This window comes from Shewanella sp. GutDb-MelDb, assembly GCF_002836075.1.
GTDB lineage: Bacteria > Pseudomonadota > Gammaproteobacteria > Enterobacterales > Shewanellaceae > Shewanella.
The window spans coordinates 1-41,168 of record NZ_PJBM01000250.1 but is presented as its reverse complement, the minus strand read 5'-3'; the positions used below and the strand labels follow the sequence as shown (position 1 = coordinate 41,168).

The 41,168-nt window shown below is 43.0% G+C and carries 28 protein-coding genes; 20 read left to right on the top strand and 8 right to left on the bottom strand.

The window, feature by feature from the left end:
- Positions 1-626: 626 nt before the first annotated feature.
- Positions 627-833 carry a cold-shock protein gene (locus CXF82_RS16950; RefSeq protein WP_101092803.1) on the bottom strand — a complete coding sequence of 69 codons (207 nt, stop codon included), beginning with the start codon at positions 831-833 and terminating at the stop codon, positions 627-629.
- Positions 834-1,776: 943 nt separating this feature from the next.
- Between CXF82_RS16950 and CXF82_RS16945 the strand changes: the two genes are divergently transcribed.
- From CXF82_RS16945 to CXF82_RS16925, 5 genes are all read left to right on the top strand, one after another.
- Positions 1,777-2,715: a DmsE family decaheme c-type cytochrome gene (locus tag CXF82_RS16945; protein WP_101092805.1), complete on the top strand. Its 939-nt coding sequence runs from the start codon at positions 1,777-1,779 to the stop codon at positions 2,713-2,715.
- A 17-nt stretch (positions 2,716-2,732) separates the two neighbouring features.
- Positions 2,733-4,742 (top strand): MtrB/PioB family decaheme-associated outer membrane protein, encoded by a 2,010-nt coding sequence (locus tag CXF82_RS16940; protein ID WP_102044622.1) that lies wholly within the window; start codon positions 2,733-2,735, stop codon positions 4,740-4,742.
- 40 nt (positions 4,743-4,782) lie between these two features.
- Entirely contained in the window at positions 4,783-7,311 is a 2,529-nt protein-coding gene (locus tag CXF82_RS16935) for a DMSO/selenate family reductase complex A subunit (protein ID WP_102044621.1), read from the top strand.
- 14 nt (positions 7,312-7,325) lie between these two features.
- A complete protein-coding gene (locus tag CXF82_RS16930) occupies positions 7,326-8,003 on the top strand; it encodes a DMSO/selenate family reductase complex B subunit (protein WP_101092811.1) in 678 nt (225 codons plus the stop codon).
- 104 nt (positions 8,004-8,107) lie between these two features.
- Entirely contained in the window at positions 8,108-8,791 is a 684-nt protein-coding gene (locus CXF82_RS16925; protein ID WP_102039370.1) for a TorD/DmsD family molecular chaperone, read from the top strand.
- 84 nt (positions 8,792-8,875) lie between these two features.
- Here the strand turns inward: CXF82_RS16925 and CXF82_RS16920 are convergent, their stop codons facing one another.
- Positions 8,876-9,352, bottom strand: coding sequence for a hypothetical protein (locus CXF82_RS16920; RefSeq protein WP_101092815.1), 477 nt, complete (start codon positions 9,350-9,352; stop codon positions 8,876-8,878).
- Between the two features lie 407 nt (positions 9,353-9,759).
- Here CXF82_RS16920 and CXF82_RS16915 point away from each other — a divergent pair, with 407 nt between their 5' ends.
- The 5 genes from CXF82_RS16915 to CXF82_RS16895 are packed head-to-tail and all read left to right on the top strand — an operon-like array spanning position 9,760 to position 17,256.
- Positions 9,760-11,121 carry a TolC family protein gene (locus CXF82_RS16915; protein ID WP_101092817.1) on the top strand — a complete coding sequence of 454 codons (1,362 nt, stop codon included), beginning with the start codon at positions 9,760-9,762 and terminating at the stop codon, positions 11,119-11,121.
- Positions 11,121-12,167: an efflux RND transporter periplasmic adaptor subunit gene (locus CXF82_RS16910; protein WP_102044620.1), complete on the top strand. Its 1,047-nt coding sequence runs from the start codon at positions 11,121-11,123 to the stop codon at positions 12,165-12,167. The genes CXF82_RS16915 and CXF82_RS16910 overlap by 1 nt, the downstream gene beginning before the upstream one ends.
- Positions 12,167-15,241, top strand: coding sequence for an efflux RND transporter permease subunit (locus CXF82_RS16905; protein WP_101092821.1), 3,075 nt, complete (start codon positions 12,167-12,169; stop codon positions 15,239-15,241). Before CXF82_RS16910 ends, CXF82_RS16905 begins: the two co-directional genes overlap by 1 nt.
- A gap of 12 nt (positions 15,242-15,253) precedes the next feature.
- The gene (locus CXF82_RS16900) at positions 15,254-15,937 is read left to right on the top strand and encodes a response regulator (protein WP_101092823.1); all 684 of its coding nucleotides are present in this window, start codon (positions 15,254-15,256) and stop codon (positions 15,935-15,937) included.
- Positions 15,937-17,256, top strand: a complete 1,320-nt coding sequence (locus CXF82_RS16895) for a sensor histidine kinase (protein ID WP_180961224.1) — start codon at positions 15,937-15,939, stop codon at positions 17,254-17,256. Before CXF82_RS16900 ends, CXF82_RS16895 begins: the two co-directional genes overlap by 1 nt.
- A 238-nt stretch (positions 17,257-17,494) precedes the next feature.
- On the opposite strand, the gene xapA is transcribed toward CXF82_RS16895, so the two are convergent.
- Positions 17,495-18,319, bottom strand: coding sequence for a xanthosine phosphorylase (gene xapA / locus CXF82_RS16890; protein WP_102044618.1), 825 nt, complete (start codon positions 18,317-18,319; stop codon positions 17,495-17,497).
- A gap of 132 nt (positions 18,320-18,451) precedes the next feature.
- Here xapA and CXF82_RS16885 point away from each other — a divergent pair, with 132 nt between their 5' ends.
- A complete protein-coding gene (locus CXF82_RS16885) occupies positions 18,452-19,381 on the top strand; it encodes a LysR family transcriptional regulator (RefSeq protein ID WP_102044617.1) in 930 nt (309 codons plus the stop codon).
- A 217-nt stretch (positions 19,382-19,598) separates the two neighbouring features.
- Here CXF82_RS16885 and CXF82_RS16880 read toward each other — a convergent pair whose 3' ends face one another.
- Positions 19,599-20,036, bottom strand: a complete 438-nt coding sequence (locus tag CXF82_RS16880; protein WP_101092831.1) for a hypothetical protein — start codon at positions 20,034-20,036, stop codon at positions 19,599-19,601.
- A 260-nt stretch (positions 20,037-20,296) separates the two neighbouring features.
- Between CXF82_RS16880 and CXF82_RS16875 the strand changes: the two genes are divergently transcribed.
- Positions 20,297-20,836 carry a TlpA disulfide reductase family protein gene (locus CXF82_RS16875; RefSeq protein WP_232775075.1) on the top strand — a complete coding sequence of 180 codons (540 nt, stop codon included), beginning with the start codon at positions 20,297-20,299 and terminating at the stop codon, positions 20,834-20,836.
- Between the two features lie 213 nt (positions 20,837-21,049).
- Here the strand turns inward: CXF82_RS16875 and CXF82_RS16870 are convergent, their stop codons facing one another.
- On the bottom strand, positions 21,050-23,494 hold the full coding sequence (locus CXF82_RS16870; protein ID WP_102044616.1) for an OmcA/MtrC family decaheme c-type cytochrome: 2,445 nt from the start codon (positions 23,492-23,494) through the stop codon (positions 21,050-21,052).
- A 660-nt stretch (positions 23,495-24,154) separates the two neighbouring features.
- Here CXF82_RS16870 and CXF82_RS16865 point away from each other — a divergent pair.
- The 3 genes from CXF82_RS16865 (at position 24,155) to CXF82_RS16855 (ending at position 30,983) form a co-directional block, all read left to right on the top strand.
- Positions 24,155-25,198, top strand: a complete 1,044-nt coding sequence (locus tag CXF82_RS16865; RefSeq protein WP_180961223.1) for an efflux RND transporter periplasmic adaptor subunit — start codon at positions 24,155-24,157, stop codon at positions 25,196-25,198.
- The gene (locus CXF82_RS16860) at positions 25,198-28,290 is read left to right on the top strand and encodes an efflux RND transporter permease subunit (RefSeq protein WP_102044614.1); all 3,093 of its coding nucleotides are present in this window, start codon (positions 25,198-25,200) and stop codon (positions 28,288-28,290) included. The genes CXF82_RS16865 and CXF82_RS16860 overlap by 1 nt, the downstream gene beginning before the upstream one ends.
- A 785-nt stretch (positions 28,291-29,075) precedes the next feature.
- On the top strand, positions 29,076-30,983 hold the full coding sequence (locus CXF82_RS16855) for a sulfatase-like hydrolase/transferase (protein WP_232775076.1): 1,908 nt from the start codon (positions 29,076-29,078) through the stop codon (positions 30,981-30,983).
- Here CXF82_RS16855 and CXF82_RS16850 read toward each other — a convergent pair.
- Positions 30,980-32,380, bottom strand: coding sequence for a class I SAM-dependent methyltransferase (locus CXF82_RS16850; protein ID WP_102044625.1), 1,401 nt, complete (start codon positions 32,378-32,380; stop codon positions 30,980-30,982). The genes CXF82_RS16855 and CXF82_RS16850 overlap by 4 nt on opposite strands.
- A gap of 140 nt (positions 32,381-32,520) precedes the next feature.
- Between CXF82_RS16850 and CXF82_RS16845 the strand changes: the two genes are divergently transcribed.
- On the top strand, positions 32,521-32,790 hold the full coding sequence (locus CXF82_RS16845) for a hypothetical protein (RefSeq protein WP_102044613.1): 270 nt from the start codon (positions 32,521-32,523) through the stop codon (positions 32,788-32,790).
- 489 nt (positions 32,791-33,279) lie between these two features.
- Here CXF82_RS16845 and CXF82_RS16840 read toward each other — a convergent pair whose 3' ends face one another.
- Complete coding sequence (locus CXF82_RS16840) at positions 33,280-34,899, bottom strand: NAD(P)/FAD-dependent oxidoreductase (protein ID WP_101092841.1); 1,620 nt, start codon at positions 34,897-34,899, stop codon at positions 33,280-33,282.
- A gap of 697 nt (positions 34,900-35,596) precedes the next feature.
- On the opposite strand from CXF82_RS16840, the gene CXF82_RS16835 reads away from it, so the two are divergent.
- The 4 genes from CXF82_RS16835 to CXF82_RS16820 all read left to right on the top strand — a co-directional run bounded on the left by CXF82_RS16835 (position 35,597) and on the right by CXF82_RS16820 (position 39,755).
- Positions 35,597-36,292, top strand: a complete 696-nt coding sequence (locus tag CXF82_RS16835; RefSeq protein ID WP_102044612.1) for a hypothetical protein — start codon at positions 35,597-35,599, stop codon at positions 36,290-36,292.
- Between the two features lie 269 nt (positions 36,293-36,561).
- Complete coding sequence (locus tag CXF82_RS16830; protein WP_232775077.1) at positions 36,562-37,371, top strand: ABC transporter ATP-binding protein; 810 nt, start codon at positions 36,562-36,564, stop codon at positions 37,369-37,371.
- Positions 37,371-38,081 carry an ABC transporter permease gene (locus CXF82_RS16825; protein WP_102044611.1) on the top strand — a complete coding sequence of 237 codons (711 nt, stop codon included), beginning with the start codon at positions 37,371-37,373 and terminating at the stop codon, positions 38,079-38,081. Before CXF82_RS16830 ends, CXF82_RS16825 begins: the two co-directional genes overlap by 1 nt.
- Positions 38,082-39,755 (top strand): GldG family protein, encoded by a 1,674-nt coding sequence (locus CXF82_RS16820; RefSeq protein WP_257982805.1) that lies wholly within the window; start codon positions 38,082-38,084, stop codon positions 39,753-39,755.
- Between the two features lie 146 nt (positions 39,756-39,901).
- Here CXF82_RS16820 and CXF82_RS16815 read toward each other — a convergent pair whose 3' ends face one another.
- On the bottom strand, positions 39,902-40,666 hold the full coding sequence (locus CXF82_RS16815) for a spermidine synthase (RefSeq protein ID WP_102044623.1): 765 nt from the start codon (positions 40,664-40,666) through the stop codon (positions 39,902-39,904).
- Positions 40,667-41,168: the final 502 nt, after the last annotated feature.

Genomic DNA, 41,168 nt, shown 5'->3' with positions numbered 1-41,168 from the left:
GAAGCGCGGCCCTTAGGGTTCGTTTCAATACTTTTAGTCTTTTATGACTAGAATGCGTTACGAGCTTTTCACTTCGGTTGCTAAATCATCGCTCAAGCCTTGACCTAAAATCATTATTCTTTACGGGAAAGAGTCGAACAAAAACTAAGCTCTAAAGATCGACTGCCGCTAGCTATTGATGTTGGTTGTTTAGATTTCTTATTCTCATCGTTAGTTTTAAACAGCCTCACGCTGGGTAAAAGTTGGGTCTGGAGGCGTCTTTGCTCGTCAGTTTTGGTGTTGTTATGCCCCAGATTGGCGCATTACTGACGACTAAATTTGGATTGACTAGGCTGCTGGGCTTAAATTAGGGAAGGGTCATTGTGCTTGTGACTTTGGGAGCCGGAGATACAACAAGTGCCAAGTAATACCAAGCAGGTTGAAACAGTTAAATCAGTGGGATTGTATTTACTGAGGATGATCAGTTTGCAGTTGGCTGTAGACTTAAAGAAGGAAGGTAAAGTTAGGGCAATTCATTACTAAGAGTAAATGAACTGCCCTCTACAACATACTCCAGCAGCTGGGCTGCAGGGTGTTGTGGCGGCTGGAGGTTAGATACTCCCAGCTACCCGATCAAGTGTCATCGATTAAACGGCAACAACTTTATTAGCACATGGACCTTTCTGTCCTTCGCCAACTTCGAACTCAACCGCTTGGCCATCATTCAATGTAGCGTATTGACCGCCAGCTTGAATTTCTGAATGATGAACAAACAAATCTTTGCTTCCGTCTTCTGGAGTAATAAAACCGAAACCTTTATCGGCGTTAAACCACTTGACTATACCTTTACTCATAATATTCTCTTTATCTTCGGTGAAAAATATAATTCTGATGTGCTATCACCATTACAAAATCAGAACGTTAAACTAGTTTAGCTTATAACACTTTTATACGCGCCTTGCGCGGCTATTAAGCTCGACCGCTCAAAGCGTGTACTAATAATCAATTAATTAAGGATTATCTCACACACCTTCTAGAAAGGCGAGTATACAGGCTTTGCTTGCCTCATATTAGCTGAAAATTGAGAATATATGCTTTTAGTCACCAGAATTTGTGTTTTTTTTATTGTTAACTCAATAACGAGTGGTGAACTTAGCCATGTTACTGAGAGGATATTGGCAAAATATAAGCATCCTGTATCAAAATATCACTAAGGGTTAACTAAACGTTATCGCACAATCGATATGGTTATCTTTCCATGGAGTGAGAAAAAGTATGGCAAACAGCTGGATGCTGTATTGAACGATGAAGTGGCTTCTATGGTTAACGCTGATCAATGTTGATGAGTCCCTGCTTATAGTCGGTGAGCATCTGTTGTGATCCGTTCAAATATTAGCACTTTAAGCTATAACTTAAGGGGTATTACTGTCTTTGCGCTGAATAGTTAGAAATATATTAGTGATCTAGCGCTAATAAATACGCCCCGCAAATTCAACTTATTTACATTCCATTGTTATATTAATAACTGCTAAAGATAACAACCATTCTCAGTTAAACCATATCATTTTGAAATTTATAACTATTTTGTTTTAACCGCTTTTGAACGAGTATTTCAACTGCATCTTTATATTGTGACCTTGCAAACAATTTACCCAAAAGTATGGCGTAAGCCTCAACTCGGATACCAGCTTGTATGCGGTTGAATCAACAGATGTTCAAGCTCTAGAATACCCCTATCGATATACAACAGGTCTGAAATTAATGTCCTTCATCAATACCATAAAGTCAGTGAATTTTATGGCCAAGTTAGTGGCTACGAGTTTACTCACATTAATCATTATTATTTTACCAGCTCAAGCAACTCCTTGGAGTTCTCTTGATTCCGACCAATTAGAACAAAAATTAACCGAAAAATTTGCTGAGGGTAAGTACTCTTCTAAAGGCGCAGATTCTTGCCTGATGTGCCATAAGAAGAACGCTAAGGTCATGGCGATTTTTGACGGCGTTCATGGCGACATGAATAGCAGTAAGTCTCCAATGGCTGGCATGCAATGCGAAGCTTGTCATGGTCCTTTAGGCAAACATAATCGTGGCGGTAAAGAGCCAATGATTGGTTTTGGTGCTGACAGCAAGTTATCAGCAGAAACGCAGAACAGTGTGTGTCAAGGATGTCATAACGATCCTAAGCAGATGGCGTGGCATAACAGTACTCACAACCTTGAAGAAGTCGCTTGTGCTGATTGCCATAGCGTTCACGCTGCTAAAGACCCAGCGCTTGACCGACTCATGGTTAACGATACGTGTACCTCATGTCATACCCGCGCTAAGGCAGATATGAACAAGCGCTCATCACACCCAATGAAATGGGACCAGATGACCTGTATTGATTGTCATAGCCCACATGGTTCTATGTCCGAAAGTGCGTTAAACAAGCCAAGCCTTAATGAAACCTGTGCTAGCTGTCACGCTGACAAACGTGGTCCATTCTTGTGGGAGCATGCGCCAGTAATGGAAGATTGCTCTAGCTGTCACACAGCGCACGGCAGTGTTAATGACGCCTTGCTCAAAGCGCGAGTTCCTCAGTTATGCCAGCAATGTCATGCCGATGACGGACATGCAAGTCGTATGACTTCACAAGCGGGTGTTGATGCCTTTAGCGCAGGTAAAAGCTGCCTTAACTGTCACAGCAAGATCCATGGTTCTAACCATCCTGCTGGCAGTAACTTTGCCCGTTAAGACTTGGAGTGAGTATTATGCGTTCAACTAAATTATTTTCTTTAAATTTGATTACTCTTGCCTTGTTGGGAACCGCGACAGGTGCGATGGCTGCAGATTTTGGTGTTCAGCAAGCCAATACTGAGCACTTAAAAACAGCAAACTACCAATGTAAACGTTGTGTTGCTAATGATGGCTATTCAGGCACCGTCGGTGCAAGTGTTGGCGTTATTGATGCTGATGATGAACATGCGATTAATCAGCTCGGTACTGGCTCTGATGGCGCAATAGCGGGCATTAATGCCGATATCGCATACCAGAAAAGTGGTTACCGCGCTAAGGTTCAGGCTCACCAGCTGGGTATGGATAATGGTTTTATCAACGTCGAAGCTGGTAAGAGCGAACAGTATAAGCTTGATGTCGATTTCCAAACGATTACCACTAATCAGTACAGCAATGCGCAAACCAACCTTTGGCAAAACAACGGTATGCTCACCCCGAGTGATCAAACTCGTGTGCTTGATCTTAATTTGCAACGCCAGCGAAGCGGCATTGGTTTTGAGTATGACTTTTCGAAACTAACCGATCTTGGCCTTAACAGTTATGCCCGTTATGACCGTGAAGATAAAACCGGTAACCGTTCTGCAAGTTTGATGGACCCAAGCCCAGTTAACTTTGCTGAACCCGTTGATGAAACGACCGATAATTTTAGTGCGGGTGTTGTGCTTGATGGCGAAAACTGGTTATCAGAACTGAGCTACTCCGGTTCTCGCTACGAAAACAATATTGACAACTTAAGTCTGCCAAATAACTACGACGTATACAGTGCAACGCCAGATAACCAAGCACATCAAGTGTCGTTATCGGGTCAGTACCGTCTTGCGTCAAGTGTCTTTAGTGGCCGCGTGGTGTCGGGTCGTATGATCCAAGATCAAGACCTGGTGCAGATAAGTGGTAATCCGGTTCAAAACTGGGATGGCCAAGTAGACACCTTTACCAGCAATCTGGCGGCGAGTACGCGAGTGAGTAATCGCTTACGTCTTGGGGCTAGTTATGACTATAGCAAGCGTGATAATCGCTCTTCGGTATTTGATTTTGCCCAGTATGAATATAACGCCATGTCAGGTGCATATAAGCAAAACACCCCAATGGACATTGAGCGCGAGACCTTTAAGGCCAACGCTAGTTACCGAATTGCCAGTGGTTACCGTCTGCAAGCTGGTTACAACTATAAGCAAGTCGATCGCAGTTATGGTGAGCGTGAAGAAACTCAAGACAATGAGCTTTGGAGCAAACTCAGCATTCGTGCTATCGACAAGTTAACCCTTAATTTTGGGTTGAGTTATGGCGAGCGTGGTGGCAGTGATTACCAAGCTGACGAACTCACATCAGAGGAAACCGAGTCGCTGATGCGTAAGTATCACTTAGCGGATCGTAATCGCACTGAGCTAAATGCTAGAGCAAGCTACACGCCGCTTGAGTGGTTAAGCTTTGATGTTAGCACTCACTATGCCAACGATGACTATGATGCAACAGAAATTGGCTTAACTCAGGCTAAAGACTATGGCTATGACGCCAACGTTCAAGTGCAGTTAACTGAGCCATTATCACTTTACGCTTTTGCAGGCCAGCAGTGGATTGATTCAGACCAAAGTGGCGATCAAACCGCTATTTGGCACTCTGAAATTCGCGACGAGTTTATTAACTTAGGTCTAGGCGGGACTTATTCAGGCCTTATGGAAGACAGACTGACGTTAGGCATGGATTACCTGTTTGCCAACTCAGAAAGCAACACCGGCGTGAACCCATCAAGTGACGGTGCTTACGGTGCTTACTATTCATATAACCACAGCGTGAACCTTTATGGGCAATATCTGATTTCACCTCAAATGGCACTAAAACTGGCTTATCAGTTTGAGCGCTATTTCGATACAGACAGTGCAATGGTCAGCGCTAATAGCAATTCAAGTTTAATCACCCTTGGTGAACTAAATCACAATTATAACGCCCATCAACTGATGTTGACCTTCAGCTACAAGCTGATTTAAGTCGAGTCAGTCACATTTTAAGTTTGAGGAAAACGAGATTATGGAACGTAGAAGTTTCTTAAAAATGAGTGCTGCGCTGGGCTGTGCAGCAACGGTTACAGGCTGTAATTCCAGCTCTGATGATGCCAATGTTATTCCGCCTAAACCCCCTGTTGGTGATGAGCAAATTACCTGGTCTGCGTGCCTGGTAAACTGTGGTTCAAACTGCCCCGTTAAAGTCTTCAGCCGTGACGGTGTTATTACCCGTGTTGAAACGGATCATGACATTGTCGATGGTGATGATATTTACCAAGTGCGTGCCTGTGCCCGTGGTCGTTCGTTACGCCAACGTACCTATGCCGTTGACCGTCTAAAGTCGCCAATGAAACGTGTTGGTAAGCGTGGCGAAGGCAAGTTTGTGCCAATCACTTGGGACGAAGCCGCAAAGACCATTGGTACTAAGTTATCTTCGGTTATTAATGAGCATGGTAACAAAGCTATTTTCCGTAGCTACGGTTCTGGTGCTTATTATGGTTTTGCATCAAACGCGTGTTTTAACCGTTTATTCAACCTAAACGGCGGTTGCCTGAATGCTTACGGTAACTACTCTTGGGCACAGCAAATGGAAGCGGCGAAGCACACTTTTGGTACTGGCAGTACTGAAGGTTCTTCAACGGTAACATTGGCCGAAAGTGACTTTCTATTGGGCGTGGCATACAACCCAAGTGAAGTTCGTCAGTCTGGTAGCGGTGAAGGTTACGATTACTTAAAAGCACTGCAAAAGTCTAACGGCTTAAAAGTCGTGATGATTGACCCTCGTTACACTGACTCAATGTTAGGTAAAGAGTCTAAGTGGCTGCCTATTCGTCCCGGTACCGATGCTGCATTTGCTGAAGCGATTGCTTACCAAATGATAAGCTCTGGCTGGGTTGATACAAACTCATTGGATTTCATCAATAAGTTTGCCGTGGGTTTTGACGCTGCGTCTATTCAAACGCAAATCGATATCTTTGCAGCCAGCGGTGATGCGACTAAGCAAGAATATGCCAACGTCATGAACCCAGAAGAGAACTACCGTGATTACATCTTAAGTGAAGGCATGTATGCCAATGAACCTAAGAAAACCCCTGAATGGGCTGAAAAAATCACTGGTATTCCGACGGCGCAAATTATACAGATTGCTGATGATCTAATGGCATCTGAAAGACCTTATATCGTTGTCGGCGCGGGTGTTAACCGTCAAGCTAACGGTGAGCAAACCATGCGTGCGCTTTACATGTTGTCAGTGCTAACCGGTACGCTAGGTACGCTAGGTGCATCAAGCGGTGAGTTGCCATCCATGAGCGGTATGTACCGTGCAGGGATCCCAACGGGTAGCAACCCAGTAAAAGAAAGTATCTCTTTCTTCACTTGGTCTGAAGCGATTCTCAACGGTGAAACCATGACGGCTCGTAGCCATGGTATCCGTGGTACCGAGGGATTAGATACGCCACTTGGTACTAACATCAAAGTGATCATTTCTGCCTCTGATAGCACATTGCTAAACCAGCATGCAGAGATCAACAACACCGCTAAAATCTTAGAAGATGAATCGGGTGTTGAGCTCATCGTTAGCTGTGATTGCTGGATGACCCCAGGCGCTAAGTTTGCCGACATTATCCTCCCAGATACCAGCTGGTTAGAATCAAACGATTTGGTTAACGACTCTTACGCATCTGGCGCACTGGGTTACATCACGGCAATGAAGTCGGCGATTGAACCTATGTGGGATTGTAAGTCTATGTACGAAGCGGCTGCTTTAATCGCTAAATACATGGGTTGTGAAGCTGCGTTCACTGAAGGTAAGACTGAAGAGCAGTGGCTTGAAGAGCTTTACCAAAAAACCAGAGACAGCAGCACCAACGTCGGTGTCGTCCCTGCGTTTCCTGCGACTTACAAAGAAGCACAAGAGATTGGTTTCTTCCGTAAGCACATGAACGACAAGCACGTTGCACTTGAAAGTTACATTAAAGGTGGCAAAGCACTATCAACGCCAAGTGGCAAGATTGAGATCTACTCTGCTGAACTTGCATGGCGTGCAGCGAACTGGGATCAAGAAAACAGTGCGCAAAACCCGACGGGTATAAAGGGTGACACCATCACGGCGATTCCAAAGTACACAGTGACGTGGGACGGCTATGAAGATGAAGAGACCAAAGTAGACTACCCAATTCAGTTAGCGGGTTACCACACTAAAGGCCGTACTCACTCGAGCTACCATAACGTACCTTGGTTGCGTGAAGCGGTAGAAGATGCCGTTTGGGTTAACCCAATGGACGGTGCTAAGCATGGCTTAAGCTCTGGCGACAAGATTGAGATGTACAACGAACGTGGCTCAATCGAAGTCAAGGTGCGTATTACTCCACGTGTAGCGCCGGGTGTATTTGCACTGGGTCAAGGTGCTTGGTTCAACCCAGGTACAACCGTTGGTAGCACAGGGCACATTATTGATGAAGGCGGCGCGATTAACTCGCTAACTCGCTATCAGCCAAGCCCCGTTGCTAAAGGTAATCCACAGCACACCATCCGTGTTGCCATCAAAAAGATTTAAGAGAGTAGTTAATTATGACTGAACCAACTCAATACGGTTTTTATGTAGACAGCACTAAGTGCAGTGGTTGTAAAGCGTGTCACGTGTCTTGTAAAGATCGTCAAAGCAATGAAATTCGTAACAATAGTAATCCAGAAGGCAATACCTTGCCTGCGCTAGACGGCGTAACTTGGCGTCGTGTGTATGAATACGGCGGCGGAGAATGGACTGAAGGTAACAACGGTTGTTTTGAGCAAAATGTATTTGCTTACTATATGTCTATTGGTTGTAACCATTGTTCTGAGCCTGTGTGTGTTAAAGCCTGTCCAACAGGTGCAATGCACAAGCGTCGTGAAGACGGTCTCGTCCACGTGGCACAAGACATCTGTATCGGTTGTGAAAGCTGTGCTCGTGCCTGTCCGTATGATGCGCCGCAAATTGACCGCGAACGCAAAGTCATGACTAAGTGTGATGGTTGTTATGAGCGTATCGCTGATGGTCGTAAGCCTGTGTGTGTTGAGTCTTGCCCACTGCGTGCACTCGACTTCGATACTATGGATAACTTACGTGCCAAATATGGCGAAGGCGATGGTCATATTGCACCACTGCCATCACCATCAATCACTTCTCCCAACCTGATCATCAAGGCTAACGTCAACGGTAGTCCGGCAGGTAGCGGTGAAGGCAGAATTTTAAACACGTCAGAAGTGTAAAATGGCCAGCGATTGGCGCCGAACTTTGGCGCTAATCGTTATGATTAAAGTCGAGTGAAATCAAAGCGACGGCCAATATGGGCGTTTAGTTTTAAAGGTGAACCATGTCTTCAAATACAGCGTCTATCAACACGGTTGATTTTATCGAGTACCAAGGCCTAGCGCGCATTTTGCACCACTGCCTTATTCGTTATCCAGAAGCCGAGCTAGTGCAGGGGCTAAAGGATTGTGATGTAGCAGGTAGCTGGCCAGTATTTGCTAACAATAAGCAAAATAGCCAAGGTCGCGAGGCTCTGACTACGTTTTTACAACAGTGGCCAAGTGATGACCATAGCGAACAGTTGATTGAGCTTAAGCTTGATTATGGACGGCTATTTTTTGGTCCTGGTGAGCCTAAAGCCGTACCGCAAGGTTCGGTATATCTCAGTGAAGCGCAGTTACTCAATGATCGTTCGACCACGGCGCTTATGGATTTCTATCGCGCACATGGCGTTGAGGTTGCGGTGGATTACCCACAACCAGTTGATCATATTGGGTTGTTCTTTGCCGTACTGGATCAAACCTTTGGTCGTCTTGAGCTTGAAGCCGATAACCAAGCCTTAATACGCTTTACCCAAGTCTTGCTACAACAGCATTTTCTACCTTGGGCTTATCGTTGTTTTGAGTTGGCTTTGGCGGATGCAAATACTGATTTTTATCGTGGTATTGCACTGCTCGGGAATGACTTCTTACTGCAGATGCAGCAAGATTTTCAACTGCTGCCAAAAGAGACACGCCTTTATCGTTAAATTGATCAAGACAAAAATAAAGCCCGCAGCTGAATAAGTTGCGGGCTTTTTTATGGATTAAAACCGGAGGGGGCAGATCACAACTTAACTGCCCATGTTGCGGTTAGATACACGTTTATCTGTACGCACTTGCTCTAACTGGCGATGAATGGTTTGCAGTAAGTTGCACAGCTGTTTGCTGTCAGCGGTTAATGTCGCATCAGTATCTTTGTTGATTAACGATTGGCTCCATTGGAATCCTATGGCGAGTACCAAGTGTTCTGACTGATTTAGTTCGCCTTGCTCAAGCTCTTTAATAAACAACAAACGACAAGCAGCGAATAAACAGTTGAGTGTGACCGAATCTGTCAGTGGCGTGTCATCACCACTTTCAAGCGCTGGTAACCATAGCGGCGCTCCCTCAGAAAAGGTCAATGCCGCAATCGTGTTGGTCACAGTGGTGAGTGACGTAGCACCACCAAAAAGTTGTTGTACAACCTCATTATGTTGCAATGTTAACCCTAAGCGATGCGCTAGAATTGATTTACTCCATTGCTGGCCAATAGAACGTATTAGAGTCATTTATTTCCTTTGCTACTTTTACACATCTCTGAGCTTATATCTGCCTGCACTCGCGAGGGTTACAGGTTGATGTAAGGGCAACACTGCCCATCATTAAGTGCTATTTAATGGGAGTGCAGTTTAATCAGCGTCGTGTTTAATGTTAGTCGGTTATTGTATCAATAAAGAGCGCTACTCAATGTGCTCGGCACTGCAAAAGCAGCGTGAAAGCGGCGCGATAACATCGTATTTCAGTATCACATTACACTGCTTTTTACGCCGAAGTGCTCATTCTAACGCACTCAATAACTGCCACGCTTCGAGGGTGGCATCATCAATTTCTAATAAATTATTTAGCTTGCTAAGTTTCTCCTAAGATTGCCGCTCTATTCTGCACTTTAACGGCATCCGACACGCGAGCATTCGTAATGAAGCAACCATTGTCCCCTTTTAGAACACTGTTCTTCTGTACTCTAATTTTTACAATATCTGGCTGTGCAACTTATCAAGCAAAGCCGCTTAATTTATCCCCTAAGCAACCCTTAAATATTAATGAACTTGTTTCATTGGCTCCAGCTGGTGCAGTTTCAATCGATGATGGTTTGAACCTTACCGAAATAGCCACCCTTGCGATATACGCGAATCCAATTCTTGAAATAAAGCGAGCGCAGTTAAAGGTATCGCAAGCACAGGTTTTTTCCGCTGGACTATTACCTGATCCACAATTATCAATGAGTTTAGATAAGCCCAATAGCAGTACCGCTGTCAATGCGTGGTCTGCAGGTCTCAATTTTGATACTACCTGGTTATTTACTCGCACAAGTGCATTAGATGCAGAAAAGTACTTCATGACACAAAATAAACTCAATCTACTGTGGGCAGAGTGGCAAGTTGTGCAACGCGTTCAAACCTTAACCATCCAATATAAATTGGAGCTGCAACAACTTGCCCTATTAAATAAAATACACGACTTGTATCAAGTACGATTTAATCAGTCTCAGCATGAATTAGCAGCGGGTAATCTTACTTTAGAAACCTATGGGCCGGATCTAACGGCGTTACTCGACATCAATGTACAGTTGAGCCAACTCGCGCAGAAACACAGTCAAACTCACCATGATTTCTGTCTAGAAATGGGTATCGACTCGAGTACCACGCTTAACATTAGTGATTTACCTAGCTTGAAAGTCGTGCCTAAAAATGTTGCAGATTCACTGCTCACAAACTTAGCTGGTAATCGCCCCGATCTTCTCGCCTTATCTGCAGGATATCAAGCACAAGAAAGTCGTTATCACCAAGCTATTTTAAAGCAATTCCCAGCACTGACAGCGGGGATCACTCACGCAAAAGATACCGGTGGTTTAGTCACTAATGGTATCGGCGTTGGGCTGAGCTTGCCGTTATTTAATGCTAACAAAGGCAATATCGCGATAGAAGAAGCGACTCGAGAGCAGTTAAGAATGGAGTTTAATGAGCGCATGACTCAATCACGTAATCAAGTCGAACAATTATTAGCATTGCAAAGCTTACTGGCAGAAGAACAGCAGTATCTGGATCAGCACATTCCCCCATTACAAGACATGGTTACTCAAGCACAAAAAGCGTTAAAAAATGGCGAAATCAGCTCTTTGACCATGCTCACAATAGAAACCAGTTTACTCAATAAACAGCTTGAACAACTGAGATTAAAACAAAGCATCTGGAATACCAGCATCTCACTTAATGCATTACTGGCGATACCGGCAGAAGTGACTTATTCAACACCTCAAAAATCAATGGAATCAATATAATGACGTTACTTTCTCCTTGGTCATCTTTTACCTGTCGATTAGCGATGGCAGCCGCACTTCTGCTCTGTGCTACGTCAAGTTATGCGCAAACTTCGGCAGCCGTGATCACCACTCCGGTTGCTGAGCAGAGTATCAGTGAGGTGATCACCGCTTATGGTTTGCTTATTCCTGATCCCGCTTATCTGATAAACATGTCTTTATCTCATGCGGGACAAGTCAATCAAGTTTGGGTCCGCAGTGGGCAGCGGGTTCAAAAAGGACAGAAACTGATTGAGTTGATTACGGCACCGGAAGCGAGAATGCAATATATTCAGGCTCAAAGTGCAGTTGAATTGGCTAAAAAGCAATTAGCCCGTAGCCAAAGATTATTAAAGTCTCAACTGGTCACTCAGGGAAACCTTGATTCGGCCTACAGTAACCTTAACGATGCCAAGGCGTCACTGAACGCTTTGAAACAAAAAAACGTTGATAAATCATCAGAAATACTAAGAGCACCAGTCGATGGGGTGATAACACAGCTCAGTGTTTCTCAAGGACAAAGAGTCTCAATAAATACCAATGCAGTACTCATCGCTGCGAATAATCGATTAATTGCCCAACTGGGTATTGAACCTAAACAGGTTAATCAACTGACGGTTAAGTTACCTGTGAGCATCACAGCCGTTTTTGATAGTAAGAGTGAATCCGATAGTGAGATAAGTAATATTAACTCGATGCTAAACGTAAACACTCACCTAGTAGATATATTTAGTCACATACCAGAAGAACAATCTCATTTATTTGTATTGGGAGAGAACGTTAAAGCAAGCATTAGAGCTGAGACCCATGTTGGCTTAGTTGTGCCTAGAAGTGCGGTGTTAACGACAAATGGTAAAGCTTATGTGTTCAAAAACGTCAATAATATTGCGGTTAAAATAGGGGTGGAGGTTGGAGTTGAGCAGGAAAAACTAACCGAAGTTATTGGGGATTTAACCGTCGGGGATAACGTTGTTAGTACCGGAAATTACGTATTAACCGATGGTATGGCATTAAGAGGGGCTCTGTAATGACGGCAGCATCATGGGCAGCTTCACATAAGCGTTCGATTTTATTTTTTGTGTCATTTCTAACATTAGCCGGTCTTGCAACTTCGTTTATATCACCCGTGTCATTATTTCCTCATGTGGTATTCCCGCGGATTGTGGTGGCGATTGATGCCGGCGATCAGCCCGCTGACAAAATGTCTATTGCGGTCACGCGTCCTATAGAGCAAGCGATTAGAGCCGTGCCAGGCGTGGTGAATTTACGCTCTACCTCGAGTCGAGGCAGTGCTGAGGTTTCGGTTAATTTCGAATGGGGGCAGGATATGGTATCTGCTCTTTTACAGGTAGATGCAGCCCTTAACCAAAGTCTTGCCACGCTGCCTGCAGGGGTTAAATTTAGTGTTAGGCGTATGGACCCGACTGTTTTTCCTATCGCGGCCTACAGTTTAACGTCTGACTCACTGTCTTTAGTACAGCTTAAAGATATCGCTGACTTACAGTTAGTTCCTCTGCTGAGCTCCGTTTCCGGTATTGCTAAAATCGGCGTCTTAGGTGGCCAGGAATCGGAATACCATATCGATGTTAATCCCGATAAATTAGCCGCTTACCAACTTAACTTTAATGATATTGCTCAAGCTGTATCCACTAATAATACTTTACAAGCGATAGGACGTTTAGAAGACCACTATAAGCTGTATTTACTGATGTCGGACTCCCGCTTAAAGGGCGAGCAAGCGATCAATAATATTGTTGTTAAGAGTCAAACTACGGGAAATATTTATCTAAAGGATGTAGCTAAAGTCAGTTTAGCGACTGCACCACAGTGGATTAAAGTGAATGCGGATGGTCATGAAGCCGTATTAGTGCAGGTTTACCAACAACCTCAGGGTAATTCTGTTCAGATAACGAAAGATATTAATCAAAAGTTGGCAGATTTTTCGGCGACTAATGCAAGCAGTTTAAAAATTGCCAATTGGTATGATCAAAGTCAGTTGGTCACGGAATCAGCCACCAGTGTTCGCGATGCTATTATCATTGGCGTACTGTTGGCTGGACTGGTACTGCTGATATTTCTTCGAAGCATCAAAATAACCCTTATTGCTATGATTATCGTGCCTGCCGTTCTGGCCAGTACGGTGCTATTGCTATGGTTGTTTGGTATGAGCTTTAACATCATGACATTAGGAGGTATGGCGGCGGCTGTAGGATTAATTGTCGATGATGCTATCGTGATGATTGAGCATATTATTCGACGACTCAGAGATGCTAAACCAGGCACCAACAAACTAGAAAACATTCAAAAAGCAGCCGTTGAGTTTACCAAACCATTGGTGGGCTCATCTTCGGCGACCATTGTTATTTTTATTCCTTTAGCTTTTCTTAGCGGTGTTACCGGCTCTTTCTTTAAAGCACTGTCACTGACAATGGCAAGTAGTCTACTGATATCATTTTTATTCACTTGGTTAATAGTGCCACTACTAGCAGAGTATTTTCTTACGGATAAAGATGTTGATAAAGAAGATATAGGGCCTATTTTTGCTCGGATCCAGCAAGCATATCGTCAACTAATGTCCCGTTTGATAAAGCGACCTTGGTTAATTAGCCTCGGTTTAGTTCCTTTGCTTTTCTGCGGCTTTCTGAGTTATCAAAATGTAGGCACTGGATTTATGCCTGCAATGGATGAAGGTGGCTTTGTACTCGACTATGTCTCTGCACCGGGAACCTCATTAACGGAATCTAATCGTTTGTTATTGCAAGTTGAAGATATCTTGCAAAAAAATCCAGCGGTAGAAACATACTCTAGACGAACAGGATTAGCACTCAGTGGCGGTTTAGTTGAAGCAAATGAAGGTGATTTCTTTGTCAGGTTAACGCCTTTCCCAAGACCGCCTATCGATCAGATTATGAGTGAGATCCGTCATCAGATTGATGATCAAGTGCCGGGGCTAGAGATCGAGATGGCGCTGTTAATGGAAGACGTTATTGGTGATTTAACCGCGGTTCCTCAACCGATTGAAATTAAATTGTATGGTAATAAACCTGAAGAATTAATGGCTTTAGCACCTAAAGTTGCAGATGCCATCAGCAATATCTCAGGAGTGGTCGATGTTAAAGATGGTATTGTACTTGCGGGTAATGCCGTCAATGTGATTGTTAATCGAGATAAGGCCATATTACAGGGGTTAACACCGGCAGAGGTTACCAGCCAATTGGATTCTTGGTTTAATGGACAAGTCGTAACCACCATCCAGCAAGGCATTAAACTTGTCGATGTGAGAGTTTGGGTGCCAGAAGGAGATAGAACTAATATTCTCAGCTTGGAGCAGTTTTGGTTAACCGCCCCTGACGGCCATCGATTGCAGCTCAAGCAAATTGCTAATGTAGTGATAGAGTCTGGACAGCCTCAGATCGTACGCGATAATCTAAAGAATATGGTGGCAGTAACGGGTCGTATTGATGGCAGAGATATGGGGTCAACGGTTGCAGAAATTAAGCTGTTACTCAATAATTCCCCGTTACTGCCAAAAGATGTTTATTTTGAGTTAGGGGGGTTATATCAGCAACAGCAAATTGCATTTAAAGGCTTAATCGCCGTTTTTGTTGCCGCTATAGCCTTAATATTTATACTGCTTCTTTATATGTATGAAACATTTTCTGCGGCGGTTGCCATTATTCTTACTCCGTTGTTGTCCATCTCGGCTGTATTTATTGGCCTATGGGTAACCAATACTGAGCTAAACATTACTGCAATGATGGGCATGACGATGATTGCGGGTATTGTTACGGAGATCTCTATATTCTACTTCTCTGAATATAAAGAATTAATAGCGAATGGTGTCGGCTCTGATCAAGCTATTATTCAAGCGGGTAGTAATAGACTTAGACCTATTTCAATGACGACTCTGGCAACTATTTTGGCCCTTATGCCACTCGCCTTAGCGATAGGACAAGGCTCTGCAATGCAGCAACCTTTAGCGATTGCTATTATTTCAGGCTTATTAGTGCAGATCCCGTTAGCGATAATTATTATGCCGATAACCTATCGAGCATTGTCATCTAAGTCTTATAAGTTATCTAAATCACCGAAGAAAATATAAGAAGGTAAAGCAGTGCGGATCTTACTTGTTGAAGACGATATTATGATTGGTGAAGCGATGCAGCAATCACTAATCGATGCGAGTTATGCTATAGACTGGGTAAACAATGGGCAAAGTGCATTAGATAGCCTAGCAACACATAATTATGACTGTGTGTTGCTAGACCTTGGCTTGCCCGGCCTCGATGGTTTAGTTGTTCTGGCTAAGATCCGCGAAAAATATAACCTCGCAGTGATCGTCATCACCGCGAGAGACACCTTAAAAAGTCGTATTGACGGGCTCGACTCTGGGGCTGATGATTACGTGATTAAACCTTTTGACATGAGTGAACTGTTAGCAAGGATGAGAGCGGTTATTCGACGTCGAAGTGGCAATTCAGTACCGACCTTAGAAAGTAGCCAGCTTATACTTAATCCTGCCACTAATGAGGTGAGTTTTACGCAGACGTACGCAGACAAAATGGATCTGCAATCCACTAGTATTCTTTTATCTAATCGAGAGTTTTCCCTACTTAGAGCATTATTGATGAGACCTGGCGCTATTTTATCTAAAGCTGATCTAGAGGAGAAAATTTATGGTTGGGGCAATGAAGTTGAGAGTAACGCGATTGAATATTTAATTCATTCACTGCGTAAAAAATTAGGTGCGATAACGATTAAAAATATTCGTGGTGTAGGATGGATGGTCTTAAAATAATGGCGATAGGTTCTTTAAAATATCAACTTTCCCTATGGCTGACAGTGAGCCTTATTACAGCGGCTGCGGGCATTGCGGGTTATACTTTTTTTAATACTTATCAAGAAGCTATTGAGTGGCAAGATGCAACATTAAAACAAGTATCAAAGCTATTTGATGCCGAGCATAAACCTAAACCCAACACCATCATCAAAACAAAGAGTGAAAAGGGCATGCCTGAGATCCTTGTTGCGATACGAGATATGCATCAAACCCAAGCGCTTACACTGCCTTTTAAAGATGTTTCTAAGCAACTCAATGACGGTTTGTATAATCTAACACTCGCTGAAAATGACTATCGAGTGCTAATTAGCTCATCGCTTGAAAGGCAGCAACTACTGGTTCTTCAAAAAACATCGGAGCGAGATGAGCTCGCATGGGAGATGGCTAGAGCCACCTTGTTACCCTTTATTGCTGTCATTCCTTTATTAATTTTAATCATGAACCTAATACTTCATAGCCGACTTAAACCCATTCAGTTAGCGGCGAAAGCGGTAGAGTCTAGCTACCGACACAATATTAAACCTATTTCACTTGAGGATCTGCCCACGGAGATTACCCCTTTCGTATCTGAAATTAATCACCTCATTGGCCGATTGAAATCTTCGATAGAAGAGCAAGAAATATTCATTGCGAATGCGGCCCATGAGTTACGCTCACCGCTAACCGCATTATCACTCCAAGCTGAATGTATCGGAGATGAGAACCTTCCCGTAAAAGAGCTGCAACGTGTCAAAGCACTCAGGTTAGGTATTGCGCGTAGTCGCAAGCTACTAGAGCAGCTGCTAACACTTGCTAGAGTTCAAGGCAGTCATATTGTCGAACATCAGACCGCTAATATTGAAGCGGTGCTGAAGAGTGTTATCGAAGATCTTTACCCTATAGTCGATGAAAAAAATATAGACTTGGGTATAGAAGGGGATCTAAACATCGACTGCCCACTCGATAAATTAGATCTATACACTTTATTCAAAAATCTACTCGATAATGCCATTCGCTATTCTCCTGAAGATGGCGTAATTGATATTCAAATAAGCCAACAGTCGGGTCAAACACAAATAACCGTCAGTGATAGTGGTATTGGTGTCACTCCTGAGCATCATGACAAGCTTCTTTCGCCATTTTATCGAGTTCAGGATAGTCAAAATACCAATATAGGCTCAGGGCTTGGCTTATCTATCGTTAATAGTATTGTTGAGAAACAAGGGGGGAGGATCAGCTTCGGTTATACCGACGAAGTTCAAGCTAAAGGATTTAAAATAAAAGTGTTATTAACATAACTCATGCTGTAACAAAACGGCCAAACGGCTCAGATGGCAGGGTACCTGACGATATTGAAGTGTATTGTGAGCGGATGAAAAGAGGATGTACTCAAACGCATCTTAAGGCGCATTGTTGGTGACTTATTTCAGCGTTAATAACTGAATAAGGGAGCTTGATCCCCTTATTCAGTTACCTTGAATTCAATGGCCAAAAAAGCGCTGATTAGATCACTTAATTATCGCTATTGGTATAACATCAAAAATGATTTTCCATAAATGCTTTGATGAGATTGATAAAGTCATCCTGCGCTAACTTAGCACACTTAAGTGTTTGTTCATGGCATAGAGCTACATCGCCAAGTCCTTCAGCCATATTAGTGATTGCACAGATAGCCAATACGGGAAGGCTACAGTGAGCTGCAGATATAACCTCAGGTACCACAGACATTCCGACGACGTCTCCGCCAATGATCTGCATCATGCGTATTTCGGCAGCAGTTTCGAAATTTGGTCCACTGTAAGAGACAAATACTCCTTCAGTGGCATTAATACCCTCTCTTTTTGCTACCGCCAATGCTTCCAGTCGTAAGGATTTGTCATAAGCATTCGCTAAGCTAAAAAAGCGTGGGCCATAGGCATCATCATTACGTCCCGTCATAGGGGTGCCTGGCATGGTATTGATGTGGTCATTGAAAATAACGAGGGAGCCGACGTCGATAGTGTCGGGGCGTAAAGACCCTGCGGCATTCGTCACGATTAGCAATTCACAGCCTAAACGTTTAAAAGTACGCACCGGATTTGTCATGACTTTCATACTTTGATGTTCGTAGTAATGGCCGCGGCCTTTCATGCAAACAACGTCTATACCATTCATTCGTCCTAAAACTAACTCGCCAGAGTGACCTTCGACAGTGCTGACAGGGAAACCATCAAGATCTTCATAGGCAATACAGACTCTGTCTTCCAGTTCGTCGGCAAGGCTCCCCAAGCCGGAGCCTAATATGAATGCAGCCTTAGGACTGAAATTTGGTTTAAGGGCTGAAATGGTGGTGAGTGCATTATCTACTGGATCTATCTTCATGGTTTGTTCCTTGCTGATTAATGATCTTAGGGGTAATTTACCCCAAGCTTTATTCTGAATTAATCACTAAATTCAGCACTATTATCCTGATTTTACGTATAATCTAAGCGGTCAAACATTGAGGTGTGGATAATGAACATTAATGAAAATGTATTAAGTGGGCGTATAACATTAAAAATGCTCCGCTATTTTTATGCGGTGTCTCAATGTATGCATTTTGGACAAGCGGCAACACAGCTTAATATTTCAAAATCGCCCTTGAGTGCTCAAATTAAAGAGTTAGAGTCTGTGCTTGATGTGACCTTGTTTGAGCGTACAACCCGCCATGTTCAGCTCACGGATGTGGGTTTATTGCTGAAACAGGAATGCGGACTGTTATTCGAACTGTTTGGTGATTCGATAAACAAGGTGGCAAAGGCGGGACGAGCGTTAGATAACACGATTAATATAGGGTTAATGAGCTCGATATTTTGGGCTGGTTTCGGCTCTGTTCTAAGAGAGTTCAAAAAGAGTTATCCGCAATATACCTTTAATTTTATTGAGTTATCACCGGAGAAGCAGAAGCAAGCGCTAATAAAGCATCGTATCGATATTGGATTGGCCCGATTTGCTGATACCCGTAACATTTATCCGTTGAGTGAAAGGCTGTTATACGCAGAACCAATGTGTGTTTTGGTCTCTGATGAGCATCCATTGAAAATGAACCAAAGTCTCAGTATGGATGATCTAATTAATGAAGAGTTTGTGTTTATGAATCGTACTAACTCTGCATCCACCGATATGATTATTGAGCGCCTTGTTGACAGTGGGTTTTACCCTAAGGTGACTCAGGAGGTCATTGAACCTACGACGTTAATGGCAGTGGTGGCGACGAGTACTATGGTGTCGATTGTTCCTCAAAGTTATCGTCAACATCAATGGCACAATGTGTGCTTTATTCCGTTGAAAGAGATGATTTTAGCTGATATTTACGCGATTTATGACAGCCGGAGTGAAAGAGAGTCCGTTAATGCATTTCTAGCCGAAGTTCCCGCTTTACTGAGCCTGCAAAATATCAATTAGCGAATGAATTCGAATGAGTGTTCAGAGCCATTAAGCCACAAGGGGTTGTAGCAAATACCTCATCGGTAAAAGTGGCTTTATGCATTCACAGAGACAGCGCCTCTCGCGTGTGTGGCTTATGTCAGAGTTTTCCAGTAACTGATTCCAAGCTAATTACTGGCTGTATTTAATGGTGGTGTCTGCGAATAGGCTTATTAGTATAGCGGTGTACTTAATATCATTCTAACGTGCTCAGTAATTGGCGCACTTGGAGGCGGGTATCATCAATTTTTTCGACGACCTGCATAGCGCTGTTTTCATCGCTGGCGACACTCTCCCAGTTGAGTTGCCAATTGGCTTTTAACCTTTCTGTTGCCGCTTGAATTTCAGGTTCAGTAACAACACTCAGATCGGCAATTAAATTGACTTTTACCCAGCCTTTTCGCGGACTACCTTGAATGATATCTTGGTCATAATGGGCGGCGTAAATGATAGATTCAAGTTCTGAAAGCTGCAGTAACAGCTCGAAGCTGGCTGAGCGCACGTTGTTATTGTATTCAGTAATTTCCATGCGCCAAACGTTATAGCTAAAACCAACCAACGCAAACAACATACTAAACACTGCAGTGAGTTGAAAAATACTAATGGTCTCAGTGCCCGAGATAGATACTTTCATTTATTCATTCCAGCCAATGGTCTTAAGTTAACTTTAGACAAAGACACTGACAAACCACCATAAATTTCAACTTTGTTACTACACTGTAGTGATTTTCATCACAAATTGTATTTAAAAGACGTTAGCTTGAATGATTAACAGCAGTGGCTCGGTCTATGTATAAGCTGACTGAAAGCCATCAGCAGAGTCGCGTCTAACATGGCATATTGGAAAAGTAGGATTTAACGTGATTTTTTAACGCAGGGGCTAAAGAGGGTTATATGCATTTAATCACTAAAAACGTAGCGCAGCGATTCAGCCAGCTTGTCAATATTAGCGTGCTGCTGGTCAGTATGGTGTTGGCAGGCTTTGTATTATCAGCAGCGGTTCTAGCGGAAGAAGTAAAGCCGATGGCAGCCGATTTTTCGCTTAAAGATGCCAGCGGCCAGCTACATTCGTTAGCCGATTATAAAGGCAAACCACTAATTCTGCATTTTTGGGCGACTTGGTGTCCTTACTGCAAAAAGCTGCAACCGGGACTTGAGAAGATCAGGCAAAACAATCAACAGAGCGATCTGCAAGTGTTAGCCATTAGCTTTAACGAAGACGATGGCGCCAAACCTGCCGAGATGCTATTGGCCCGTGGTATTCAAATTCCTACACTGGTTGATGGTGAAAAAGCCGCTGCTGATTACGCGGTGGCGGGTACGCCCACAACCTTCTTTATCAATCGCTTAGGCGAAGTGGTATGGAAGACCAATATATCCGATCCCAATGATCGCAAACTGGTCGACGCGACTGAGTATATTCTGGCTAACTAGGGTTCTAGCAACGATTTAAAAGCTGGACACTTGGTATTTAGAAGTAAGAATAGTGGGCTTGTTCTTGAGCGATAGAGTGAGAACAAAGCTGATAAGAAAAGGCGAGCACTAATGACAGTGCTCGCCTTTTTTGTATCAGTTAGTACTTTCAACAGGAACATTCGATACTGACTTTATTTTTACAGCCTTAGTTCGCTAACGATTAGATGATCATTAGTGTATTTGGCCGTGCACTTTATCAACGCCTGATGCGCTACCGATAGAGTGACAGGTTGAGCAAGACTCAGTGCCAGTAGCTTGCGCTGCTGACGTTGCTCCAAATACTGCGCCGCCAGATAAGATCATGTGGTTCAGCATGCTTTGCTCTGCCGCGGTAATCGTGACAGGGACTTGTGGAAACTCGCCATTATCATAACCAGGGCCATTGCTGCTCAAATCTCGCGTTAGCAGAGTGTTACCATCGGCATCGAGTACCACTTTACCGTCTGAACCGATAAGTCCTGGACCGACACTTAGATGACAAGAGGTACATACAAGAGCGATAGGGCTGGTGTATACCGCACCGTCGCGCACTAGGTTGTTACCGTCACTGAGTGAGGTTGTAGGTGCTCGTGTGATTGAAGCTCTGCTGTTTTGTGTCAAAGGTAAATCAATTTGATTATCATCATGGCACTGAGCACAATCGCTGATAGGTGCAGAGTAGAACTCGTTACGTCCTACCATATCAAAGTCATTCTCGGCATTAACAAAGCGAAAGTTTGAGTGGATTTTGTGTACTTCAAACTTCAAATCACTAGAACCACCAGTCCGTGGAGAATCTGCTGGTGAACGAGTGAATCGATTTGAGTTATGGCAAGCTTTACATTGCGACGGGTCATCTGAACGACGGCTGTCATGCTGAATAACTTGTTCATGGCACGAATCGCACTTGTTAAAGTTAGCACCAAATTTAACTTCAAAATCAGGATTATAAGTTAATGTTGCGGCATCAAAGAAATTATTGATCACCGTCGAAGGTGTTGAGATTTTCTCTAGTGCTCTATTGTCTTCACAGTTGACCAATTCATTACGACTATCGACACACACTCCAGAAGAGATGAACGTCGTGAGAATATCGCCGCTAGTGAGTGCTTCACCCTGGTTAATATTCGAGTCTAGTGCAGTATCCCACTGGCAAATAATGTCGCCAGTCGTTGCGCCTGCTTGGCAAAGTGGGTTTTTATCTAATTCAAAAGAGTTGGGCGTGTTCTTCGCAACATGAGTTTCAAAACCAGCGCCGTTGTCCCAGTTTAGTAGCAGACGAACGCTATTTTTATACTGCAGGAACTCATCTGCTAGCGAAATACCATTGCCGTCTTTAGTGACGCGAACATGCACATCGTAGGCGGTTGCGCTACTTGCGGTTAGATGGGTGACTTCAAACTTCACCCCATAATCAATACCCGCTGCTTTCTTACCTAGCGCTGCTAACGTATGAACATTCTCAACAGACATCCCAGCGCCTTCACCATGACAAGATAAACAAGTGTCATTTTCAGCTGGGAACATGATGTGTTTTTCGCTGTTTGGCTTAGCCGTTAACATCGCTTCATTAAAGGCAATGTTATCGTGGCAAGATGAACAGGTTGCAACGGTAGGAATACTTTTCCAGTTACCGCCTTCAGAGGTAATGACACCTTGAAGATCAGGGTTCGACACTAAATCAGCATCATCTGCATGGCAGCCTGTACAGTTACGGATGTCTTGTGGGTAGTTAATACCGTCAATAGTCCCTTTGTTATTTAACACCCAGAGACCATCGTTTTCTGCAAAAATGGTTTCTTTGTCGCCGTTGCGAGTAAATAGGCTGTACTTGTTACCCACTTCAGCTAGCGTCGGCAGATCAATACCTTGGTGTATTTTATGCGCCATGACTTTTAAATCTAAACTTTCACCGCTGATAGGGTCGTTCGCGTCTGGGTTGTGACAAGTCACGCAGTTGTCGGTATCAATTCTATTACCACCGTGGAATGCAAGCTCAGTGTGGCAGCTATTACAGCTTTCAATGGCCACAATCTGGCGAGACTCACTGATGTCTCCACCTGCTGGTACCCAGTCAAATGTAGTGTTAGCCACTGGATAATTGTCAGACTTTCGAACTTCTAAACCGATTCGATGAGTCAGCGCTTCTTGCCACGCTATAGCTTCACCAGATATTGGGTCGGTTGTGCTCAATACATCGGCTGCGAACGTGTATTGATAACTACCATCCATTTTGTCTATCAATTCACCCTTGTCAGCTGTTGGTAAGCTGACATTACTCACACCAGGATACTGTGCACTATCAATATCGGTAGCCTTGCGCAGATAGCTGCTCCAGTCTGTTGTGTAACCGTCTTCATCTGGAATGAGTTTAGCGAGGGTGGTGCGGACATCAGTTATGCCAACCAATGCTCTGCCGTTTTGGTCTTCAGCTGTAAAAGTGAAAGTCAGTTTATCTGCTTCGAAGGTTGGTTGTGACATCGTCACGGTTAAACTTGCTGCAGTAGATACGGTATTACCACTACTGGGTGGTCCATCTTCTCCTGGCGCACCATCATTACCATCATTACAACCCACTAAAATGACTGCGGCGACGATAGCCGCAAGTACATTATATTTTCTTATTTTTTTAGACATTTAATCAATCCCACTATATTACCAATTATATGCTGCATCTATTTGGGTACCGCCTGCTTATGAGTGCTGGCATCTACTCAAATAGAATCAAGATAAAGTTACGGCTAATATTTTCCAGCATGGGTCGACTAATTTATAGATAACTAAAGTTCACCAGAATATAGGTTCTGATGATTATATTTATCTTTACTAATGTAACTTATTGATAGTGTTGGCTAATTCGCCTGCCCAAAGGGTGTAAATAAGAAGAGTTGCATGTAATGAATGTTCATTATTGTTAACTAGTTAACACTTAATCGTCGTGAATGTTGCTAGGTGAGCGGGTTGAGCGAGTTCAAGGCTCTCTATCCACGGCGATATGGCCGGACTGTTAACGCGGCTGAAGCGCATTTTTCGGTGAGATCCAGTGGTGAATCAGTGGGTTGAAATTATCAGTTTGAACGTTTTAATCTTGCTTTTTAACCGCCCATCGAACATTGAGGTTATTGTGTTTACCTAGTGAAAAAGACTAAAAAATAAACGTCAGCTATTCTAAAAGAATTACAAAGGAGTGTAATGAAGTGTAAAACGCCAAGACATGAATACAAACCTTATTTAGACTTTCGCGTCGACCTTTGCTGACGGGTCATTTAAAACATCATTATCATGGATTTAAATTTTATGAAAAAAGCATCGTTAACCTTAATATTGTTAATGCTCGCTGTAGGTTGTGATAGCGCCAAAGTCGATAAGGCTAAAGATAAATCAATATTTGTATCGAGCGCATTGGTCGAAGTTCAAAGTATGAGTACACCTATAAAACTTGTGGGCACGCTGGTGGCAAAAGAGTCAGTGATTATCGCTTCAGAGGTTGATGGCCGTGTTGCCGAGATAAAGGTGACCGATAGCCAGCAAGTACAAAAAGGAGACCTGCTATTTACATTGATTGATCGTCAAGCTAAAGCCGAATTAGAAGAGGCGCAGGCTTATCTTAAAGATGAAAGCCGTAAGCTAAAAGAGTTTAAACAACTTGGTGCAAAAGGCGGTGTTAGTGCCACGATTAGAGAAAGTCAGCAGGTAAGCGTTGATATTGCTCAAGCAAGGATGAATGCCGCAAAAGTGAATTACGATTATCATCGTATATTGGCGCCAATATCAGGGGTTTTGGGTTTGGTTAATATTACTCAAGGGCAAAGGCTCATCAAAGATACCCCGGTTATGACGTTGGACAATACCGCGTTAATGCAGCTTGATTTGAATATTCCTGAAAAGTACATTTCAAAACTGGCCAAAGGGCAAACTATCACCACCAAAGTCAGTGCTTGGGGGGAAGATGTTTTTGAAGGGAAAGTAGCAGCCATTGACTCTCGAGTGCAACCACAAAGCCTTGATATAAAAATACGCGTCGGCATTACCAATGTGGACCGTAAACTCAAACCCGGCATGTTGGCACATGCGAAGCTTAAATTCCCAGCATCGAGTTATACCGTTGTGCCCTTGCAAGCAATTGAATATGCCGGTGAGAAAACATTTGTCTATGTTATCGATGAAAACTGGCGAGCCCATCAAACTGAAGTAGTACTCGGGGAACAGATAGCCGAGCAAGTGGTGGTGAGTGAAGGGTTAGCATCTGGGCAACGCATTGTTATTGAGGGGCTGGTGAATATTAGTGATAAAGATGTCGTCAAAGAAGCGCCTGCTTTTAGTCGTGAGGCTGCCCAATAATGTTGATTTCAGATACCAGTGTAGAGCGTCCTGTTATCGCAATAGTGTTAAGTATTTTATTAACACTCTTTGGCATAGTGGCTTTTTTTAAGCTTCCAGTCACTGAAATGCCCAATATGGTGAGTCCCATAGCAACGATAAGCACTAAATACAAAGGGGCATCAGCGGTCATTATTGAAAGCCAAGTGACCGCTAAAATAGAGGCTCAGTTAACCGGGATTAGCGGTGTTAAAGACATCACTTCGGTCAGTAAAAATGGTGCATCCAGCATCACCGTCGAATTTGAAACGGGTGCTAATATTAATGACAGCGTCAGTGACATTCGAGATGCTATTTCCAGAGCGAAAGGATCATTACCCGATGACGCCGATGAGCCAACGGTATCAAAAGACGATGGCACCGGGGAGCCAGCGTTATATATTAATGTGAGTTCATCAGCGATGAATCGCACTCAGCTTACCGATTATGTCAGCCAAAACATTGAAGATAGATTCAACATTATTAGTGGCGTAAGTGCTGTTGATGTTGCTGGTGGCTTATATAAAGTCATGTTTATAAAGCTTAACTCTGAGAAAATGGCTGGCCATAAAGTCACGACTACCGATATTCTTAGCGCGTTACGGGCTGAAAACTTAGAGAGTCCCGCTGGCGAGATAAGAAACAATTCGATTGTTATGCCAGTGCGCACAGAGCGGCGCTACGATGCCGAAAGGGATTTTAGGTATTTAGTGATTGGGAAATCGGCAACGGGAGTGGCCATTTATCTGAATCAAGTGGCAGAGGTTAAGCTACAAGCTGAAAGTGAAAACTCAAGTTACAGGAGTAATGGCGTCTCCAGTGTCAGTTTAGCGATTGTTCCACAGGCCGATGCAAATCCACTCGATCTCTCTAGCCGCATTCATGCTGAAGTGGATAAAATCCAACAGTTTCTGCCCAAAGGCACGCAAGTGGTGGTGGATTATGATGCCACCGTCTTTATCGACCGCTCAATAAGTGAGGTCTATAAAACCCTGTTCATGACCTGCGCTCTGGTTATCTTGGTGCTGTATCTCTTTATTGGTCAAGCAAGAGCAACATTAATCCCCGCTGTAACAGTACCGGTTTCCCTTATCGCAACGTTTATCTTCGCAAGTTACTTAGGCTTTACCATCAACCTGTTAACCTTGCTGGCACTTATCTTGGCTATTGGGCTGGTGGTCGATGATGCGATTGTGGTGGTTGAGAATATTTATCATCATATTCAACGAGGGAAGCCACCGCTGCTAGCAGCCTTTGAAGGTACTCGGGAAGTGGGCTTTGCAGTACTGGCGACCACGTTTGTACTGGTGATGGTGTTTCTGCCCATCGCGATGATGGACGGCATGATAGGGCGTTTGTTTACCGAATTTTCGGTGATGATAGCGGTCTCGGTGATGTTCTCGACGCTCATCGCATTGACGTTGACCCCGGTGCTCGGAGCCAAATTACTCACTAAAAAGCAAAAACACAACGCCATTAATACCTACGTTGAACGCTTACTCGGTGCACTCGAAACTCGCTATCGACAACTGCTAACACTGAGCCTTAAGTACCGTTTTGTTGCGCCAGCGATTATCATCGCTTGTTTAGCTGGCAGTTACTTTGTCGTGACTCAGCTTTCTTCTCAGCTTATGCCACAAGAAGATCGAGGCGTCATAATGGTTAAGGTTAATGGCGCGGAAGGGACCAGTTTTTCGCGTATGTCAGAGAATATGCAAAAAGTTGAAACGCGGCTTATGGCGATGTTGAAAAATGGCAGCCTGAAGTCCTTAAGCATACAAACCCCGATCTCTGGCGGTAAAAATGGTGACCAATATGGTTTAGCCATTCTGCAATTGAAAGATTGGGATCTGCGTGATGAAAATGCACAAACCATTTTGAAAAAAGTGAAGCTGCAACTGGCTGGTATTCCAGACGTCAGAATTAGACCTAAACTTCCAGGCTTTAAAGGCGGTTCAAAAGAGCCTGTGCAAATAGCCCTTAGCGGTAGCGATTACAGCGAGCTTAATAAGTGGGCTAAAGTGATGCAATCTAAGATGGATGAAAGTCCATTGATGACGGGGTCATTAGTCGACTATTCAGAGAAAACTCCCGAAATGGTGGTAAAAGTTGACCGCAGACGTGCTGCTGAACTCGGAATCAGCGTGTCTGAAGTGTCTGATACGCTTAATGTAATGTTAGGTGGCAAGACAGAAACGACCTATGTAGAAAACGGTGAAGAGTACGATGTTTTTGTACGAGGTGATGAAGCGCAGTTTAACTCGAGCAGTGACTTAACCAGTATTTTTATGCGCACCGCCTCGGGCGATCTCGTGTCGGTAGATACATTCTGCAAGGTTAATCGAGTCGCCTCGGCGCAAAAACTGACCCACATCAGCAAGCGCAAATCCGTTGTCGTCAGAGCTAACTTAGTCGAAGGGGCAACGCTAGGAGAAGCGTTAAGCAGTCTTGAACAAGTTGCTATCACGGTATTGCCGCAAAATATTAGCTTTAGTTACGCAGGTGAATCTAAAGAGTTTATCGACAATCAAAGCAGTACCTTTATTATCTTTGTATTAGCACTGCTAGTCGCATATTTAGTGATGGCAGCACAGTTTGAGAGTTTTATTAATCCCTTCGTGGTTATGTTGACGGTGCCGACGGGATTATTTGGTGCAGTGTTAGGTATTTGGTTAATGGGAGAAAGCATTAATATTTACAGCCAGATTGGCATCATCATGCTAATTGGTATGGTAACCAAAAACGGTATTCTTATTGTCGAATTTATTGGTCAATTAAGGGATAAAGGAGTGTCATTCGATGATGCTATTATCGACGGTGCTAGCCGACGACTACGACCTATCATGATGACCGCCTTTACCACGTTAGCGGGGGCTTTACCGTTATTGCTATCCAGTGGTGCAGGCGCTGAAAGTCGAGTCTCTGTCGGAGTGGTGGTCTTTTTCGGCATGGGATTCTCAACGCTGGTGACTTTAGTGGTGATACCGACGATGTATAAACTGCTTTGCCGTTCAACTCAGTCTCCTGGAACCATTAAAAAGCAGCTGCAACAGCTAAGGAACAGTGCTACTTAGTGGGTTTTAATATAAATAGCACCGTTGGGCAAAACTATTAGATCTGAGCTCGTATAATAAGCTTTGCAACTCATCAACTGCAGAGTCAACAATAGAACTGAGCGGTATTAGCCAGCGGTTGGATATTAAAGCTCATCCATTGAGCGAGTTGTCTCTGCATAATGTAGTCCTAAAAAAGGGGGGATAAGCTCCCCCTCTTCGCTATATTTTCTCGTCAGCATGGCTTGTTGGCTTTTTATTGGATAAATAATCGATATTTGGCGTTAGTTAGATATTGACTTGATGAATTGGTTTTCCATTAACGCGAATGAATACTCTTAAAATTAAGTCATTTAATGATGCAAACTACGAGATAGAAATAACAATAGATGTCTTAGTTGTTTTTTGATCCGCGACTATACTTATACCCGTTCTACTTGAAAATGCTCGTTTCAGAGGTGTTGTGCCAATTCAATTCTAGGCGCATTAACGTAGAAATGGTGATTTCCTTTTAAGTTAATGCAACAACGAAGTGGGCTTGCACAACGCCTTCTTTGATAGGTTTTAATGGCCTTTACTCTGTGTTATTGATTTTACCAAGGGAGCGACCATTAGTGGCAATTAATGCAAGCAGCAAGGATGGTGTGAATGTCAGTTATGCAGGAGCAATAACTGACATTGATCAAAGCCCATTAAATACCCACTGAATCCTGCAGTTTCAGGAGAACGGGGATATAGACTAAAGAAGAGAAAATATTGATGACTCTATATTAACAATGAATTAAGACTACACATTAAGGGATTAAATGATGCTAGGCCACACTAACAACTTCAGGCTCTTGGGTAGCTTATTAGTGTTAACTGTATTGAGTTGTTACTTTTACTATTTAATGGAATGGTTATTCTTCCTCTCTAGACCCTCCATGTTGAGTTATTTGACGGTCCCTGAAAACTTAGCCTTACTCTTCAATGCTCCTTTGACAATGATATTTATTGCTTTACCCGCTGTCAGCATTATGAGCTTATTACCTGCTGTATTACCTATCAAAAAGGGAGTTATTAAGGTTATTATAGACAAGTTCCCCTATGTTACCCCAGCAGTTATCCTGACCTGTACAGCATTTTTAATGCTAGAAAACTTCTCCTATACCATGTTTGGTATCGCCTCTCATTCTGCCTCTACATTAGCGTCTCAGGGATACTATTGGATTATTATTACGTTATTTTTAATTTACGCTATTGGTAAACTCGCTAATGGAAACTCCAATGGCGGAATAATCACTCGACATATAAGGTCGCTATTTACGTTAATGGCAGTACTGCTAGGTATCTCATCTGTGTCGCTAGCAGTATCTTATCATCAACCATTATCAACAGAATATGAAGTGCACCTTCCTCCAATAAAGGATGATTTACCCAATATTATCTTCTTTGCTGCCGACGGCGTAAATAGCACGAATATGTCCATTTATGGTTATGAACGGGTAACGACACCCTTCATGGACAGTATCGCTCATGAGAGTCTTGTCTATATGAATCATTGGACTAACTCAGCCAAAACAACGGGTGCTGTAGGTTCGCTATTAAGTGGTAAATATCCAACCCGTACCAAGGTTATTTTTAGGCCAGATACTTTTTCCGGGAAAGATATGTTTCAGCACTTTCCAAGGGTACTGAGAGGGTTAGGTTATTATAATATTGATATCAGCTTGAGGCATTATATTGATCCTGAAGATCTCAAAATGCGTAACGCGTTTGATTACGCTAATAATAGGTTACTGGATAATAGAGACTCTGTGGTTAAAAATTTCTTTCTTTCACGTTGGCCTACTTCGGTTCAGTTTTTCGAAGACAACTGGCAGCGGCTTTATCAACGCTTGGCACATTTAAGTGGCTATACGTCTATGGTTAATCCACATAAACTGGTTAATCAAGGCGAAAAAGTGCCAGACCATAGATCAGATATTGATCGTATGGACCAATTAAAGTATCAGATATTACATGCTCCAAAACCATTTTTCGCCAACGTTCACTTACTCGGTCCACATGGGAAAAAGTTTGATTATGAGAAGCCTGTTTTTACCAAAACGAAGGAACAACCTAACCGTTGGATGGTTGACCATTATGACAATGCGATCTATCAATGGGATGCTTATAGCCGAGAAATATACCAACTGTTAGATGAGCTGGGTGAGCTGGATAATACTTTGCTGATATTCAGCAGCGATCATGGTAAACGGCATAAAGTAAATGAAACTTTACCCTTAATCATACGTTTCCCAAATCAAGAACATACCGGTTCAGTGAAACAAGCATCGCAAAGAATGGATATAGCACCAACGGTCTTATCTTTTCTAGGTGTCACGCCGCCAGAGTGGATGGACGGCCATAGCCTGTTATCACGGAGTAAAGAAGTCTATCCAATATTTATCGTGAATTCTTCTAAGCAGCAATTAATCAATGCGGGGGAGTGGAAGGTTTCAGCTAATTTAGTGCCACCTTTTTACTCTCTGGGGACTATGTCTATGGCATATTGTGGAATGTTGTACTCTATGGATATTAACAATATTAACCACATTTTACTTTCCCAAGAAAGGGTTCACGCCAAAACTGCCACATGTCCTGCAACCGATCTTGAACCAGAGTTAGCGTATGACATGATATTCACGCATCTCAAGGATATGGGTTACGATGTAGGTCAACTTAATTTTTAATTTCGCTTAAGGCAATACAGCATGCGATTTGAATCAGGCACTTTGTCTTTACTCGTGACGGTAAAGTAGCCCTGCAACGCTTGCTCAAAACCTTGCTCATGATAGTCTGGGAAAATGTCCTCTCGGGTTGATAGCAGATGCTCGACCTGAGAGTCAGTCTTGGGGACAAATTCGATAATCAAACAATCAGTGACTAAGTTGTGTAGTAAGGTAATAATTTTATTAAGTGGTACGTTATTGCTTATCGCTAGGTGATGTATCAAGGCTAAAGCGATAATTACGTCGAATTTTTCACGGTACACAAACGAGCTTCGCTCCTCATTACCCCAACCAATCGAGGGGGACGGGTTAAACAGATCTAACACCACCGGCAGTAGTTTAGTGTCGCCTTCAGCCCTTGCCTTGAGATAATTCCGTTCAACTGCTAGTTCATCAAAGTCGAACGACACAACCCTGTGTGAATATTGACTCGCCAGGCGGCTAAAATGCCCATTGTTGGCACCAAGGTCGCCTAATAAGGATACCTTTTTTCCGAGATTTTTAAGGTAGCTTTCAATAAGGTCCTGCTTACCTTGCATTGACGTTTTGGAGTAGTTGGTATGGTCATAATAGTCACCCCATTCGGTATTAGCCGATGACCATCGCAAGCCTTCGACATAAGACTTCAAATTAGTGATGAGTGCCCCAAGTTTGGTGATGTCCATTTTCGAATTCACTTTCGCCATACGCTGGCTACCATCGTCTCCACTCGCGCTATAGTGAGATTGCATTTTTGAATGCAGATGAATATGTGACAAAGTATTGAAGCTAAACCAAGTGCGCAATGGCAGTAAGCGGCTGGCCAAATCGAGTGGTATTCCGTCGATGAAGAGTTCAGCCATACGGCCCAATCGATGATCACAGTATTTCTTCAACAACAAAGGCGCCAAAAAATGTTGGCAAAACTGACGGTATGCAGCCCAAGGCCCTTGCTTGTATTGGGTAAATGAAAGAGTGTCGATAAGAATCGGTCTACCTTCGTAAAACTGAATGTTAAACGCACTGGCATCTTTGAGTGTAAAACCAAAATCTAAGGCTAATAATTGAATATTTAAGGTCAACTTAGCAGCATCCTGGAGCTGACTAAAACTCCACTCATATGGGTAGGTAAGATAAGGGATCAGAACAGGTTTAATGACTTTATGCACGTTCTCCCTGCAATGCTCATCAAGGTTCACCTCTTCATGGTCAACGATATACCCTTTATTGACGAGTGCTTGATGCAGGCCACTGTCAACATAAGCATCAAACTCCTCTTTATATGATGAGTTAACTTGTCGATACAAACTACCTTGCTTGCTGAAGATAAAACCACTGTTATCTCGGAACGAAGCGCTATGTACCTCTATACCATCCATAAAAAGTAACTCACTATTTAATAAGATAAATAATCTGATACCCACAACTATAGTTCATTTGCAATTTGCTCAATGGTAAATGTCTGACTATATTCAGTGAGAACCCCATTCAACTTACTTGCAGCTCTGGAGAGTTCAAAATGGAACACAACCAGATAGGGAAAAAAATTATTTATTTAGCCTTATTGGCTACGATAAGTACCCCCGCTTACGCTTATTTGGACCCAGGCACTGGGAGTATAATTTTTCAAGCTATTATAGCGTCTGTCGTCATGGGGTTTGCCACTATAAGACTCTGGTGGGATAAATTTCTCAGCCTATTCAGTTCGCGTAAAAGTGACAAAGAATCTAATCAAAAAAATACCGAAAGTGAAGAGGTCGTAGTAACCGATAAAGAAAATAAAAGCTAAATGGAAGATATCAAAAAAAGAGGTCTATAGACGCGTTTATTGACTTTGTGACATTTATTAAGCCACAACACCCATAGCCATTATGGAAGATATTCTAAGGCAAACTCACTAAAAATTGGTGAATCCTAATATGAGTAACGTTATATTAGGATTGAATACTGTTTACCCGTTTCGCACTAGCAACACCGCTAATGAGAAAGCTTACATTTTAACAAGAAAATAAAAATAACTAAGTCCCTCAACATTGTTAGAGATAGCTCCCTTGAGAAAGTTTAAGTCATGGTTGTTGATGAGAATTGATTATTATGTGGATAGCAAGGAAAGTGTTAGTGAGTTTGGAGGGGCTCCATGTTATCACAGTATATTTCGTTGTATTATTCAAGCTTGAATGATGGCTTCAATGTTTGGTTTACCAATGCGCACTTGTTGCGGTGGTAATAAAAAGAACAGCCCTATGTGACTTTGCTGTTCTCTTTATCCAAGGCCAGATTAACTGTTTGTCAGCTCTTTTAGCATGTCTAATGCAACTGCTTCGGCAATACTGATACCGTCGATACCCGCCGATAAAATCCCGCCTGCATAACCAGCGCCTTCACCCGCAGGGTACAAACCTTTGGTATTAATACTCTGGTAATCTGCACCACGTTTTATTTGCACTGGTGAAGAGGTACGCGTTTCAACGCCGGTTAACATGGCATCTTTACTGTCAAATCCACGAATTTTCTTACCGAACGCCGGCAGTGCTTCACGGATTGCATCAATAGCGAATTGTGGTAAGGCATCGCTTAAATCGGTCATTTTTACATTAGGCTTATAAGAGGGCACTACGTTTTCAAACGGCTTACCACTACCTGCCGCTAAAAAGTCACCGACCATTTGTGCAGGGGCATCGTAATTGCTGCCACCCATAACATAGGCATTGCGCTCTAATTGACGCTGCAGTGCAATACCTTGCAATGGATCGTTATCAAAATCACTTGGATTAATCCCCACCACAATGGCGCTGTTGGCATTACGTTCGCTGCGCGAGTATTGACTCATACCATTGGTAACAACAGCGTGTTCTTCTGACGTTGCCGCCACAACCACACCACCAGGACACATACAAAAGCTGTATACACTGCGACCACTTTTACAATGATGCACTAACTTGTAATCTGCAGCGCCTAACATTGGGTGGCCTGCGTTAGTGCCAAAGCGGTCTTTATCGATCATCTCTTGTTTGTGTTCAATACGGAAACCAATTGAAAATGACTGCGCTTGCATATACACGCCTTTGTCATGCAACATTTGGAACGTATCGCGAGCACTGTGACCAATTGCAGCAATGACATGCTTAGAATGCAATACTTCGCCATTTCTAAGCGTGACACCGGTGACTTGACGATCGCTAACATTGATTTCGTCAACACGGGTTTCAAAGCGAACTTCACCGCCCAATCGAATGATTTCTCTGCGCATTTTTTCCACCATAGTGACCAATTTAAAGGTACCTATGTGGGGTTTGCTAACATAAATAATTTCAGCGGGTGCGCCAGCGGCGACAAATTCTTGTTTTACTTTTAAGCCTTTAAAACCAGGGTCTTTGACTTGGCTGTATAACTTACCGTCAGAGAACGTGCCTGCGCCACCTTCTCCAAATTGCACATTTGACTCGGTGTTTAGCTCACTAGTACGCCAAAAACGGAAAGTATCTTTAGCACGTTCGTGTACTGACTTACCGCGCTCTAAAATAATCGGCTTAAAGCCCATTTGCGCCAACATAAGTCCGACAAATAAGCCACATGGGCCCATGCCAATCACCAATGGTCGTTCCGTTAATCCTTCTGGCGCACTGGCAACATATTTATAATCGGTATCTGGCGAAACTCGGATGTTATGATCATCCTCAAGCGAGGCCAATAATGCCGTTTCGTCTACATCGGTTAATGTCACATCCAATGTATAAATTAAGGAAATTAAATTCTTTTTTCGGGCATCGTAGCCACGCTTAAACACATGTATGTCAACCAGCTGCTCCGCTGAGATAGAGAGCTTTTGCAATACGGTATCTTGCAGCGCATCTTCATTATGGTCGAGAGGCAATTTTACTTGGTTTAAACGAATCATGATTTACCTAAAAAGAGACTTAAAAAACAGCGCGTAGTTTACGTGATTTAGCACTAAAATGAAATTATCTATTGATGGTGTATGCCATGCAGCCCGCACGAGCTTACCGCTTGAATATCATAAATATTTTCCGATGCTCATCACTCCCCCTTATCTGATCATGTTGAAATAACTCACAAGGCATAACTAAACCGCTCCCAATGATGAGACACAACGTCCTTGAATCAGCTTAGGTCAAAGTGGTTGAGGCAATCATTTTTATTGATACAGTAGCCCCCTTTATCAAGTCGACCGCCCTTTGTTGTGGTTGGCAAGAAAGAGGGTGGTATATTGACAGCGACTCAGTGCCAATGGGGAATCGTTGCCGTTGAGTATATCGGTTGTGACTATTGTTCTTGTTGTGCTCTTGCTGGTATTTATGGAGAATATAGCGCAAGACTATGAGTGAGTAAAAGCTAGAGCTTCTGTCAGCAGCTAAGCAGGCAATGTTGTGCCACAAATAAAGCTGAACAAGTAAAGGGGCTATCCTCCTGAAAGAGTGGTTTGCTTGCTCGCAGCCTTTATGCCTGTGCTTTGGGCGTTAAGGGAAATGATTAAAATCTATATCTAGAGTGACACCTGTGCCGATAGTGCTTTATTTTACCGAACCGTTTTACTTAACCCTATTGAATGAATATTTGGAAGCCTTGTACAAGATATGATCGAGATTGAATATACTATTGCTGAATTAAAAACGTCGATGTTTGTGGTAGAAGAGCACCGTTTTTACCTTGTTGCACAGGAGTGGGTTGAGGCTGGCAATCTTAAGATGGCTGACCAAATCTTAGCCTGCAGTGGCGCGGTAGCAGAGATAACGCACATCAATAAAATCGAAGGGGCACACCATTACTGCGATCTGAAAATCAGCCACAACCATCATTATTTTGTGACAACAGGGCGCCCGTTAAGTCGTGACACCCTCTGCGATAGAGCCCCTGTAGATCCGCTTGAACTTGTCTCGTATCAGTTGGCTAATAAGCCATCCAATTTCCCCGATGGTACGCCTACGGGAGATCACAGTGGTCCCTGGGTCGCGGCTAGATATGTAAACAGTGATGCTAGCGAGGATGTTATCGGTTGGGGCTGTGCCAGCGACAACATGTGCGCTGAAGATGCAGCCGTCAGTGATTTGAGGCATAAGCTGGACGATGCCATCGGATTACATCGCGGTAATGTCAAAATTTCACATGCTTATATAAGAAAGTACACTCGAAAAGGCCGCTTCGTGAACAAGATGAGTCCCTGCGTTCATTGTCGAGATAATTATGGCAACGCGCTTAATGACAGCACGTTGGGAAAGAGTGATTTAGTTAAAGACGGTCGTGGGTATTTACCTCCAGCGCCCCTCGATTAGTACGGCGGCTTACTTAGTAATGACTGCAAGATATTGTTTGTAAAATTAAAAAATATTGTTCGTGCTACACTGGCCCATCGCTTTTCTGTGATGGTGATTAAAGCCCGCCCCGTCTCTTTCAATGCATCGCTATGTTTTGCTCATTCTCATTCGGTATGAAGAGAATAGGCAAAAGTCAGGCGGTAGGTGTACGGGCAGGTATTAAGACGATTAGCCCAAAAAGGCAATGTAAATCCAGTTTCTAACAATCACGATGAAAAGGCTATTGAGTGAGTATTCTAACGGTTGAACATATCAGTAAAAGCTTCGGTGCCCTGCAAGCGCTAGATGATGTTAGCTTTGAAATTAATCAAGGTGATATCGTCGGCTTTTTAGGAAAGAATGGCGCAGGAAAAACAACCTTGATGCGTATTATTACTTCTTTTCTTGCACCATCCTCAGGCCGAATTTTTATTGATGGCGATAATATTACTAAGCATTCTCTAACGATCAGACAGAAAATTGGCTACCTCCCTGAAACCCCGCCTTTGTACACCAGCATGACCGTGTTGCAATATTTGAAGTTTGCCGCTGAGATAAAAGATGTCCCGTCCAAAAAACAAGCGGTTAAGATTGCTAAAGTGCTAGAAGAGTGTGATTTAGAGCAGGTAAAACAAAAAACGATTTCAACATTATCTAAAGGCTATAAGCAAAGGGTAGGGATTGCGCAAGCGATTATTCATGAGCCTAAACTGCTTATTCTAGATGAACCCACAAGTGGCCTAGATCCTATGCAAATTCAGCAAGTATTAGCACTTATAAGCAACCAACGAGAACAAAGAACGGTATTGTTGAGCACGCACACCTTGCCTGAAATGGAAAAAATAGCACAGCGTATTTTGATGATTAAATCAGGTCAACTAGTGGTTGATGAATCCTTGGATACATTGCTTAAAAACGGGATAGGCAGAGATAGAGTGGATACAGGCAATAACAATATATCGGCATCACAAGATTGCCCGTCTAAATCATCGACCTTGGAACAAATTTTTATTGATTATCATCAACAGCCGCAAATGCACAATGGTGGTGATTACTGATGCATAAAGTCCTCGCATTAACCAAAAAAGAGCTGCATGGCTATTTTAGTAGCCCTATTGCTTACCTCGTTATAATTGCTTCGTTATCTTTGTTTAATATGTTTTTCTTTATGATCATTGATCAAAATAGAGAAGTGTCATTACGGGATATTTTTCAAGTGATGGAGTTTATGTTTATTTTCATCATCCCATTACTCACGATGAAGCTATTTGCAGAAGAGAAGTCCAACGGCACGATGGAGTTTTTACTGACATCCCCCTTAACACCGACCATGATAGTGTTAGGTAAGTATTTAAGTATGCTTGTTTTTTACTCGCTATTAATTGCTCTAACAAGCGTTTACTATTTTATCGTTGAATATTATGGTGATCCCGATGTTTACAGTATTTTGTCAGGCTATATTGGTATCTGGTTAGAGGGAGCGCTCTTCATTGCCATCGGCTTACTGACCTCTTCATGGACACGCAACCAAATAATTGCCGCAATGGCATCTTACTTAATTATATTTATACTTTACTTTTCAAGTACCTTTACTAAATATGTCAGCGGCTTTGCTGAAACGTTTGTTACCCAGTTTAGTACGCGTACCCACCTCGAAAACTTTGCCATCGGCATGATCACCGCCAGTGATATTATCTATTACTTAGCGGGGATTTTACTTTGTTTAGTACTCACCCGTATAAGCATTGACCATAGGGTGTGGCAATAAATGACGCTTAAAAAGAAAATCAGCATGATGCTTAATAAATTATTCCCAGCCTTGGTAGGGATAACCGTGTTTGTCTTCACCGTAGGATTATCGTTATTTTATATTGAAGGTCAATTTGCCCTATTAAGCTTGAGTCTCGCCAGTTGCTTAACGCTCAGTGGCGCAATTTCATTTGTTGGCTTGCTGCTTTTAAGCAAGAGTCTAAGAAACACCGACGCTAACTCAACGAAAGTGGCATCCGTTGCCAATCGTGGACGATGGAAAAAAGTCTTTATTATTTTATCTATGGTCATGGGGAGCTTAGCGTTTCTTGGTATCAGTCATTATGCTGCTAACAGCATTCCTATGCGCTGGGATGTGACAAAAGCCAAGCAACACACCTTATCTAAAAACACTGTCGATTTTATCGGTTCGTTAACCCAGAAAGTCGAATTAACCGCATTTTATGTGGGGATGCCACCAAAATATTTACAGGATCTGTTTAACGAATACGAACGACTATCTGCAGGTCTAATTAGCACGAAAATAATCGACCCGATTGAGAATATTTCTTTTGCGGCTAAATTTGGCAATGTGGTCAGCGGCAAGGAAAGGAAAGTTATCGTACAGTCGGGTGATGTGCGTAAAGATATTGATTTCACTGATGAACCGCTGACGGAAGAAAAACTGACTAATACCATTGCCCGTGCTAGTCGTTCACCAAGGCAAGTTTACTTTCTCAGTGGCCATGGTGAATACTCGATTTCAAATGAAGATAATCTTGGCTTATCCACCTTTAAGCAATTGTTAGCCGATAACAACATGCAAAGTAAACCGCTGATGTTAGGCATCACACAGTCGATCCCTGAGGATTGTGATGTGTTAATTATTGCGGGTCCACGTACGGAACTTACGCAGCAGGAAGAAACGTTAATCGTTGATTACTTGTCGTCTGGTGGAAATGCACTATTTTTGATTGAGCAAACACTGGTCACCACACCCGATAAGCCACTGACAGCAGAGCAACAACAGCTAAACCCGTCATTAAACGGCATTATCAATCAATGGGGGCTTAACGTTCAGTCAGATGTTGTGGTCGATTTAACCAATCATATTGGTAATGATGTTGGCAGCCCAGCGACCAAGAATTATCAAAAGCACAAAGCCATTACCCAAGGTTTAGATTACACCTTTTACGTTCGGCCGCGTTCTATCCGAGTATTAGAACAGCGTCGCCCCAACATTAAGCTTGCTGCTATCGCTTTGACTACATCGAAAGATCAAAGCTGGGCGGAAACGAATCGACACTTAGATATTCAATTTGATCCGGGTATCGACACTCCAGGCCCTGTGCCCATCTCTTATGTTGTTCTTGAAGAGCATCCGGCTAAGCCTAGCGCGCAGGATAAAGAGCTCAGCAAGCCATCAAACACGCGGATGATTGTTTTCACTGATGCTGACTTTTTAACAAATGTCTATATTAATCAGTACAGTAATGCACAGATGGGGCTTAATGTTGTTAATTGGCTAGCAGAATTAGACTATCAGGTTTTTCTTAGCTCAAAAGCAGTAAAGGTAGAACGGTTAGATTTAACCAGCAAACAAAAACGCCAAGTAGTGGTGATATTATTCTTGTTGCCATTTTTCTTTGGTATTGCAGGCTTGGTTGTTTGGCTAAGGTCTAGAAACAACTAAAAGTATCAGTATCATTAACAGCCCCTAATCTGTTTGATAATTTTATGTCGCTTCCAACATCAACTTGAGTGAGTTGATGTTGGACCTATTTTGACTTGGAGCTGCACTTGAAGTTGGAATGAATTGAGCTAATACGTTATCGAAGGCTAATTGATATCTTGTATATCACAAAGCAAATTGGCATAACGTTCCATCGAAATGTTCATTTGCTCTTGCAAGGATTGGCCTTTAGCCAGTAGCGTTTCTCTTGTCATCGAGGGGATGTCATTTTTAAATGCCAGTATGATGGTGTTTCCACCTGCAACTTCAAAACTGAGTCGTCGATTTTCAAATTCATGCGCGAGTAATTCATCTAACTCTTGTCGTAATTCAAGCCCCGTATGGCAGATATTGAGCACCAGAACACCTTGTTCGTTGAGTGCATTTTTACAATCACGCAAGTAGCTTGATTGTACTTGCTTCGGCTCCATCCCATCTGAGTTGTATAGATCTGAAAAGATGATATCGCTCTTCATCTCGGTGTTTTTCATATAGTTCACCGCGTCGTCTATATGAATTAAAAGACGCTTGGTGTCGGGTAAGTCAAAATATTCTTTTGCGATCGCAGCCACGGCGGCGCGGTATTCAATTGCGTGCACGTTCAACTCAGCGAAACTGCTGAGCAGATTCTTTGCCATAGATCCAGCGCCCAGCCCCATAATAGTGGCTGTTTTCACGCTAGGGATAAACAATAATCCCGCCATCATGGCCTGAGTGTAGCCAAGTGTTAACCCATTAATGTCTTTGATTTTCATAGAGCTTTGATAGATTTTTCCATCGAAGCTGAGGATGCGGCTGGTTCTTGTTTGATAAACATAAATAGGGCCGTGATCATCCATTGTTGATGAGATACAGGTTCCATTGATATCCATGGTGTTCAATACCTCTTCAATACGCGTATATAACTGATAGAACATCATAACGGAAAAGCGAGTCAGTAAAAGCGACATGGCCGAATATGGCTAAATGAGATGGCTCTTCAACGTATTACTTACGCCTATATTTCCGAGTTTGATGGGGCTGGGATTTGTGTTCTTTCAATTATCAATTCAGATGTTGGAAGATGGTGCTTTCTAATCCAGTGCTGATGCGACCAGGAGTGTTCATGGAAGTCAGATGTGCTTACGGCAAGTCTCAGTTGCGTCTGCACATGCGCTGACCGTAGGTCATTGGAACTATTATGGGCAGAAGCTAACTCACTTATGCCCAGTTTACCCCACCAAAAGTTATCTGAAGGTGAGTGTAGTGGTTTTGCGTTGTTTAATTAACGTTGAGTTCCGAATGTGGCCAATTACCGTACCTTCCCTGTAGTAGTCTCCAATTTGAAATACATAAATTCAAAACTGCGAAAGGGATACAAAGTTATGTTTAAAG

What these genes read in the sequence shown, in the direction of transcription:
- CXF82_RS16950 (WP_101092803.1), bottom strand. Translation starts at nt 833, where the DNA reads ATGAGTAAAGGTATAGTCAAGTGGTTTAACGCCGATAAAGGTTTCGGT.
- CXF82_RS16945 (WP_101092805.1), top strand. Translation starts at nt 1,777, where the DNA reads ATGGCCAAGTTAGTGGCTACGAGTTTACTCACATTAATCATTATTATT.
- CXF82_RS16940 (WP_102044622.1), top strand. Translation starts at nt 2,733, where the DNA reads ATGCGTTCAACTAAATTATTTTCTTTAAATTTGATTACTCTTGCCTTG.
- CXF82_RS16935 (WP_102044621.1), top strand. Translation starts at nt 4,783, where the DNA reads ATGGAACGTAGAAGTTTCTTAAAAATGAGTGCTGCGCTGGGCTGTGCA.
- CXF82_RS16930 (WP_101092811.1), top strand. Translation starts at nt 7,326, where the DNA reads ATGACTGAACCAACTCAATACGGTTTTTATGTAGACAGCACTAAGTGC.
- CXF82_RS16925 (WP_102039370.1), top strand. Translation starts at nt 8,108, where the DNA reads ATGTCTTCAAATACAGCGTCTATCAACACGGTTGATTTTATCGAGTAC.
- CXF82_RS16920 (WP_101092815.1), bottom strand. Translation starts at nt 9,352, where the DNA reads ATGACTCTAATACGTTCTATTGGCCAGCAATGGAGTAAATCAATTCTA.
- CXF82_RS16915 (WP_101092817.1), top strand. Translation starts at nt 9,760, where the DNA reads ATGAAGCAACCATTGTCCCCTTTTAGAACACTGTTCTTCTGTACTCTA.
- CXF82_RS16910 (WP_102044620.1), top strand. Translation starts at nt 11,121, where the DNA reads ATGACGTTACTTTCTCCTTGGTCATCTTTTACCTGTCGATTAGCGATG.
- CXF82_RS16905 (WP_101092821.1), top strand. Translation starts at nt 12,167, where the DNA reads ATGACGGCAGCATCATGGGCAGCTTCACATAAGCGTTCGATTTTATTT.
- CXF82_RS16895 (WP_180961224.1), top strand. Translation starts at nt 15,937, where the DNA reads ATGGCGATAGGTTCTTTAAAATATCAACTTTCCCTATGGCTGACAGTG.
- xapA (WP_102044618.1), bottom strand. Translation starts at nt 18,319, where the DNA reads ATGAAGATAGATCCAGTAGATAATGCACTCACCACCATTTCAGCCCTT.
- CXF82_RS16885 (WP_102044617.1), top strand. Translation starts at nt 18,452, where the DNA reads ATGAACATTAATGAAAATGTATTAAGTGGGCGTATAACATTAAAAATG.
- CXF82_RS16880 (WP_101092831.1), bottom strand. Translation starts at nt 20,036, where the DNA reads ATGAAAGTATCTATCTCGGGCACTGAGACCATTAGTATTTTTCAACTC.
- CXF82_RS16875 (WP_232775075.1), top strand. Translation starts at nt 20,297, where the DNA reads ATGCATTTAATCACTAAAAACGTAGCGCAGCGATTCAGCCAGCTTGTC.
- CXF82_RS16870 (WP_102044616.1), bottom strand. Translation starts at nt 23,494, where the DNA reads ATGTCTAAAAAAATAAGAAAATATAATGTACTTGCGGCTATCGTCGCC.
- CXF82_RS16865 (WP_180961223.1), top strand. Translation starts at nt 24,155, where the DNA reads ATGAAAAAAGCATCGTTAACCTTAATATTGTTAATGCTCGCTGTAGGT.
- CXF82_RS16860 (WP_102044614.1), top strand. Translation starts at nt 25,198, where the DNA reads ATGTTGATTTCAGATACCAGTGTAGAGCGTCCTGTTATCGCAATAGTG.
- CXF82_RS16855 (WP_232775076.1), top strand. Translation starts at nt 29,076, where the DNA reads ATGATGCTAGGCCACACTAACAACTTCAGGCTCTTGGGTAGCTTATTA.
- CXF82_RS16850 (WP_102044625.1), bottom strand. Translation starts at nt 32,380, where the DNA reads ATGGATGGTATAGAGGTACATAGCGCTTCGTTCCGAGATAACAGTGGT.
- CXF82_RS16845 (WP_102044613.1), top strand. Translation starts at nt 32,521, where the DNA reads ATGGAACACAACCAGATAGGGAAAAAAATTATTTATTTAGCCTTATTG.
- CXF82_RS16840 (WP_101092841.1), bottom strand. Translation starts at nt 34,899, where the DNA reads ATGATTCGTTTAAACCAAGTAAAATTGCCTCTCGACCATAATGAAGAT.
- CXF82_RS16835 (WP_102044612.1), top strand. Translation starts at nt 35,597, where the DNA reads ATGATCGAGATTGAATATACTATTGCTGAATTAAAAACGTCGATGTTT.
- CXF82_RS16825 (WP_102044611.1), top strand. Translation starts at nt 37,371, where the DNA reads ATGCATAAAGTCCTCGCATTAACCAAAAAAGAGCTGCATGGCTATTTT.
- CXF82_RS16820 (WP_257982805.1), top strand. Translation starts at nt 38,082, where the DNA reads ATGACGCTTAAAAAGAAAATCAGCATGATGCTTAATAAATTATTCCCA.
- CXF82_RS16815 (WP_102044623.1), bottom strand. Translation starts at nt 40,666, where the DNA reads ATGGATATCAATGGAACCTGTATCTCATCAACAATGGATGATCACGGC.